This is a genomic window from Methylobacterium oryzae (assembly GCF_036441375.1).
GTDB classification, from domain to species: domain Bacteria; phylum Pseudomonadota; class Alphaproteobacteria; order Rhizobiales; family Beijerinckiaceae; genus Methylobacterium; species Methylobacterium oryzae_A.
On record NZ_MLCA01000001.1, the window covers coordinates 1,616,571 to 1,671,248 of the forward strand.

General features: G+C 71.2%; 55 protein-coding genes, 1 tRNA gene and 3 pseudogenes (2 of these 59 running past the window's edge). 21 read left to right on the top strand and 38 right to left on the bottom strand.

The genetic code is table 11. The features are described from left to right. On the bottom strand, positions 1-266 hold the 5' portion of the coding sequence (locus MOTC310_RS07655; RefSeq protein ID WP_331290881.1) for a transcriptional repressor. The gene continues 220 nt to the left of window position 1, outside the view; only the first 266 of its 486 coding nucleotides appear in the window; it begins with the start codon at positions 264-266; its stop codon lies beyond the left edge, outside the window. A gap of 124 nt (positions 267-390) precedes the next feature. Here MOTC310_RS07655 and MOTC310_RS07660 point away from each other — a divergent pair, with 124 nt between their 5' ends. From MOTC310_RS07660 to MOTC310_RS07670, 3 genes are read left to right on the top strand one after another with little or no spacing between them, the layout of a single operon-like run. Beyond that, complete coding sequence (locus MOTC310_RS07660) at positions 391-525, top strand: hypothetical protein (RefSeq protein WP_331301349.1); 135 nt, start codon at positions 391-393, stop codon at positions 523-525. Then, positions 522-1,319 (top strand): metal ABC transporter ATP-binding protein, encoded by a 798-nt coding sequence (locus MOTC310_RS07665; RefSeq protein ID WP_331301350.1) that lies wholly within the window; start codon positions 522-524, stop codon positions 1,317-1,319. The genes MOTC310_RS07660 and MOTC310_RS07665 overlap by 4 nt, the downstream gene beginning before the upstream one ends. Positions 1,320-1,366: 47 nt before the next feature. Further along, positions 1,367-2,191 (top strand): metal ABC transporter permease, encoded by an 825-nt coding sequence (locus MOTC310_RS07670; RefSeq protein WP_331301483.1) that lies wholly within the window; start codon positions 1,367-1,369, stop codon positions 2,189-2,191. On the opposite strand, the gene MOTC310_RS07675 is transcribed toward MOTC310_RS07670, so the two are convergent. Genes MOTC310_RS07675 through MOTC310_RS07685 form a run of 3 tightly spaced genes read right to left on the bottom strand, consistent with a single transcriptional unit; the run spans position 2,192 to position 4,919 of the window. Further along, positions 2,192-3,055, bottom strand: coding sequence for an SDR family oxidoreductase (locus tag MOTC310_RS07675; RefSeq protein ID WP_331301351.1), 864 nt, complete (start codon positions 3,053-3,055; stop codon positions 2,192-2,194). After that, positions 3,052-4,197 carry a tRNA epoxyqueuosine(34) reductase QueG gene (gene queG, locus MOTC310_RS07680; RefSeq protein ID WP_331301484.1) on the bottom strand — a complete coding sequence of 382 codons (1,146 nt, stop codon included), beginning with the start codon at positions 4,195-4,197 and terminating at the stop codon, positions 3,052-3,054. Before queG ends, MOTC310_RS07675 begins: the two co-directional genes overlap by 4 nt. A 29-nt stretch (positions 4,198-4,226) precedes the next feature. Beyond that, positions 4,227-4,919, bottom strand: a complete 693-nt coding sequence (locus tag MOTC310_RS07685; RefSeq protein ID WP_331290886.1) for a glutathione S-transferase family protein — start codon at positions 4,917-4,919, stop codon at positions 4,227-4,229. Between the two features lie 253 nt (positions 4,920-5,172). Between MOTC310_RS07685 and MOTC310_RS07690 the strand changes: the two genes are divergently transcribed. The 5 genes from MOTC310_RS07690 to MOTC310_RS07710 all read left to right on the top strand — a co-directional run bounded on the left by MOTC310_RS07690 (position 5,173) and on the right by MOTC310_RS07710 (position 9,820). Then, the gene (locus tag MOTC310_RS07690; RefSeq protein WP_331301352.1) at positions 5,173-5,976 is read left to right on the top strand and encodes an undecaprenyl-diphosphate phosphatase; all 804 of its coding nucleotides are present in this window, start codon (positions 5,173-5,175) and stop codon (positions 5,974-5,976) included. Between the two features lie 186 nt (positions 5,977-6,162). Next, complete coding sequence (locus MOTC310_RS07695; protein ID WP_331301353.1) at positions 6,163-8,052, top strand: methylmalonyl-CoA mutase subunit beta; 1,890 nt, start codon at positions 6,163-6,165, stop codon at positions 8,050-8,052. A 272-nt stretch (positions 8,053-8,324) separates the two neighbouring features. Continuing rightward, complete coding sequence (locus MOTC310_RS07700; RefSeq protein WP_331301354.1) at positions 8,325-8,468, top strand: hypothetical protein; 144 nt, start codon at positions 8,325-8,327, stop codon at positions 8,466-8,468. Positions 8,469-8,602: 134 nt separating this feature from the next. Next, a complete protein-coding gene (locus tag MOTC310_RS07705) occupies positions 8,603-9,052 on the top strand; it encodes a hypothetical protein (RefSeq protein ID WP_331301355.1) in 450 nt (149 codons plus the stop codon). A gap of 48 nt (positions 9,053-9,100) precedes the next feature. Beyond that, positions 9,101-9,820 (top strand): glutathione S-transferase, encoded by a 720-nt coding sequence (locus MOTC310_RS07710; protein WP_331301356.1) that lies wholly within the window; start codon positions 9,101-9,103, stop codon positions 9,818-9,820. A 15-nt stretch (positions 9,821-9,835) separates the two neighbouring features. On the opposite strand, the gene MOTC310_RS07715 is transcribed toward MOTC310_RS07710, so the two are convergent. Together MOTC310_RS07715 and MOTC310_RS07720 are read right to left on the bottom strand one after the other, a co-directional pair. Next, entirely contained in the window at positions 9,836-11,593 is a 1,758-nt protein-coding gene (locus MOTC310_RS07715) for a bifunctional protein-serine/threonine kinase/phosphatase (RefSeq protein WP_331301357.1), read from the bottom strand. Further along, positions 11,590-12,495 (bottom strand): annotated as a pseudogene (locus MOTC310_RS07720) (YifB family Mg chelatase-like AAA ATPase); the annotation flags it as partial. The pseudogene MOTC310_RS07720 and the gene MOTC310_RS07715, both read right to left, overlap by 4 nt. Positions 12,496-12,721: 226 nt before the next feature. Here MOTC310_RS07720 and MOTC310_RS07725 point away from each other — a divergent pair. The 3 genes from MOTC310_RS07725 to MOTC310_RS07735 all read left to right on the top strand — a co-directional run bounded on the left by MOTC310_RS07725 (position 12,722) and on the right by MOTC310_RS07735 (position 14,430). Further along, complete coding sequence (locus MOTC310_RS07725) at positions 12,722-13,273, top strand: metallophosphoesterase (protein ID WP_331301358.1); 552 nt, start codon at positions 12,722-12,724, stop codon at positions 13,271-13,273. Positions 13,274-13,358: 85 nt separating this feature from the next. Further along, positions 13,359-13,574, top strand: coding sequence for a hypothetical protein (locus tag MOTC310_RS07730; protein ID WP_331301359.1), 216 nt, complete (start codon positions 13,359-13,361; stop codon positions 13,572-13,574). Beyond that, positions 13,534-14,430, top strand: coding sequence for a hypothetical protein (locus tag MOTC310_RS07735; RefSeq protein WP_331301360.1), 897 nt, complete (start codon positions 13,534-13,536; stop codon positions 14,428-14,430). Before MOTC310_RS07730 ends, MOTC310_RS07735 begins: the two co-directional genes overlap by 41 nt. A gap of 43 nt (positions 14,431-14,473) precedes the next feature. Here MOTC310_RS07735 and MOTC310_RS07740 read toward each other — a convergent pair whose 3' ends face one another. Beyond that, positions 14,474-14,770 (bottom strand): hypothetical protein, encoded by a 297-nt coding sequence (locus tag MOTC310_RS07740; protein WP_331301361.1) that lies wholly within the window; start codon positions 14,768-14,770, stop codon positions 14,474-14,476. A 175-nt stretch (positions 14,771-14,945) separates the two neighbouring features. On the opposite strand from MOTC310_RS07740, the gene MOTC310_RS07745 reads away from it, so the two are divergent. Beyond that, positions 14,946-15,713, top strand: coding sequence for a toll/interleukin-1 receptor domain-containing protein (locus MOTC310_RS07745; protein ID WP_331301362.1), 768 nt, complete (start codon positions 14,946-14,948; stop codon positions 15,711-15,713). A gap of 23 nt (positions 15,714-15,736) precedes the next feature. Here the strand turns inward: MOTC310_RS07745 and MOTC310_RS07750 are convergent, their stop codons facing one another. From MOTC310_RS07750 to MOTC310_RS07790, 9 genes and pseudogenes are all read right to left on the bottom strand, one after another. Continuing rightward, positions 15,737-16,093, bottom strand: coding sequence for a hypothetical protein (locus MOTC310_RS07750; protein WP_331301363.1), 357 nt, complete (start codon positions 16,091-16,093; stop codon positions 15,737-15,739). 45 nt (positions 16,094-16,138) lie between these two features. Beyond that, positions 16,139-17,257, bottom strand: coding sequence for a DNA-binding protein (locus MOTC310_RS07755; RefSeq protein ID WP_331301364.1), 1,119 nt, complete (start codon positions 17,255-17,257; stop codon positions 16,139-16,141). Between the two features lie 530 nt (positions 17,258-17,787). Continuing rightward, positions 17,788-19,146 (bottom strand): hypothetical protein, encoded by a 1,359-nt coding sequence (locus tag MOTC310_RS07760; protein WP_331301365.1) that lies wholly within the window; start codon positions 19,144-19,146, stop codon positions 17,788-17,790. A 1,378-nt stretch (positions 19,147-20,524) separates the two neighbouring features. Continuing rightward, positions 20,525-21,160: a hypothetical protein gene (locus MOTC310_RS07765; RefSeq protein WP_331301366.1), complete on the bottom strand. Its 636-nt coding sequence runs from the start codon at positions 21,158-21,160 to the stop codon at positions 20,525-20,527. Continuing rightward, positions 21,139-21,825: a type II TA system antitoxin MqsA family protein gene (locus tag MOTC310_RS07770; RefSeq protein WP_331301367.1), complete on the bottom strand. Its 687-nt coding sequence runs from the start codon at positions 21,823-21,825 to the stop codon at positions 21,139-21,141. The genes MOTC310_RS07765 and MOTC310_RS07770 overlap by 22 nt, the downstream gene beginning before the upstream one ends. Positions 21,826-21,985: 160 nt before the next feature. Beyond that, positions 21,986-23,194 carry an RNA-guided endonuclease InsQ/TnpB family protein gene (locus MOTC310_RS07775; protein WP_331301368.1) on the bottom strand — a complete coding sequence of 403 codons (1,209 nt, stop codon included), beginning with the start codon at positions 23,192-23,194 and terminating at the stop codon, positions 21,986-21,988. 8 nt (positions 23,195-23,202) lie between these two features. Continuing rightward, positions 23,203-23,502, bottom strand: a complete 300-nt coding sequence (locus tag MOTC310_RS07780; protein WP_331301369.1) for a hypothetical protein — start codon at positions 23,500-23,502, stop codon at positions 23,203-23,205. An 834-nt stretch (positions 23,503-24,336) separates the two neighbouring features. Then, positions 24,337-24,447 (bottom strand): annotated as a pseudogene (locus tag MOTC310_RS07785) (DUF4396 domain-containing protein); the annotation flags it as partial. Between the two features lie 26 nt (positions 24,448-24,473). Continuing rightward, positions 24,474-27,800, bottom strand: a complete 3,327-nt coding sequence (locus MOTC310_RS07790; protein WP_331301370.1) for a DEAD/DEAH box helicase family protein — start codon at positions 27,798-27,800, stop codon at positions 24,474-24,476. A gap of 286 nt (positions 27,801-28,086) precedes the next feature. On the opposite strand from MOTC310_RS07790, the gene MOTC310_RS07795 reads away from it, so the two are divergent. Together MOTC310_RS07795 and MOTC310_RS07800 are read left to right on the top strand one after the other, a co-directional pair. Continuing rightward, positions 28,087-28,731 carry a hypothetical protein gene (locus MOTC310_RS07795; RefSeq protein ID WP_331301371.1) on the top strand — a complete coding sequence of 215 codons (645 nt, stop codon included), beginning with the start codon at positions 28,087-28,089 and terminating at the stop codon, positions 28,729-28,731. 91 nt (positions 28,732-28,822) lie between these two features. Then, the gene (locus MOTC310_RS07800) at positions 28,823-29,935 is read left to right on the top strand and encodes a hypothetical protein (protein WP_331301372.1); all 1,113 of its coding nucleotides are present in this window, start codon (positions 28,823-28,825) and stop codon (positions 29,933-29,935) included. Positions 29,936-30,082: 147 nt separating this feature from the next. On the opposite strand, the gene MOTC310_RS07805 is transcribed toward MOTC310_RS07800, so the two are convergent. The 4 genes from MOTC310_RS07805 to MOTC310_RS07820 all read right to left on the bottom strand — a co-directional run bounded on the left by MOTC310_RS07805 (position 30,083) and on the right by MOTC310_RS07820 (position 34,411). Further along, the gene (locus MOTC310_RS07805) at positions 30,083-31,294 is read right to left on the bottom strand and encodes a multidrug ABC transporter ATPase (protein ID WP_419539870.1); all 1,212 of its coding nucleotides are present in this window, start codon (positions 31,292-31,294) and stop codon (positions 30,083-30,085) included. A gap of 80 nt (positions 31,295-31,374) precedes the next feature. Continuing rightward, positions 31,375-32,109: a DUF4396 domain-containing protein gene (locus MOTC310_RS07810; protein WP_331301374.1), complete on the bottom strand. Its 735-nt coding sequence runs from the start codon at positions 32,107-32,109 to the stop codon at positions 31,375-31,377. Positions 32,110-32,204: 95 nt separating this feature from the next. Beyond that, positions 32,205-33,038, bottom strand: a complete 834-nt coding sequence (locus tag MOTC310_RS07815; RefSeq protein WP_331301375.1) for a hypothetical protein — start codon at positions 33,036-33,038, stop codon at positions 32,205-32,207. An 11-nt stretch (positions 33,039-33,049) separates the two neighbouring features. Further along, complete coding sequence (locus MOTC310_RS07820; RefSeq protein WP_331301376.1) at positions 33,050-34,411, bottom strand: hypothetical protein; 1,362 nt, start codon at positions 34,409-34,411, stop codon at positions 33,050-33,052. Between the two features lie 212 nt (positions 34,412-34,623). Between MOTC310_RS07820 and MOTC310_RS07825 the strand changes: the two genes are divergently transcribed. Beyond that, the gene (locus MOTC310_RS07825; RefSeq protein WP_331301377.1) at positions 34,624-34,836 is read left to right on the top strand and encodes a hypothetical protein; all 213 of its coding nucleotides are present in this window, start codon (positions 34,624-34,626) and stop codon (positions 34,834-34,836) included. Between the two features lie 26 nt (positions 34,837-34,862). Here the strand turns inward: MOTC310_RS07825 and MOTC310_RS07830 are convergent, their stop codons facing one another. From MOTC310_RS07830 to MOTC310_RS07840, 3 genes are all read right to left on the bottom strand, one after another. Continuing rightward, positions 34,863-35,165 (bottom strand): metal-sensitive transcriptional regulator, encoded by a 303-nt coding sequence (locus tag MOTC310_RS07830; protein WP_331294178.1) that lies wholly within the window; start codon positions 35,163-35,165, stop codon positions 34,863-34,865. Positions 35,166-35,231: 66 nt separating this feature from the next. Further along, positions 35,232-35,996, bottom strand: a complete 765-nt coding sequence (locus tag MOTC310_RS07835) for a DNA polymerase subunit beta (RefSeq protein WP_331301378.1) — start codon at positions 35,994-35,996, stop codon at positions 35,232-35,234. Positions 35,997-36,004: 8 nt separating this feature from the next. Continuing rightward, positions 36,005-36,748 (bottom strand): glutaredoxin, encoded by a 744-nt coding sequence (locus MOTC310_RS07840; protein WP_331301379.1) that lies wholly within the window; start codon positions 36,746-36,748, stop codon positions 36,005-36,007. A 136-nt stretch (positions 36,749-36,884) separates the two neighbouring features. On the opposite strand from MOTC310_RS07840, the gene cueR reads away from it, so the two are divergent. Then, positions 36,885-37,358, top strand: a complete 474-nt coding sequence (gene cueR, locus MOTC310_RS07845) for a Cu(I)-responsive transcriptional regulator (protein ID WP_331301380.1) — start codon at positions 36,885-36,887, stop codon at positions 37,356-37,358. Positions 37,359-37,381: 23 nt separating this feature from the next. Here cueR and MOTC310_RS07850 read toward each other — a convergent pair whose 3' ends face one another. From MOTC310_RS07850 to MOTC310_RS07880, 7 genes are all read right to left on the bottom strand, one after another. Continuing rightward, positions 37,382-37,714: a four-helix bundle copper-binding protein gene (locus tag MOTC310_RS07850; RefSeq protein ID WP_331301381.1), complete on the bottom strand. Its 333-nt coding sequence runs from the start codon at positions 37,712-37,714 to the stop codon at positions 37,382-37,384. Positions 37,715-37,892: 178 nt separating this feature from the next. After that, on the bottom strand, positions 37,893-38,294 hold the full coding sequence (gene copM / locus MOTC310_RS07855) for a CopM family metallochaperone (RefSeq protein WP_331301382.1): 402 nt from the start codon (positions 38,292-38,294) through the stop codon (positions 37,893-37,895). Between the two features lie 23 nt (positions 38,295-38,317). Then, positions 38,318-38,683 carry a hypothetical protein gene (locus tag MOTC310_RS07860; protein ID WP_331301383.1) on the bottom strand — a complete coding sequence of 122 codons (366 nt, stop codon included), beginning with the start codon at positions 38,681-38,683 and terminating at the stop codon, positions 38,318-38,320. A 24-nt stretch (positions 38,684-38,707) separates the two neighbouring features. Next, the gene (locus MOTC310_RS07865) at positions 38,708-41,857 is read right to left on the bottom strand and encodes an efflux RND transporter permease subunit (RefSeq protein ID WP_331301384.1); all 3,150 of its coding nucleotides are present in this window, start codon (positions 41,855-41,857) and stop codon (positions 38,708-38,710) included. 13 nt (positions 41,858-41,870) lie between these two features. Further along, on the bottom strand, positions 41,871-43,640 hold the full coding sequence (locus tag MOTC310_RS07870) for an efflux RND transporter periplasmic adaptor subunit (RefSeq protein ID WP_331301385.1): 1,770 nt from the start codon (positions 43,638-43,640) through the stop codon (positions 41,871-41,873). A gap of 85 nt (positions 43,641-43,725) precedes the next feature. Continuing rightward, positions 43,726-44,199 carry a hypothetical protein gene (locus MOTC310_RS07875; RefSeq protein ID WP_331301386.1) on the bottom strand — a complete coding sequence of 158 codons (474 nt, stop codon included), beginning with the start codon at positions 44,197-44,199 and terminating at the stop codon, positions 43,726-43,728. 92 nt (positions 44,200-44,291) lie between these two features. Continuing rightward, complete coding sequence (locus MOTC310_RS07880) at positions 44,292-44,504, bottom strand: heavy-metal-associated domain-containing protein (RefSeq protein ID WP_091881988.1); 213 nt, start codon at positions 44,502-44,504, stop codon at positions 44,292-44,294. A gap of 288 nt (positions 44,505-44,792) precedes the next feature. Here MOTC310_RS07880 and MOTC310_RS07885 point away from each other — a divergent pair, with 288 nt between their 5' ends. Both MOTC310_RS07885 and MOTC310_RS07890 read left to right on the top strand, forming a co-directional pair. Further along, a complete protein-coding gene (locus MOTC310_RS07885; protein ID WP_331301485.1) occupies positions 44,793-45,098 on the top strand; it encodes a helix-turn-helix domain-containing protein in 306 nt (101 codons plus the stop codon). Next, on the top strand, positions 45,095-46,468 hold the full coding sequence (locus MOTC310_RS07890; protein WP_331301387.1) for a type II toxin-antitoxin system HipA family toxin: 1,374 nt from the start codon (positions 45,095-45,097) through the stop codon (positions 46,466-46,468). The genes MOTC310_RS07885 and MOTC310_RS07890 overlap by 4 nt, the downstream gene beginning before the upstream one ends. A gap of 19 nt (positions 46,469-46,487) precedes the next feature. Here MOTC310_RS07890 and MOTC310_RS07895 read toward each other — a convergent pair whose 3' ends face one another. The 7 genes and pseudogenes from MOTC310_RS07895 to MOTC310_RS07925 all read right to left on the bottom strand — a co-directional run. After that, positions 46,488-46,964, bottom strand: coding sequence for a DUF411 domain-containing protein (locus MOTC310_RS07895; protein ID WP_331301388.1), 477 nt, complete (start codon positions 46,962-46,964; stop codon positions 46,488-46,490). A 19-nt stretch (positions 46,965-46,983) separates the two neighbouring features. Then, entirely contained in the window at positions 46,984-50,157 is a 3,174-nt protein-coding gene (locus tag MOTC310_RS07900) for an efflux RND transporter permease subunit (protein ID WP_331301389.1), read from the bottom strand. Then, on the bottom strand, positions 50,154-51,719 hold the full coding sequence (locus MOTC310_RS07905; protein WP_331301390.1) for an efflux RND transporter periplasmic adaptor subunit: 1,566 nt from the start codon (positions 51,717-51,719) through the stop codon (positions 50,154-50,156). Before MOTC310_RS07905 ends, MOTC310_RS07900 begins: the two co-directional genes overlap by 4 nt. Continuing rightward, positions 51,716-52,126: a FixH family protein gene (locus MOTC310_RS07910; RefSeq protein ID WP_266280556.1), complete on the bottom strand. Its 411-nt coding sequence runs from the start codon at positions 52,124-52,126 to the stop codon at positions 51,716-51,718. The genes MOTC310_RS07905 and MOTC310_RS07910 overlap by 4 nt, the downstream gene beginning before the upstream one ends. 81 nt (positions 52,127-52,207) lie before the next feature. Continuing rightward, positions 52,208-52,648 (bottom strand): hypothetical protein, encoded by a 441-nt coding sequence (locus MOTC310_RS07915; RefSeq protein ID WP_331301391.1) that lies wholly within the window; start codon positions 52,646-52,648, stop codon positions 52,208-52,210. 87 nt (positions 52,649-52,735) lie between these two features. Then, positions 52,736-52,936, bottom strand: a complete 201-nt coding sequence (locus MOTC310_RS07920) for a heavy-metal-associated domain-containing protein (protein ID WP_331301392.1) — start codon at positions 52,934-52,936, stop codon at positions 52,736-52,738. Between the two features lie 80 nt (positions 52,937-53,016). After that, positions 53,017-53,394, bottom strand: a pseudogene (locus MOTC310_RS07925) (HoxN/HupN/NixA family nickel/cobalt transporter); the annotation flags it as partial. Between the two features lie 271 nt (positions 53,395-53,665). Between MOTC310_RS07925 and MOTC310_RS07930 the strand changes: the two are divergent. Continuing rightward, the gene (locus tag MOTC310_RS07930) at positions 53,666-54,136 is read left to right on the top strand and encodes a hypothetical protein (RefSeq protein ID WP_331301393.1); all 471 of its coding nucleotides are present in this window, start codon (positions 53,666-53,668) and stop codon (positions 54,134-54,136) included. Between the two features lie 33 nt (positions 54,137-54,169). After that, positions 54,170-54,242, top strand: a tRNA-Gly gene (locus tag MOTC310_RS07935). A 48-nt stretch (positions 54,243-54,290) separates the two neighbouring features. Here MOTC310_RS07935 and MOTC310_RS07940 read toward each other — a convergent pair. Then, positions 54,291-54,542: a helix-turn-helix domain-containing protein gene (locus MOTC310_RS07940; RefSeq protein WP_287081510.1), complete on the bottom strand. Its 252-nt coding sequence runs from the start codon at positions 54,540-54,542 to the stop codon at positions 54,291-54,293. Between the two features lie 83 nt (positions 54,543-54,625). Between MOTC310_RS07940 and MOTC310_RS07945 the strand changes: the two genes are divergently transcribed. After that, positions 54,626-54,678, top strand: the beginning of a protein-coding gene (locus MOTC310_RS07945) for an IS1595 family transposase (protein ID WP_331301394.1). It continues 955 nt past the right edge of the window; 53 of the gene's 1,008 nt are visible here — the first part of the coding sequence; it begins with the start codon at positions 54,626-54,628; its stop codon lies beyond the right edge, outside the window.

Below are 54,678 nucleotides of genomic sequence, written 5' to 3' on the forward strand. Positions count from 1 at the left end.
CTCGCGATCCGATGGACCAGCCCCTGCTCCATCAGGAAGTCGAGGGCGCGGTAGACCGAGACCGGGGCCACGCGCTTGCCCGGCGCGCTCAGCCGCTCGGCGATGTCGTACGCGCCCTGGGCCTTCCCGGCCTCGGCCACGGCCTCCAGCACCTCCCGGCGCAGGGGCGTGAACTGAAGACCGCGCTCGCGACACAGGGCCTCGGCCCGCGCGAGCGTGTCACCGGTGCCGGCGTGGCACGCGTCGTGACCCTCGTGACGGTGCATGATTGCTCCAGACGTGATCCGCAGGTTGTCCCACGGCTTTGTTACAGTGTATCACCGCCGCCCAGCACCGCACCAGTAGCCCCGCGTGGTGCCCGCGCCGGCGTGAGCGCGCGACGAGGACACCGTGCCGACCATTCCCAGCCCGAGACACGCGGCGCGGCGATCGCTGTTCCAGAGCGGGATCGGCCTGCGGCTGGCGCTCGCCGCCTCGCTCTCGGCGCTGGTCTGGCTCACCATCGCCTGGGCGCTCGCGTCATGAGCGGCCCGATACCGGATCCGATCCGCCTCGTCGGTCTCACCCTCGGTTACGACCGGCATCCGGCGGTCCACCATCTCGACGGGTCCGTGCGGTCCGGCGACCTGCTCGCCCTCGTCGGTCCGAACGGGGCCGGCAAGTCCACGCTGCTCAAGGGCATGGCCGGAGAGATCCGCTGCCTGGACGGCCGGATCGAGCGCGCGGGCGCCCTCGCCTACATGCCGCAGGTGGACGAGATCGACCGCAGCTTCCCGCTCACCGTCATGGACCTCGCCGGCATGGGCCTCTGGCGGCAGGCGGGGGCGTGGCGCAGCCTCACCCGGCGGCGCCCGGCCATCGAGGCCGCGCTGGCGGCGGTCGGCCTCGACGGCTTCGCGGCACGGCCGATCGGCACCCTGTCGGGCGGGCAGTTCCGTCGGGCCCTGTTCGCCCGGCTGATCCTGCAGGATTGCCCCGTCGTGCTCCTCGACGAGCCGTTCACCGGCATCGACGCGCGGACGGTGGACGATCTCCTCGCGCTCATCCGCACGTGGCACGCCGAGGGGCGGACCGTGGTCGCGGCCCTCCACGACCTCGCGCAGGTCCGCGCGCATTTCCCGACGACGCTGCTGCTCGCCCGCGAGCCCGTGGCCTGGGGACCGACCGCGCGGGTCCTGACGGCCGAGAACCTCGCCCGCGCCCGCAACCTGTCCGAGGCCTGGGACGAGGGCGCGGCGATCTGTGCCGGCCCGCGCGAGGCCGGGGCGGCGCATAGTCACGGCGGCGCGGACCGGCACCACCACGAGGACGCCGCGTGACCGATCCGTTCGGGTCCCTTTTCGCGCCTTTCGTGGAGTTCGGCTTCATGCGCCGAGCCCTGGCAGGCTGCATCGCCCTGTCGGTGTCGGCGCCGCCCATCGGCGTGTTCCTGACGCTGCGCCGCATGAGCCTGATGAGCGACGCGATGAGCCACGCGATCCTGCCCGGGGCCGCGGTCGGCTTCCTGGTCGCCGGCCTGTCCCTGCCGGCGATGACGCTGGGCGGCCTCGTCGCCGGTCTCGCGGTCGCCCTCCTCGCGGGGGCCGTCACCCGCGCGACCGTCGTCCGCGAGGACGCCAACCTCGCGGCCTTCTACCTCATCTCGCTCGCGGCCGGCGTGCTGCTGGTGTCCCTGCGCGGGTCGCAGATCGACCTGATGCACTTCCTGTTCGGCTCAGTCCTGGCGCTGGACGACGCCGCCCTCTGGCTGCTCGGCGGCATCAGCACCCTGACCCTCCTGGCGCTCGCCCTGATCTACCGGCCGCTGGTGATGGAATGCGTCGACCCGCTGTTCCTGCGGAGCGTCAGCCGCGGCGGCGGCCCGGTCCACCTCGCCTTCCTGGCGCTCGTGGTGGTCAACCTCGTCGGCGGGTTCCAGGCCCTCGGCACGCTGCTGGCGGTGGGGCTGATGCTGCTGCCGGCCGTGGCGGCGCGGTTCTGGGCCCGCGACCTGGCCGGGCTGATCCCGGTCTCGATGCTGATCGCCGCCCTGGCGAGCGTGTCGGGGCTCAGCCTGTCGTACCGGTACGACCTGCCGAGCGGCCCGGCCATCGTGCTCGCGGCCGGCGCGCTCTACGTCGCCTCGATGATGGTCGGCCCCCGCGACGGCCTGCTCCGCCGCCTCGTCCGGCCGCGGCACCTCGAGGCCTGATCAGGGCTGGTTCTTGAGGGCCGCGAGCCCCTCGCGATAGGTCGGGTAGGCGAGCGCCACGCCGAGCTCGTCGCGGATCAGCCGGTTCCGGACGCGCTTGTTCTCGCCGTAGAAGCTGCGCGCCATCGGCGACAGGTCGGCGGTCTCGAAATCGATCTCGGGCGGCAGCGGCAGGCCGGTGAGGGCCGCGGCGTGCTCGGTCACGGTCTGGGGCGCGGCCGGCTCGTCGTCGGTGACGTTGTAGATCGCCCCGGGCCGCGGCCGGTCGACGGAGGCGAGCAGCGTCGTCGCGATGTCGTCGACGTGGATGCGGTTGAAGACCTGCCCGGCCTTCACGATGCGCTGCGAGCGGCCCTCCCGCAGCTTCACGATCGGGTTGCGCCCGGGTCCGTAGATCCCCGAGAGCCGGAAGACCTGCACGGCCTTGCCGGTCTCGGCGCCGAGCGCCAGCCACGCCGCCTCGGCGTCGAGGCGCACCTTGGACCGGGCGCTGCGCGGGTTCGCCGGCGTGGTCTCGTCGATCCAGGCGCCGCCCCGGTCGCCGTAGACGCCGATGGTGGACAGGTAGCCGATCCACCGGATCCGGCTCGCCGCGACGGCGTCGGCGTAGCGGGCCAGCACCGGGTCGCCGGCCTCGCCGGGGGGCGCCGAGACCAGGAGCACGTCCGTGTCGGCGAGGTCCGCCGCGATCCGGGGATCGTCGGCCTCCGGCCCGAAGGCGCGCATCGCGAAACCGGTCTCCGCCGCGACGCGGTCGGCGGCCGCAGGGTCGGTCACCGTGGCGTGGACGGTCCCGAAACGCGGCCGCGCCCGCTCGGCGAAGTGGCGGCCCGTGAAGCCGAGCCCGAAGACGAAGAGGTTCATGCCGCGGATGTCTCGTCCGTCCGCGGTTCCGTCAAGCCGGTGGCGGCCCGCCACTCGTCCCGCACGTGGGCGTCGGTCTCGGAATCGCCGTGCTGCCGCCCGAGCGCGCGCACGGCCTCGGGCGGCAGCAGCCGGCCGCAGGCCCAGACCGCCATGCCGCGCACCAATGGAGACGGGTCGTGCAGGCGCGCGACGGCCGCCTCCGCGAGCGACGGGTCTTCGGAATTCCCGACCGCGATCATGACGTTGCGGAGGAAGCGGTCGCGCCCCGTGCGCTTCACCGGCGTGCCGGCGAAGAAGGAGCGGAACGCGGCGTCGTCGAGGCCCGCGAGGTCGACCAGCGCCGGGGCCGCGAGATCCGCTCGCGCGGCGAGACGGCTCTCCGCCGCGGTGCGGGCGAACTTGTTCCAGGGGCAGACGGCCAGGCAGTCGTCGCAACCGAAGACCCGGTTGCCGATCGCCGGCCGGAATGCCGCGGGGATCGGCCCGGCATGCTCGATCGTCAGGTACGAGATGCAGCGGCGGGCATCCAGACGGTAGGGCGCCGGGAACGCGTCCGTGGGGCAGACGTCCAGGCAGGCGCGGCAGGAGCCGCAATGGTCGCGCTCCGGCGGGTCGGGGTCGAATTCCGCGCTCGTGTAGATCGCGCCGAGGAGCAGCCAGTTGCCGTGCCCGCGGGAGATCAGCACCGTGTGCTTGCCTTGCCAGCCCAGGCCGGCTGCCTCGGCCAGGGTCTTCTCCATGACGGGTGCGGTGTCGCAGAAGACCTTGACCCGCACGTCGCCCTTGGCCGACAGATACCCGCCCAACTCTTTCAAGCGACCCTTCAAAACCTCGTGATAATCCCGCCGCTGCGCGTAGGCGGCGACGGCGCCGCGCTCGGGCCGCGCGACGAGGTCGAGGGGATCGTGCTCCGGCCGGTAGCTCATCGCCAGGACCAGGATGCTGCGCAGACCGGGCCACAGCGCGATCGGGCTGGCGCGCTGGTCGGCCCGCTCGGCCATCCAGTCCATGGTGCCGTGCGCGCCCTCAGCGAGCCAGGCCGACAGGCGGCCCGGCAGGTCGGGCAGCCGGTCCGGGCGGGTGACGCGCAGGCCGCAGAACCCGAGCGTGCGGGCCCGGGTCTCGACGAGGCGGCGCAGGTCGGCGCCGTGATAGGTCCGTCGGGCGTTCAGAAATCCAGGTCCGCGTAATGGGCGGCCGGCGCCATCCCGGGCACGCGGTCGGCGAGCAGGGCGCGGAACGACGGCCGCGACTTGACCCGCGAGTACCAGTTCCGCGCCATCTCGTCCTCGTCCCAGGGCACGTCGCCCAGGTAGTCGACGCAGGAGAGATGGGCGGCGGCCGCCAGATCGGCATAGGTCAGGTTGTCGCCGGCGATCCAGCGCCGCCGCGCGATCAGGTAGCCGATATACTTGAGGTGGTAGCGCACGTTGGAGCGCGCGGCGCGGATCGCGTTCATGTCGGGCGGGCCGCCGCCCTCGCGGGCCGACATGAAGCGCTTCGAGATCTTCTCGTTGACCAGGTAGGCGGTCACCTCCGACTCGAACTTGACGAGGAACCAGTCGAGCAGGCGCCGCACCTCGACGCGCTCGACGGTGTCCTCCGGCAGCATCCGCCGCCCCGAGAGCCCGAGGCCGCGGGTCTCGTCGAGGTACTCGGCGATGACGCCGGCCCCGGGGACGACGAGGCCGTTCTGCTCCAGCAGCACGGGCGTGACGCCCGCCGGGTTGATCAGCAGGAAGTCGTCGCGCCGTTCCCAGGGCCGTTCCTCGAACAGCGTCGGCTCCATGCCCATCTCGGCGAGAACGAGACGGATGAACCGGGAATTCGCGCAGAAGGGAAAATGGTAGAGGGTTGCCATCGAGGCCGTGCGGGACGTTCGGTCTGCCAGCGCGGCCGGTCCCGCGCTCGTCGTGAGCCCTGGAGCGCAGGTCTTCGGCGCGCAGGACTTCGGACCGAGCGTTATTGCTCGACCGTTGCCGAGCCCTTAACACGCGCGGCCCGGCCCGGTAACTGCCCGTCAACCCTGATCGGCGAAGCCTCGGGTACAACCATTTCGCGCGGCAGGCGGCGGCCCGACGGGGGCGGCCGCGCCCGCGGCACAAGGCGTCGCGATGGATCCGGCAAGCATCGGCAAGGCAGTGCTGCTCGCCCTGGTGGAGGGGGCGACCGAGTTCATCCCGGTCTCCTCCACCGGCCACCAACTGCTGGTGGGGCACTTCATCGGCTTCCACTCGCCCAACAACACCTTCGAGGTGCTGATCCAGCTCGGCGCGATCCTGGCGATCCTGCTGGTCTATTTCCGCCGCCTCCTGGGGATCGCCACCGCGCTGCCGTCGGATCCCAAGGCGCGCCGCTTCGTGCTCGGCATCCTGGTGGCGTTCCTGCCGGCGGCGATCATCGGCGGCCTCTTCTCGAAGCTGATCAAGGCCTACCTGTTCAACCCGTGGATCGTCTGCGCGACCCTGGTGGCCGGCGGCCTGGTGCTCCTCGTCATCGACGACACCGACCTCGAGGTGAAGAAGACCGACGTCTACGACTTCTCGCTGCCGATGGACCTGAAGATCGGCATCTTCCAGTGCCTGGCGATGATCCCCGGCGTCTCGCGTTCCGGCGCGACGATCGTGGGCGCGATGCTGATGGGCGCCGACAAGCGCTCGGCCACCGAGTTCTCGTTCTACCTCGCGATGCCGACCATGGCGGGCGCCTTCGCCAAGGACCTGCTCGATAACTACAAGTACCTTTCGAGCAACGATGTCGGCCTGATCGTGATTGGCTTCATCGTGTCGTTCATCTCGGCGCTGTTCGTGGTGCGGGTTCTCCTCGACTACGTCTCCCGCCACGGCTTCTGGCTGTTCGCGTGGTGGCGGATCATCGTCGGTGCCCTCGGCTTCGCCGGCCTGATCATCCTCGGCTGACGCGGGATCGCCGCGCTCCGGTGAGCGTGGCGGGCGCCCCTCGCTTCGCCCCGGTCGCGACCCTCAAAAATCGGTGATCCGCGGCTTGAGCTTTCCTAAACCATCGGGCGATTGCCAGCGGCGGAGCGTCGTGCGAGGCAATCGCGTGAAAGCGGTGCAGAAGACGCCGCGCCCTGGGACGTACCGATGGAAGACAGACCGCTCGCCGACCTCTTCGAGCCCGCAGACCGGGCACGCTGGCTCGGCCTCGTCGAGGGGGTCCTGAAGGGGGCCGATTTCGAGAAGCGGCTGGTGTCGCGCACGGCCGACGGCCTGCGGATCGAACCCCTCTACGCAGCGGCCGAGCCGGCGGCGCAGCCGGTACGCGCGCCGGGCCCCTGGCGGATCGCCCAGCGGGTCGACCATCCCGACATCGGCGCCGCCAACGCTCAGGCGCTCACCGACCTCGAGGGCGGGGCCGACGCCCTCGTGCTCGCTTTCGCGGGCGCGCCGGGCGCCCGCGGCTACGGCCTGACCGCCGCGAGCGTCGAGGAGCTCGACGCGGCGCTGAAGGGCGTGATGCTGCCGCTGATCGCCCTGCGGATCGAGGCCGGGGGCCGTGGCCTGGAGGTGGCCCGGCTCGTGAAGGCGCTGGCGGAGCGCCGCGGCGAGGATCTCGCGACATACGACCTCGACCTCGGGCTCGACCCCGTCGGCGTCCTGGCGGCTACCGGCAGCCTCGGGGCCGTATGGAAGGACATCGCCCCCCGGCTCGCCGAGACCGTGGCCGAGCTGGAGGCCGCGGGCTTCAGCGGGCGGGCCTTCCTGGCCGACGGCCGGCCCTATCACGAGGGCGGCGCCGGCGAAGCGGCGGAACTCGGCGCGGTGCTCGCCACCGCCGTCGCCTACCTGCGCGCCCTGGAGGCTGCCGGTCAGGATCTCGCGAGCGCCCGCGACCGCGTCGCGATGCTGCTGGCGGCCGATGCCGACGAGTTCGTCACCGTCGCCAAGTTCCGCGCCATGCGGCGCCTCTGGGCGCGGGTCGAGCAGGCCTGCGGCCTCGATCCGCGGCCGCTGCGCCTCCACGCCGAGACCGCGTGGCGGATGATGACCAAGCGCGACCCGTTCGTGAACATCCTCCGGACCGGCATGGCGGCGGCCTCGGCCGGCATGGGCGGCGCGGACAGCGTCGCGGTCCTGCCCTTCACGCAGGCCCTCGGCCTGCCCGACGCCTTCGCCCGGCGCGTGGCGCGCAACAGCCAGATCGTGCTCATCGAGGAATCGCATCTCGCGCGCGTCAGCGACCCCGCGGCCGGCGCCGGCGGCTTCGAGGCCCTGACGGCCGAGCTCGCCGAGGCGGGCTGGGCGGCGTTCCAGGCGATCGAGGCCGAGGGCGGCATCGTCGCCTCGCTCAGCGTCGGCAAGCTCCAGCGGCGCATCGAGCTGACCCGCGAGGCCCGGGCCAAGGCGGTGGCGACTCGCCGCGAACCGCTCACAGGTGCGAGCGAGTTTCCGAACCTTCCCGAGAAGCCGGTCACGGTTCTCGACGTGCCGCCCGTGTCGGCGGGGCGCGGCTCCAATTTCGGTGCGGGCTCGGCCGTCGCCTGCGACGCGCTGCCGTCCCAGCGCCTCGCGGAGCCCTACGAGGCCCTGCGCGACGCCTCGGACGCCTTCCTCGCCAAGACGGGGCGCCGGCCGGTCGTGTTCCTGGCCAATCTCGGCCCGGTGGCGGCCTTCAACGCCCGGGCGACCTTCGCGGCCAACGCCCTCGCGGCGGGCGGCCTCGAATCCCTGTCGAACGAGGGCTTCCCCGACGCAGAGGCGGCGGCGGCGGCGTTCCGGGATTCCGGCGCCAGCCTCGCCTGCATCTGCTCGACCGACGGGATCTACGCCGAGCGCGCCGTCGCGACGGCGGAAGCGCTCACCGAGGCCGGCGCCGGGCCCATCTATCTCGCCGGGAAGCCGGCGGACCTGGCTGAGCCGTTGAAGCAGGCGGGCGTGGCCGCCTTCCTGCATGTCGGCTGCGACCTGCTCGCCCTCCTCAACGCGGCGCTGCGCGCGGCCATGCGGACGCCCGCGCCGCAGGCGCCGCGCTGACGGGCGCCGATCGTCACGCGGCCCTCGGGCACCCAGGTCGGCAAGACATCCCGCCCCGCCGCCACCCTGCTCCTCGTCGGCACGCTTCCCGCCGCGGCCGCCCGCGCCGGGCCGCCCTGCCCGACCGGTTCGACGGCGCCTGGAGCGTCGAGATCGTCACCGGATCCGGGAGCTGCGACCGCGCCTATCGCTACCCGGTGCGGGTCGAGCACGGGCGGGCGCGCGTCATCGGGTCCGCCTCCGTGGTCGAGGGCGGGGTGGCGCGGAACGGGATGATCCGCGGATCGATCGTGAACGGCTCGGCCAAAGCCGACATGCGCGGACGGCTGGGCTCGGTCGGGTTCGGTGCCGGAACCTGGGTCGCGTCCGGGGGCCTCGTCAGCCGGGGCTGCCGGAACGCGGAGCGGCGCGGCTGAGACCGGTGTGGCGGTCGCGAAACGGTCCGGATCTTGCCCTGAATCGGGCATCCGGACCGCGCCGCCAGCCCCGATCCCGACGCAATCATGAGCGAGAGCTGAACACGGTTCGGACACCCGACGAGGCCGCCCGTATGAAGACTTCGATCCTCGCCACCTTCGCCGTCCTCGCGCTCGTCTCGGCTGCCGAGGCGCGGCCTCACCGGCACCCGGTCGCCCCGAAGGTGAACGCGGCGGAGGCCGAGAAGGTGCTGGCGCCGCTGCGGCAGGCCGCCACCGCGTGCTTCGCCGATACGGTGCTGTCGAACCCGAAGGCCACCGCCGAGGCGCGCGCCGGCCGCTGGTACGAGGCCGTCGGCATCACGGGCTTCCTGTGCCGCCCGGAGGTCGCCGCGATGATCCAGGCCCACGACAATCTCTACGGCGCGAAGACCGGCGAGCGCTACTTCAAGGGCGCCTACGTCAAGCATCTGGACCAGCAGCTCGCCGAGCGCCTCCAGCCGATGTTCGCCCGCAAGGCCGTCGCCAGCGCCGAGCCGCCGGTCGAGAAGGCCTCGGCCGAGGAGCCGGGCGAGAATAACTGAGCGGGAACCGACCAAGCCCGCCGCGCCTTCCCCGACCCGGAGGCGGCGATGCCCTACGAACTCCATTACTGGCCGATGATCCAGGGGCGCGGCGAGTTCGTCCGCCTCGCCCTCGAGGAAGCTGGCGCCGACTACGTCGACGTCGCCCGCCGGGACGACGAGGCCGGCGGCATCGGGCCGATGCTGGACCGCCTGTCCGATCCGGACGATCCGCGGCCGCCCCTGGCTCCGCCCTTCCTGCGCGACGGCGAGATCGTGATCGGGCAGAGCGCCGCGATCCTCCTGTATCTGGGGCCGCGGCTCGGGCTCGTGGGCGCGTCGGAGCGCGACCGGATCTGGACCCACCAGCTCCAGCTCACCGTCGCGGACGCGGTCGACGAGGCGCACGACACGCACCATCCCGTCGGCGTCGGCCTGTACTACGCGGATCAGAAGCCCGAGGCGCTGCGCCGGGCGGCCGAGTTCCGGGTCGCGCGCATCCCGAAATATCTCGGCTATTTCGAGCGCGTGCTGGCGGCCAATGGCGGCGCGAGGCTCGTCGGCGCGGACCTCTCCTACGCCGACCTGTCGCTGTTCCAGCTCGTCGCCGGCCTGCTCTACGCCTTCCCCAAGTCCACCGCCGCGGCCCTGCGGACGAACCCGCGGGTGGCCCGGCTCCACGAGACCGTGGCGCAGCGCCCGCGGCTCGCCGCCTATCTCGGCAGCGAACGCCGGATCCCGTTCACCGAGGACGGCATCTTCCGCCGCTATCCCGAACTGGATCCCTGAGGCGCGATCCGGGATTCACCGCCGCGGGCCGGCGATCAGGATCGCCGCGAGCACCAGCGCGACGAGCCCCAGCACCAGCGACAGGAGGCGCCAGAACAGAAGCGGGTCACGCTCCAGCAGCGACGCCCGCCGGCCATCCGTGAAGGCCGGATTGGGGTGGCGCAGGTCGTGGACGAAGGCCGACAGCGCCGCGTAGCGCCGCAGCGGGTCGGGGTGAACGGCCTTGCGGAGCGCCCCGTCGACCCAGACCGGCAGGAGCGGGCGCACCGCGAGGGCCGACGCGTAGCGCAGCCGCCGCTGGGCCGCGCGGGTCCGGGCGCGCGGCACCGCGTCGCCGTAGGGCAGCCGCCCCGTCAGCATCTGGTAGGTCATCACGCCGACCGCGAAGACGTCCGACTGGGCGGTCCCCGGGACGCCGAGGAAGCACTCGGGCGCCGTGTACTGCACCGTGCCGAGGATCTCCGTCGTGTCGATCCGCGGGTCGCCCTCGACGACGCCGGCGACCTGGGTGGCGCCGAAATCGATGATCTGGACCGTTCCCGCGGCGTCGATCAGGACGTTGTCGGGTCGCAGGTCCTGGTGGACCATCTCCCGCCGGTGGAAGGCCTGGACGCCGCGGGCGAGTTGCTCGACGAGGCCCCGCACCGCCTCCAGCTCGGGCGCGGCGTGGTCGCGCATCCACTGGGTCAGGGTCTGGCCCTCGACGTAGCGCATCACCGTGTAGAGGTGGCTGCGGCGGCCGGTCCGGGGATGCGCCTTGAGAACGTGGGGATTGTCGATCCGCCGCGCGATCCACTCCTCCATCACGAAGCGCTTCCGCTGGGCCGGGTCGTCCCGCAGGTCGAGGGACAGCACCTTCAGGGCGACCTGCGCGCCGGTCTCCGCCTCGACCGCCAGGTAGACGCGGCTGCGCGGACCGGAATGCAGGATCCGCAGCAGCCGGAAGCCGTCGAGTTCCGCGGGCGGGTCGAGGAGCGGCGCGGGGTCCAGCCCCTCGGCCTCGCCGAGGAGGTCCGTCGGCTCGCCTTCCGGCACGGTCTCGACCCGCACGATCTGGATCGTCAGGTTGTCCGGACTGCCGGCCGCCAGGGCCATCTCCACGATCGCCCGCGCGGCCGCGTCGAGGGTCTCGGCCTGCGCGATGGCCGCCACCATGTCGCGGGGCCGGACATGCTCGTGCACACCGTCGGTCGTCAGCACGAAGGTGTCGCCCGCCTCGATGCCGACCGCGTGGTAGTCGATCTCCAGGCGGGCCTGGGCCCCGAGGGCGCGGCCGAGATAGGATTCCGCCGCGGAGACCACCACGCGGTGATCCTCGGTGAGCTGTTCGAGGGATTTTCCGGAGACGCGCCAGATCCGGGCATCGCCCACGTGGAAGAGGTGGGCCACCCGCGCTTTCAGCACGAGGGCGTCGAAGGTGGTGACGTGGCCCCGGTCGAGATCGTTCGGGTCGGCGCCGCGCCGGGTCTCGGCGTAGAGCCAGGAATTTGTGGCCGCGATCACCCGCTGCGCCGAGGTCTTCACCGACCACGTGTCCGGCGTGGCGTAGTAGTCGCTGAGGAAGCTCTTGACCGCGGTCTCGCTCGCCGCGGCACCGGCCGCGCTGCTGCTGATCCCGTCGGCGAGCGCCACCGCGACGCCCTTGAGGCCCAGAGCCGGCTGGACCGGAACCAGCGCGCCGTTGAAATCCTGGTTGGCCACCTTGCGGCCGGCGCTGCTGTGCTGGCCGATCGTGACCGTGAGGCCGGCCGGGCCGTCCGGGCCGGCGCTCAAGCGGCGGCCGCCGCGTCCTCGCCGCGGCCCCGGTACGACAGCGCCTCCGCGAGGTGGAACCGGCGCACCTGCGTCTCGCCGTCGAGATCGGCCAGCGTCCGGGCGACGCGCAGGGTCCGGTGAAAGCCGCGCGCGGAGAGCCGCATGGTCTCGGCCGCGTGCCGGATCAGCGCCGTCCCGTCGGCGTCCGGGCTCGCGATCTCGGCGATGAGCGTGGCCGGGCAGGTCGCGTTGGTGGTGGAATCCGGCAGACCCCGCGCGGCGTAGCGCGCCCCCTGGAGCGCGCGGGCCGCCGACACCCGGGCGGCCGCCTCGCGGGAGCCCTCGGCGGGCGCCGGCAGGATCAGGTCGGCGGCCGTCACCGCCGGCACCTCCACGCGCAGGTCGATGCGGTCGAGCATCGGGCCGGAGATCCGCGCCTGGTACTGGGCCATGCAGCGCGCGTTCGGCCCCCGCCGGCAGGCGTAGCCCGGTTCGAGGCCCTGGCCGCAGCGGCACGGGTTCATCGCCGCCACGAGCTGGAAGCGCGCCGGGTAGGTGATCCGGTAATTGGCCCGCGCGACCATCACCGCGCCGGATTCCATCGGCTGGCGCAGGCTGTCGAGCACCTGCGGGGCGAATTCGGGCAATTCGTCCAGGAAGAGCACCCCGCCATGGGCGAGGGAGACTTCGCCCGGCCGCGCGCCGAGCCCGCCGCCCACGAGTGCCGCCATCGAGGCGGAGTGATGCGGCTGCCGGAACGGCCGGCGGTCGGACAGGGCCCCGCCCTTCAGCGCGCCGGCCACCGACTGGATCATGGAGATGTCGAGCAGCTCGCGCGGCGTGAGCGGCGGCAGGATCGAGGGCAGACGCGAGGCGAGCATGGATTTGCCCGAGCCGGGCGGCCCGTTCATCAGCATGTTCGGGCCGATTGTCATGGCTCCGCGCGTTGCCTGCGACGGCGTCCGCCGCAAGTCTCGCCCAGGCTCGGAACGCCGGGTCGGGCCTTGCCGGCAGCCTCGGCCTTTCCCAGATGCGGGCTCCCGCCAAACCGAAAGCGTTGACCTCATGATAGCCGCCGCGCCCCACCCATCCCGCTGACCGTGGAGCGCCGCATCAAGCCCGGCCTCCGCCCATTCCGGAGGTTTCATGCCTAACACGTTCTTCACGAGCGACAGCCATTTCGGGCACGCTTCGGTTCTGGCGCCGAGGATGGACCGGCCCCGCCCTTTCGCCACCATCGAGGAACACGACGAGGCCCTGGTCGCCGCCTGGAACGCGGTCGTCAGGCCCGACGACGTCGTCTGGCACCTCGGCGATTTCGCCTACCGGTGCGACCTCGCTTACGCGGCCTCCATCAGGGCCCGGCTGAACGGGCGCATCCGCCTCGTCCGCGGCAACCACGACGAGCTAGGCAAGCGCCTCGACTGGGACGGCCCGGTCGTCGACGTTCAGCGCGTGTTCGTCCAGGACCCGGGCATGCCCAAGCCCCAGGCCGTCTGGCTCAGCCACTACGCCCACCGGACCTGGCCGCACGAACGGCATGGCGACCTGCACCTCTACGGGCACTCCCACGGCAGCCTGCCCGGCACCCGCACCAGCCTCGACGTCGGCGTCGATTGCTGGGACTGGGCCCCGGTCCGGTTGGGACGTATCCTGAGCCGCATGGCCGCGACCCGGGCACCCGTCCCGGCCGGTTGATGGGCAAGCGTCCTCCGGGGCGCTCGTCGGGGACGCATGCTTGTGGTAAGCTGGGCCAGCGACCAACATCAACGGAGCACGGAGCATGCGCATCGTCGGCGAACTTCGCCTGCCGTCGGCCGGAATGAGGGGACCTACCCCTCAGGAAGTCGAGGCCAGCGTGGAGAACGCTCGTCGGATGCCCCGCGTGATCCCGATGGGCGTCTATCGCTACCGCTCGCATGCGGAGGCCAACGCCGACATGGACCGGTGGACAGTCGATGCAATGGTGGCGCGATCTAAGGAACTGGCTCGCCGATAGGATCAAGGCGCCTCCCGCAGAGACCGAGGCGCACCCCGTCGACGGAACGGACACGGCCCGCGGCGCCACCTGGCACGACGTCTACCTGACGGCCCGCCTCATGGAGAAGCACGGCGTCGAGTATGCCCTCATCGGCGGCTACGGGCTGGCCTACAACGGGCTCGTCAGGCAGACCGGAGACGTCGACTTCATCGTCCGGGACACGGTCGAGAACAACCGGCGATGGGTCGCCGCGATGTGCGACCTGCCCAGGGGGCAGGGAAAGGCGTTGCTGGAGTTCGGCGACGAGCCCTTCCCGAACGAACCCCCGTACGACGACGAGAGCCGCACCGTGCGGATCGTCGACGAGTTCGTCGTCGACATCCTGCCCACCGCCTGCGGATGGTCCTACGAGGATCTCCAGGGCTTCATGCGGTTGCACGAGAAGGACGGCCTGAGCATCCGCGTCCTGGATCTCGCCGGTCTCCGCCTGACCAAGCAGGGCATGCGCGACAAGGACCGTAGCGACCTCTTCCACATCGAGGCCACGCTCAAGGCGCTGGACGGCGACCTCGATTGGCACGCGGCGGCCATGGACAGGCGCCATCACTCCGCCGAACCGCCCCCGAGGGGCGACGCCATCGTCCTGAGGCTTCCCGACGACGACGCCGGGGAGACGGAGAGCCGGACGCTCGCGGAAGCCGTGTTCGACAGGGCCGCCCGTGCCGGAGGGGAGCCCGACGTCGACGTCGATACCCTCGCCCTCTACGGGGACCGGGACTCCCTGCTCGCGGCGCTGAGGGAGGAACCGCCCGTGACCGAACTCCGCGCATTCCTGGAGGAACGCGGCGTCTCGCTACCCCGTCACGGCGGATGATGCGGCTGGCCACGGTCCGTCCCCCGCATCCGGACTTGCGGCCTCAGACCTGGGCGACGATGCGCGCCATGCCCGCGTCCCCGCGACGGTAGCCCCGACGCGGCGCCCCCGACGCTTCCCCCGTCACCGCCAAGGCAAGCGCCTCGTCGAGGCGCAGCAACTTCCAGCCGGTGCGCTCGCCGCTCGCGCTGCCGCCCCGCACCTGCCAGACCCGCATCACCGCATGCCCCTGCCCGGTGAAGCCGCAGGCGTGGACCTCCACCACCCGGGCGTACCCGTCGTACCGCACCTCCAGGCACCGCCCCAGCACCAGCGCTTCCCGGGCCGTCTCCATCCGCATCGCCGCGCCCCCGCTCCCAGGCGCCCGGAAACCGTAACGCGTCACGGGTCACGTTACCCGAAACGCGTACGCCGCCGAGTCGAACCGCCATCGTCCCGGGCCGCCGACCACGCGCCCGAGGTTATCCCCTTAACGACGCGGAACAAAACGGGTTCGGGGCGCATGAATCCGGAACTTGGCCGGCAACCTCACGGGGGCTTCCATGCGCGCCCGCGCCCGCACGCACACCGAGAAGCCCGGCCCCGCGTCGAAGACGCCGGCGAAGGCGAAGCCTGGACCCCGCTCACCGGCCCGGCCCGCGACCCCGCGCCCCAAGCCGGAGAAGCCCGCGGTCCGGATCTTCGTCTCGTACTCGCACCGCGACGCCGACGCCCGCCAGAGGCTGGAGACCCACCTCGCCCCCCTGAAGCGCGAGGGCGTCGAGACCTGGTTCGACGGCGACATGAACGCCGGCGACAAGCTCGACACCGGCATCGCGCGGGCGCTGCGCAACGCCCACGTCTTCGTCGGCCTGCTCAGCCCCGACTACCTCGCGAGCAACTACTGCTGGAAGATCGAGTACAAGCGCGCCATGGGCCGCCGGGCGAACGGTACGATGCGCGTCGTCGCGGTCGTGCTGCGCCCCTGCGACTGGAAATCGACCACCGCGGCCGGCTTCAAGCTCCTCCCCGAGGACGGCAAGGAGGTCACCCGCTGGCGCAGCGCCGACGACGCCTTCCTCAACGTCGCGCTGGGCATCCGGCGGGTGGTCGCCGACGTCCGCAAGACCATGGCCGCGGCGCCGCCCAAGCCCGCCCCGAGGAAGCCGGCCGCCGCGAAACCCGCGGCGAAGCCGCCGACCAAGCCCGGCCCGAAGCCTCGCCAGAAGCCCGGTCTCGGTCGCGCAGGCGCAGGACCGGTCGCAAGGAAGCGCAACTCGCCGGCCAAGGGGCGCAAGCCCTGAAGGACCGGAGGCGCAAGTCGTCCCTAGACCGGTCCGGCCTTGTCTTCCGACCAGTCGATCCTGACGGTCGGGCCGGCCATGTCGACCTTCAGGCCGGTCCTGCCGCGCAGCGTTTGCGCCAAGCCGTCGAGGGCCGCCCGGCCCCAGCCGTAGACCTGCATCTCCAGGCAGGGTCGCTTGCATCCCGCCATCCTGGCCGCCTCCTCGACGATCCGGCCCAGGTTGGTCTCGGCGAAGTCGATCCCGGCGTCCCGTCCGTAAAGCTTCACGTCCCGGAAGAGGTCGTCGATGCGGGAGCCGCTGATGCTGTACATGGTGCTGCTCTGCAGCGCCCTGACGTAGGCCCCCCGGACCTTGGCGTTGATCTCCTGGGGCGTCATGGACCTCTTCCCTGGCGTGCCAGCCCAGGCCAACGGTGCCGGTCCTCAGCCGTTTCCTTCCGCCGTCCGCGCCGCGCTCAAGCCATCCCAGTGTCCCTCGACAGGGACCGCAGCGAACCGTCCGTCCGGCAGTTCCACGAACGGCCTTCCCTCGACGATGCGGCCCCTCAGCTTGTAGCGGACCCGACCCACCGTGATCTTCCTGTACCGCTCCGATGCCTCGACCCACCCGGGTCCCATCCCGTCAATGATCCCCTCGACCGTCATCGGCCCCACCTCAACGAGGAGATCGTGGATATCCTGCATGTATCGTCGCCAGAAACGACGGCTACCCATCGCCGCCGCGCCGTCGGCGGCGGATACATCCGCGTCCACCCCATCATCAGTGTCGGGAGCGGGCTCGGCCAGCCCGAACCGATAGCCGTCCAGCACCAGCCCCCCGCCCTCGACCAGGTGCAGCAGGTGATAGCGCAGCCATCCTTCCGTCAAGGGAAACCCGGCCAGTTCGCCATCCTGCTTCAGGCGGTCCGGCAGCGACTTGAACAGCGGGTGGACCGCCAGCGGCCCGCGCCGCCGGAACAGGTCCTCGACCGCGATCCGCACCTGCTCCCAGAAGGCGTCGGCCCGCTTGGCCAGCGATATCCCCTGCGCCATGTCGGCGAAGGGTGAGCCTTTCCATTCCCGTTCGGCTTCGGTGGCCAGGGCTTCCTGCGCCGGGGCCGCCCGAACGCCGCCGGACCCGGCCGGCCTCCGGTCCAACTCGGCCTGCAGGGCGGCGACCCGCTCCTCAAGGTAGTCGACCCGGTCGAGCGCCTCGTCGAGCACGTCCCTCTCCGCGGACCGGCGCCCCTCGGACTCCTTGAACTCCGCCAGCGTCGCCCGGGCGGCCTCGACCCGCGCCATCTCCAGCAACTCGCCCCCGAGGACGGCCAGCCGCCTTTGGAACGCCTCCGGCAGGTTCTCCCGCTCGATGACCGGGTGGTAGTCCTCCCGCTTCCGCCACATCTTCAACTCACGGGCGATGTCCGAGAACGACCCCTTGCCGAGCTCCTTGCGCACCGACCGGACCGAGACCCGTTCCTTTCGACCGTCCTTGCCCGCCGGCCGGGCCCGTATCCGGTCCGCCGCCTGCCAAACCCGGTTCACCGCAACCATGCCCGCCATCCCCTCCAGTCGGCGGCATCCTGCAGGAGGCGGATGAAGAAACGGTCGCCGGGCCGGACGAGGGGAAGCCAAGCGACAAGGGTGGACGCCGGTACCATGCCGTGTCCGACGAAGCCCGGGGCAGGACAGGGCCAGGCCAAGCGTCCGGCAATCCCGTTAACCTCGGGCATCCTCCGCCCTTGCCGGTTCGCGGTCCACGTGTTGGGATCGCCGCGCTCTTTGACATCGCCCGCAGCCGCACCGGCAACGAACCTCCCCGAGCGGGAGGGCAAGCCAAACCGTTCAAGTGCTCCCTTTAGCCAAGGGCACCTCCTCCCGCCTGCGGGAGGGCAAAACCATCCTCGCGGCTGATACCACCGAGGCCTCTACCCTCCTCCCGCGCGCGGGAGGGCAAACCCTGGGTCGTCGAGATCCGGCACAACCGAAACCAGACCTCCCGTCAGGGAGGGCGACCCGCCTCCACGACTCCCGGTCGCGAATCCATCATTCCGTGAAAGGAAAGCGGTACGACCGCTCGCCGGTCGCCCGGCTCATGCCCCTGGCCGCCTGGCAGGCCCGGCCGGGGCGCGGACAAGGCACCGACCGTCCGACCCGTCGTGCCACTCGAAGTCGAGCTCGACCAGACCGGAGGCCAGAACCAAGTCACGCACGGGATCGAACCTGACCGCGCTTCCCTCCTCGTCGGCGGCACGGAGCAACCCCTCAAGCAGCCCGGCATCCCCGTCCCGGAGGAACGCCGGGGCGACCTGGAGCTCCCCGGTCGCATTGACATGCATGTGCAGGGCAAGCGCATCGTCCCGTCGCGAGAGCCGGCGCATCGCGCGGTGGGCCGGCGTATCGAGGCCGCCGGGAACCGACGCATCGAGAAGCGCATCGGCGTCCTCAAGCGCGAGCGGTGTCCGAGCGCCGTCGAACGAGACGGCTTCGGCGCGACGTTCGAACCGTCCGGAGGCGGCGTCGAACCCGACGGACAGGACCAGCCCGACACCGGCGCGGGACAGCGCGAGATCCAGCCGGCCTCCGTGTCCCCCGCCCGGCGCATAGGACGCATCCCCGACCTCCAGGCCGGCATGCCGGCGGAGCAGGCGACCCGCGTCCGGCACGAGCGCTTCGTCGACCAGGTCGCGCGAGAGCGCCTTGGCGAGGCCCCGGCGCCATTGCGGACCTCCGCGGTCCGATTTCCGGGCACCGCGCGCAGGCGGCGCGAGGAGCGCGGCGGCCGTCCACCGGAACCCGGGATTGCCGGTCGCGCCCAACGGGCCCCGGTAGACCCGGTCGGCGAGCTCCTCGACCAAGGAGGCCAGGTGCGGCGACAACGCCGCCCGGGCCCGACGCTGCGCGAGCGCGAGGGCGCCCGGGAGGTCGGCAGGCCCCGTTGCATCCGAGGGGCGACCCGTCCGCGCCCCCGAGGCGACGCCCTCGACGTCGACGAGCGCCCGCAGGATGAGCGGCAGCGCCTCAAGATATTCCATGGCCCGCGCGACGTGCTCCCGTGTCCCGACGGCATCCTCGGGAATGCCTCGGGCGATCCGCTCCACGACGGCCAACACCTCCGCATGAGCCTTCATGGCGAAGTCCTTCGGCATCGCGTCGAGCACCTCGCGTGCCGCCGGGTGACGCGACCGGGCGAGCGGCGCGATGATGCCGTCCGTCCATGCCTGCCTCACGTGTTTGCGGACGGCTATCTGCAGCCCGGGTATCTTGGAGACCTGGAGACCTCCCCCGGACAGGGCCGCGTGCAGGGTCCCCATGGCCGTGTCGACGATGGGCCGCGTGTGGGGATGGGCCAGGGAGGAGATAGTCTGCCGTGCCTTCGCCAACCCGCCGGCGTCGACCCTCGACGGGGCGACGTCATTGGCCTGATGCCGGAATCCAGGGGTGGGATGCATGGCCGAAGGGTGTCCCAGGCGTGCGGGCGCCCGGGCGGGGTACGCGACCGGGCTCCGCACCGGGTGCGTGCGCGGATGCCGGGTCTTGCAGGTCCCGCACTCGGACGGCGCCTGGCGACCAGACGCATGGCCCATTGTGGGAGGTGCACGGTAAGTCACAATCCCCGATACCGCCGCCCCGCCACCGACGCATCGGGGCGGCATGCGACGGCTCATGGAAGCCACGCGCCAACCCCATGCGCATCATCGACTTCCATACTCGTCGAGCCCGCAAGTGCCACCCGGCGATCCCGTTAACGTTAGACGCCCTTCGCCCTTGCCGATCCGCCTCCCGCGTGTTGGGATCGCTGCGCTCTTTCACATCGTCGGCAGCCCCACCTACAAACAGCCTCCCCACGCGGGAGGGCAAACCCTACGAACTAGCCGGCCGGGACAACGATCTCGAAGCTCCTCTCGCCTGCGGGAGGGCGAACCCGTTGCTTGGCAGAGCGTCGTGGCCATCACGTTCCACGGACCTCCCGCACGCAGGAGGGCAAATCCGCTCCTTCCACCTGGTCATTGAGCCAAGGCCGCCACCTCCCCCGTCGGAGGGCAAACCCCTCGACCCTCTCATCGGAGGCGACACCCGCACCGTTCCTCCCGACATCGGGAGGGCAAACCTGCATCCTCGATAAAGGCCCGAGATCGCGCATCAGACCTTCCGCTTGCGGGAGGGCAAAACCCACGCCAGCACCGTAGTCAATTGAGGTGCTTTACTCCTCCCCCTGCGGGAGGGCAGACCTTCCTCCTCAATGCACACCTCGTCGTTGATGAGCACCATCCTCCCCATGAGGGAGGGCAAACCCGTCGCTTGGCAAAGGACCGTCGCGATCACCTTCGGCCCACCTCCCGCGCGCGGGAGGGCAAACCCCCTCGACCCCAACCTTGGCAACGCATGGTTCCCCTCATCCCGCCTGCGGGAGGGCAAAACCCACCCAAGCACCGCAGTCAATTGAGGTGCCTTCCTCCTCCCGCACGCGGGAGGGCAAGCCAAACCGTTCAAGTGCTCCCTTTAGCCATGGGCACCTCCTCCCGCTCGCGGGAGGGCAAACCGGACCGCCACGGCCTCGGCGTCGTATCCCGAGCGATCCTCCCGCCTGCGGGAGGGCAAGCCCATCGCCTGGCAGAGGATTGTCGCCATCACCTTCAGCCCACCTCCCGCGCGCGGGAGGGCAAATCTCGGCAAGTCGTTGATTACCTCTTCGACATGGCCCTCCTCCCGGCTGCGGGAGGGCAAACCAGTGATGATCCTCGACAAGCCGCATGCCGCGACGGCGCTCTCCGGCCAGGGCGCATCTGCCGTGGACGTTGGCGGCACCGGCAAGCATTCAACCCCAGCTCAACCCCCGGGGTCGTTCGCGGCCTCGACGGGCGCGGACACCGTCGCAGGCTGCTGGCTGACCATCCGGTCGAGGAGGTCGGGGCCGCCCCTACGCTCCCGCCACGTCCGGAACACGGCCAGCACCGCCTTGTCGGTGATGCCGAGCCGGTCCGGCCTGTTGTCGTCGAGGATGCGGCGCAGGCGACCGGGCACGCTGTTGTGCCAGAACTTGGTGTGGTTCGGACCCACCGCCCGGCCCATCTCCTGGTAGGCGCCGTTCCCCACCCATCGCAGCCCCTTCGCACCGAGGAGGGCCCCGATCTGGCTGGCCTGGAAGCCGAGCTCCAAGCCGATGCTCTTGGCGGTGCAGGTGTAGATCAGCGACGCCTCGGCCGCGACAGTGGGCAGGTCGGGCGAGGCGTCCGCCCCGCCGACACGGGCGAAGGCATCCTCGGCCTTGCCGGTCCGCACGCCGTGCATCTCGCCGACGAGTTGCTCGACGCCCTTGGTCAGACGCCGGATCATGTCGCCCCGCTCCAGCAGCCGCTCGCCCTGCTCCTTGATGCGGGCGGCCTGCTCGCGGTGCTCGGCCCGCAGGATCTCGTTCTGCTCGCGGAACTGGGAGGCGATGGTCAGCCCGACGTCGCGCAGCAACTCCTCCCGCTCGGTGAGGGGTTTCCTCTCCCGCGGGAGGTGGTGCAGCGTGCCCGCGGGCTTGTCGGTGATGCGGCGACGGCCTCGGCGCGTGTGCGATGGACCACCTCGAAAGCCTGGTCGGCCGCGATCTCGGCGATGCGGTCGTCGAGGATGCCGCCGCGCCGGCCGAGCTCGGCCCGAAGGGCGGCCCTGGCGCGCAGGCGCTCGTCGTGCTCGATGCGCGCGAAAACCTCTTCGGCCTCCGGGTTCTCGACCCCGGCATCGCGCATCAGGCGACGGGCGAGGTAAGGGTCGTCGGCGATGGCGCGGATGAACCTGTCGGCCGCCCGCGTCTGCGTGATCTTGCCCCGCTCCCAGCGGGTCCACGTCTTCGGGCCCGTCGAGAGGATCTGCTCCATGTCCGCCTGGCGCAGGCGGTACTTCGAGCGGATCGCGCAAAGGTCGGCCGCCGAGAGCAGGCCGTCGAGCTCGCGCTCGGCCGTGGCCACCGCGAGCTCGTGGGCGCCCGCCTGCGCGCCGCGGTAGCTGGCGTTGCCGCAGGCGGCGCAGACCATGCGCCGGTCCTCGTACGTCGCGCTGCGGCCGCCCCGGGTCAGGGTGACCGAATCGACCCGCTCCTCGACAGCGTGCTCGCCGCAGGCCAGGCACCGTTCGAGGGTCATGTGCGGTTGTCCTTCTTGAAGGAGGTGATGACCAGGAGGTCTGACCCGTCGGAGGCTTTCGACACCAGGAGCTTGAGGAACATCCGCTCCACGCACTCATCCACCCAGATGGAGTATTGACATCCTCCCCGCCCTGAAGGGCGGGGATTCCTACCGTGGGTCAGGCCGCGAGGGCCTGCCTCACCTCGGCGGGTTCCTGGGCCGACGCCCCCACGGGCGAAGTGTGTCCACAGGCTAACCGGGCGTGTCCCGCCCTTGCGATGTTGATCGAGCCGACGTCGTCCGCGTTCGCCTCGTACCCGCACGCCACGCACCGGAACACGGCCTGGCTCGGCCGGTTCTCGGCCGCGACGTGCCCGCACTCGGGACAGGTCTGGCTTGTGTACGGCGCCGGCACCGCCAGCAGCCATCCGCCGCGCCAATCCTGCTTGTAGCCAAGCTGGCGGCGGAACTCACCCCAGCCCTGGTCGAGGATGGCCTTGTTCAGCCCGGCCTTCTGCCGGACTTGACTGCCCGGCGCCTCGACCGTCCCGGCCGCGCTCGCGGTCATCGCCTGCATGTTGAGATCCTCGACGCAGACCACCGCGTGGTTCTTGCTGATGGTCGTCGAGGCTTTGTGCAGGAAATCGGACCGGATGCGGGCGATGCGGGCCTGTATCTGCTGGACCTTGGCCTTGGCTTTCTTCCAGTTTGCGCTGAACTTGACCTTCCGGCTCATCGCCCGCTGCGCCTTGGCGAGCGCGGCCTCCGCCGAACGGAACGCGTTGGCCGGCTCGATGACCGTGCCGTCCGACAGGGTCGCGAAACGGACGACCCCGACGTCGATGCCGACGAGGGTTGTGGCCGGGTGCACCGGCTGCTCGACCTCGCGCTCGGTCTGGACCGAGACGAACCAGCGGCCGGCGTGGCGCGAGACCGTGACCTGCCCGATCTCGCCGGCGACGAAGCGGGAAGCGCGGTAGCGCATCCAACCGAGCTTGGGCAGGTAGATGCGCCCGTTTGGCTGGTCGAGCCTGACGCCCTGCGGGTGGCGGAAGGCCTCGTCCTGACCCTTCTTCTTGAACCGGGGGAACTTGCCCCGGCCCTCGAAGAAGTTGCGGTAGGCGCGGTCGAGATCCTTCAGCGCCTGCTGCAGGACCTGGCTGTGGACCTCCTTGAGCCAGACGGTGGCGGCCTCGGCCTTCCAGCCGGTGAGGATCTTGCACAGGTCGGCGTAGGAGAGATGCTTATCGCCGGCGGCGTGCCGGGCCTTCCGCAGGGCCAAAGCCCTGTTGAAGACGTAGCGGCGGCATACGCAGGACCGGCTCATCAGCCGTTCCTGCGCGCCGTCTGGCCGGAGCTCGAACCGGTATGCTTGGACGCGAAGCACGGGGCAAGCTAGAACAGGGCGGGAACAAAGGCAAGGCGGCTGGCGCCGCCTGCGCTATCCATCCCCGCCTTGAAGGGCGGGGCCTTTCGCGCATTCCAGTAATCCGGCACCGTGGTCGGATGGTACTTTTCGGTCGGCTTCGTGTCGTAGCAGCGCGTCTCGCCGAGCTCGGTGCAGACGATGCCGAGCAGCTCGTGGTTATCCAGGCCATAACGCCGGAGCTCGTCGAGGACGGGTTTGTAGAACTCGCAGGTGGCCTCGTCGGAGGCCAGGGACCTCACCAGACTCAGCGCGTTGGTCGGCGTCATCCGGCCCCCAAGAGGTAGCACCGTGCTACCCGAACTTCAAGCGCGGCACAGTGCGCAGGCCAACGCGAGGCGCCCGTCACTGTTTCCCGGCTAACGGTTCGGTAAACGGTTTTCGCAGGCGGAACGGTCCCGCGCGGCCGACCTTGCCGGTGGCCGGCGCCGGTTGCCGCCGCGGGGCTGCCCTGGGCGCGACATATGGCATGCAGCCGCCCGTCCCGGCCTCGGCCCGGGTCGCGACTTACCGCGATGGCCGCAGTGCTCGGCGGAGGTGCATCGTGCCTTGCGCCCGGAGGTCCGAACTGAGCCTGCGGAGGATGACGTCCCGGACGATGCGCCCGGCCTGCGCATCCGAGGCGACCGGAGCACCGGGACCGCCGAGCGCTCGGACCAAGCGGACAGCCGGCATCCATGCCTCGAAGTCATGCGGATACCTCCCAAGGGGTATCGCCGTTTGCGGGCCGGAGACCGGCGCCGGTCCGCCGATCCATAAGACGTACTTCGACGGCCACTCCCACCGTGCTAAGCGGGCATTCCGGACCGACCGAGCGATCCGAGTGGCGGCCCCGACGGCAAGAACGCGCAGGAAGCCACGGCGCAACCACGCGCGAGGCTCGGCACGGGGCTTCAGGGGTGGCGCCCATGCTCCTGTCGACGTGCGAAAGCTGCGGGCGGGCGGTTCGTGCGGACACGTCGCGTTGCCCGGGATGCCGGACCGCCACCGGGGCGGGCATGCGCCCTCGCCCGAGCGATGCGCTTCACTGGGTCGCCATGCTCGCGACCGCGTGTGCCGTCGCCTTCTGGCTCTTCGTGATCCGGCGATAGGCGTCCGCCGGCCTACATCCGTTCCTTGATGCCGGCGCTCACGAGCCACCAGTTGACCGGGTAGCTGGTGAGGAAGCCCGCCACCATGGCGACCTGCATCGCGAACCAGAACTCGACCGAGTGATGGTCCCGCCGAACCCCTTGGCCACTCAAGGCGAGGGGGCGGCCCCGGAGAGTTCCCTGACGGAATCGAGGAACCCGGCGACGTCGTCCGGATGGACGGCCAAGCCGCCTTCCGGAAGCCGCTCGAAGCGCAACCCCTCCCGCCCGAGGAGCGACAGGGGCGAAGCGTCGTCGAGCAGCCCGTCCACCTCCTCGGCCACGAGGTCGAAGGCGTCCCACGCCCCCTCGACGGCCTCGTGCGCGCGCAGGTCCGCGAGGGGGACGTAGGGCCTCGGCACGGGGGCGCGCCGCTTCGGCCAGGTCCGCTTGCCGAACCATTCGAGCTCGTCCCGGTGGAGGCACCAGACGGCCTTCGTCGCCGTCCGGTACTCGAACCTCACGGGACGCGCGCCGTCCAGCACCGGCCCCTCCTCGGCCGCCGCCACCAGGGCCTGCCAGGACCGCCGGAAGGTCGGGTCGCTCTGGTGCTTCCCGAAATGGGCGGCGGCGTCGGCCATACCTTGCCACTCCTCGCCCTTGGGCCCGGCGGACCTGCGCCCGCCCGTCATGCGCCCGAGCGCGTCGACCTCGGAGACGTGAAGGCACGGGACGGGCTTGCCGCCCAGGAGGCGGGCCTCCATCCGCAACGCCACGCCATCCAGGACGGGGGGCTCCCCCGCCTCCAGGCATTCGAGGAGCGCGTCCCAGGCCTCGCGGAACCTGCCCCGGTCCGGGTTCTGGTTGAGGAGGGCGGCGACCTTCTTCGCGCTCAACCACTCGTCGGTCATGAGCCGGTCCCTGCCGCGCCCGATGGCGGCCGCGAGCGCGTCCATCTCGGACCGGTGCAGCCGGAAGGCGGCGACCTCCGACCCCTTGGCCATCGCGCCGCGCCACTCCCGGCCCGCCGCCCTGCCGACGCCGGTCTCCTCGTAGGAGCGCCGGATCTCCAGCCAGAGCTCCTTGAGCGCCGGCGTGGCGTACGGCGACGTCGAGATGGCCCGCCCCGCCTCGTTGATGGTGAGCCACTCCTCGGAAGGCTCGATCAGGCCGGCGACGCCGGTGAGCTGCGCGAACCACGCGATCTCGGCCCTGTCCAGCGCGGGGACGGGGTTGCCGTTCGCCCCGCGGACGAACCCGAACCCGACCCGGCGCCCGTCCCGGACGACCCGCCCGTCCCGCATGCAGTCCTCGACCATCCGGTCCCATTGCTCCCGGAACCGGGTCAGGCGCCTGCTGACGCCCAGCGCGCGCATCGTCTCCCACACCGAGGCCTGGTCGGCGCGCTTGGCGGGCAGCGCGGGCCCTTCGACGCCCAGGTGCCGGCGGAACACCTCCAACCCCCGCTCGTGCACGTGCAGCTTGGGCTTGCCGCCGTCGCGCATCAACCGGATCAGGGGGCCGCCCTCGAACGCGCCGAGCGTGCCGGCCATCGCCGCGTCCCAGACGGCGGAGAAGGCGGGGTGGTAGGGGTTGAGGTTGCAGGCGAAGGCGGCCTCGGTGCGCGTCAGCCATCCGGCCTGGCGCTCGGCGCCGAAGTCGTCCGGCGTGGTCCCGGCCGGCAGCGTCCGCCCGGACCGCTTGAAGACCTCGACGCCGATGCGGGGCACGTCGTCGACGTGGACGTAGAACGCGCGCTGGCGCTCGAACCTGTGGAAGCCCGCATGGACGGCGACGCCCGCGACCTCGGGGGTCAGGCCGGCCCGCGCCGCCTCCTCCAACTCGCCGAACAGATCCCTGAGGTGGGGGTCGTCCGTCGCGATGCCGATGGCGCGGGCGACCTGGACGCGGTGCAGCATGCCTTCCAGGCGCGGCGGGCCCTCGCGCTCGGCGAGCAGGTAGTGGACGCCCGCCAGGCTGCCCATGACCGAGAAGGCGTCCGCCCACCGCCCCGCGTCGACGGGCCCGCGGGGTCCCGAATCCCCGCCGGACCCCCGGGCCTCCTGGAGGCGTCCGATGGCCTCGTCCATCTCGGACGCGTCATCGCGGTCCTCCTCCCCGGCCGCCTCCGCCGGCCGGTCCCGCACGATCTCGCGCGCGAGCGCCGCCGCGTCCCGGCGCGGCGCGTCGTAGACCCGGGCCACCGACAGGTCGCCGATGGCCTCGGCGTAAATGCGCTGCGTGTCGAGCGGCATACCGTCGATACAGACCATCGCCTCGACGACGGAGGACATCTGGCGGGGGTCGAACCGGTCGAGCGCGGGGTCGAGGCGCCTGGCGCGCCCGCAGCGCTGGACGTGCTTGACCAGCGACGAGGTCGCGTCGAAGGCGACCACGCCGCGCGCCTGCGGCAGGTTCACCCCCTCCACGAGCACCTTGTCGTTGACCAGCGCCCGCAGGTGCCCGTCCCGCAGGTCGAGGAGGTTGGCCTTCAACGCGTCCAGGCCGTCGCTGCCCTTGACCCCGCGGGCCGGCATGCCCGCCGCCGTCATGGCGGCGGCGAGCCCCTCGGCCTGCAGGACGCCGTTGGCGTAGCCGAAGAAGGCCTTGTCGCGCAGGCGCAGGCCCGTGGCGGGCTCCTCGTAGGTGGCGAGGAAGCCAACCAGGGCGTCGTGCCCCGCCTTCCTGAGGATGGCGCGCCTGAGCGCCGGGTCGTCCGGCAGTGCGCCGACCACGTCGACGCGCAGGACGTAGTTGGCCACGGGGGAGATAATACCCTCGCGCCGGAGGCGCTCGTCCGCGACCTTGACGACCTCGTTCTCCGCGCCGAGCAGCGCATGGACGTTCTTGTTCGCGTCGAAGGCGGGCGTGGCGCTGAACGCCGTGACGACGGCGTGGTCGAGGAACCGGCGGATCAGGTCCTGCCGCAGGTCCGAGAGCCCGCGGTGGGCCTCGTCCATGACCACCGCGCCGACGTCGCCCGGGAGCAGCCTGCCGTCGCGGAGCATGTTGACGAAGAGATCGTAGCTCATCACCGTCACGTTGCGCGGCCGGTCGTCCGGCGCGAGGAGCCCGGACACCTGCAGGGCCGGGAAGCGCTCGCGGAACGTCTCGACGGTCTGCCGGATGAGGTGGCGCGAGGGCTCCAGCACGATGGTCGGGACCGCCAGGCGCGCGCCGCCCGCGTCGAGGCCGGTCGCCTCCACCAGCCTGACGATGACCTCGGTCTTGCCGCCCGCGGTGGGTATCACCGCCAGGGCGCGCGGGTCGCGCGCCGGGTCGGCGAGGTGGGCCGCGAACGCCGCCAGGGTCTCGGCCTGGTGGTCCCAGAGCGGTCGGCCGCGGGCGCCGGCATGCCCGAGCCCGGCGACGAGGTTGTTGCGCACCGCCTGCAGGGGGAGCGCGCGCAGCAGGTCGTGGACCTTGAGGTGCGTGCCCCCAAGGCCGGCGGCGCTCCCGCGCATCGCGTCCGCGAACCAGGACCCCGGGCTGCTCAATTCCTTGGCTCCGACGCGCGCGACCGCCTAGCGCCCAGTTTGGGAAGGACCGGGCAATCCACAACCCGGGCGCCATTGGTGACGACGCGACGCCTCGCCGGACGGTCGGCTCCGTCGGCGGACCACAGGCAACCGAACGCGCCGACGACAGGGCCCGGGACCCGGCCGGCCGGCGCGGCCCCAACCTCCGGGCTCGTCCCGGCACGGGCACGCCCTTGCCATTCCGGCGAAACCGGCGATCGTCTCCCGGTCAGGCGTGTCCGCCGCGTCATCCCGGAGGCGTCGCATGAAGGCCGGAAACCAGAACCGTGTCGTGCTGCTCGGGGAAGGCGGAACTCCGTGGGGCGTGGCCCTGGGACACGACTGCAAGGCGGAGCACGAGCACGGCTGCGCCGGGCTCCGCGCGTGGCTCGGCGTGGCGGAGGACGCCGTCACGGTCGAGGATGCCCTGTGCCGGCCGAAACCGGCCGGACCCGACTGGGCGTTCGTGCGGCACGACGACCCGAAGCTGGCCACCCTGCTCGTCCTCAACGACGCCTACGCCCGCGACTGGGCCGCCAAGCGGCGGGGGGTGCGCCGGAAGCACCTGCGCGACGGCGAGGGCTTCCACGACGCCTGGCAGGAGGATGACGCCCTCGCGACCGCCTACGACGAGGCGGGCGCTGCGCTCGCCGCGTTCCGGCCCGACGACAGGCGCCTGCTCGCCGACCTGGCGGGAGCCCTCGCCGCGGGCCGGCTCGCGCTCGCCGACGGGGGCGGCGTCGGGCCGATCCTGCTCCTCGCCGACCGGTTGCCCGCGAACGCGTTCCTGCTGTCCATCCAATACGCCGCCTTCGCCGCGGCGGAGGACGAGCAGGGAACGGGCATCGACTACGCGCGGCACCCGACCCGCCTGCTGGAGACCTGCGTGGGGTGGAGGCCCCTTCGGTAAGCGCGCCCCCGCCAAGGAACGCTCGCCCCGACGATGGAGGTCGCCGATGCATCCTGAGAGGATCGTGCACGTCAGGCACCCGTGCCCTGTCGTGTTGCGCCTCAAGCGCCACCGGACGCGGATGCTGTGGGACATCGTCGAGGAGACGCCGGTCGCCCTGAGGACGGTGTCCCCGGACGAGCTCGGCCCGCCCATCGTCGCCCCGACGCCAGAGGGCCCCCTGACCTGGCGTGCGTTCGAGGGAGCCCTCTGGTTCGAGCCGTCGGGCCGATCCCGCACCCCCTACGTCGCCGAGCCCTGGCAGCGGTTCGGCGTGGATGCCTTCGCGGCCTACCTCGAAGGCGGGATGTCCTGGGACCGCATCGACGTCACCGACGTCGGCAAGGCGCTGTTTCGCTCACCCCTGTTCGCCATGGGGCCCTGCGGGCGGCGCCCGACGCGGGGCGTGCCATGGGTCCCGGAACGGCTCGGCCCGTCCGGCACGCCGGTGGCCGAGGTCTGCGAGGACGGGCGCGCGGCGGCCGCGGAGGACCTGCGCCGGTTCATGGCGGAACGCGTCCTGGTGGTCGGCGACGCGGTCCTGCTCAGGACCTACGACCCGCTGGTCGACGTCGTTCGCGGCGAGCCGGTCCTGCAGCCCTTCCCGCAAGCCTGGCGCTGGGACGGGCCGGCGAGCCGGCGGGAGAGGCTCGGCTTCCGTCCGGATGCCTGCGACGACGGCCTGCGTTGGGAGGCCGGGAGCGGGGGCGAGCCGCGAAGGGTATGGCGGACGGGCTGGCTCGACGCCCTCGCCGGGACGCGTTCCGGTGGCGACACGGCGCGCCTGCTCGCCGAACTGGCCCTGTCCGGGCTCGACGAGGCCCTTGCGGAGATGCAGGGGAAGTGGACCTACTTCCTGACGAGGCCGGCGACCCCGGGCGCGGGCGAGGCCGTCGCGGACGCCTATGCGGCGGCCTCGCCCTGGATCGACAGGGCCTGGCAGGGCCGCGTCCGGCCCGAGGAGGCCCCTGCGGCCGTCGCCGTCGCGCGGCGGCTCCACGATGCGATGGTGGCCTGCTTCGAGCCGGTGTCCCAAAGGCCCGTCGCCCTCTGGCGCCTCGAAGCCCTGCTGCGGCGCTTCGAGGAGTACGAGTGGCCCTTGGCCCGCGCCCAGGCGGCGGACAACGAGGCCATCGCGGGCATCGCGTGGCCGTCGCCGGTCTGAGCGCACCGGACATCCCCCGCGTCGGGGGCATGCCTGTGCGCGCGGACCGTCCGTGCAGGTCGGGCCGCAGCGGACGTGGCCGGGGAATTCCGGCGGCTCGACCCGGACCTCGGCTTCGCCCGTTCGAAGACGCCCCGGCCTCGCGGCCTAGGCCGCCGTCAGGGCCGGCCGGGCGTTGTCGGGATGAGGGGCGGACGCCGGCTCCGGCCGCGCGACGGCCCGCGTGACCTCCTCGAAGCGGGCCCGCGCGTCCGACCATCCCTGCGCGAAGTCGAAGAGCTCGCGCAGGGCCGGCGCGATCTCCTTGTAGGCCGCGAGCGCCGCGACCAGCGCCCCGAGCGAGAGACGGCCCTGGATGACGAGGTAGCCGCCGACCGAGAAGAAGAAGAACGGCGTCAGGTTGGCCGTGTAGTTGTAGAGCCCCTTGAGCCGACCCTTGAGGTCGGCGATCTCGACGCGCACCCGCTCCAGCGCCTCGGCTTGGCGCATCTGCCGGAGCAGGGCCGGAGGATGGCCCGCGGTCCCGGCTTCCGGCGCGGTCAGGAGGCCGCCGAGGGCCCGGGTCGCATGCACCCGCTCGCGCACCTTGGCGTTCAGGCGCCGCTGCAGCCGCGGCAGGAGGGTGAGCTGCACCGGCAGCATCACCAGCGCGGCGAGCGCCAGGGCGGCGTCCTGGAGGAGCAGGAAGGCCACGCTGGTCAGGAGCGTGCCGCCCTGGACGAAGGGCACGGCCACCAGGCCCGCGCCGGCGTAGCCGATGGGCTCGACCTCCTGCACGGCGACGGCGGCGAGCGCCGCGCGGCGCTCGGGCGAGCGCTCCCCGCGGGCCCGCCGGAAGACGGCGAGGCGCAGCCGGCGCACGAGGCGCTCGTTGAGGCCGCCGCGCGCCCGGTTGACCGCGTACTTGGCGAGGCCGCCCAGCGTCAGCACGGCGAGGTAGCTGGCGCACAGCGCGAACAGGAGCTCGACGCGTCCCAGTTCGAGCCCGAGGAAGGCCATGCCGGGACGGACGTCGCCCTCCGCGTCCGAGAGGGCGTGGTTGATGATGTGCTTGGGGATCTCCAGGAGGAGCCACGCGGCCGGCAGCGTCAGGAGCGAGAGCAGCACCAGCCGCAGCTGCGGGCGCAGCGTCGCCCGCAGGACGTAGCGCTCAAGGCGCCACGCTCCCGGGCTCGCCGCGCCGGGCAGGTGCCGGTCGCGCAGCGTGCGCCAGGCGAGGCGCAGCGCCATCCACCCCGTCCACGCCGGCGCCACGACGAGGACGAGGAGCGACACCAGCTCCATCCACCAATGGCCGTGGGGCCCGTCGAGGCCGGCGAAGCGGTGGATCAGGTCGTGGACGACGACGGGCGTGAACAACGCTGGCACCGTGACGGGAATGCGGATGCCGGCGGATAGGCCCCGCCGCGCGACCAAGCCGGATGGGAGGCCATGCCGGCCTACATACGTTCCTTGATGCCGGACCCGACGAGCCACCAGTTCACCGGGTAGCTGGTCAGGAATCCCGCGACCATGGCGAGCTGCATGGCGGCCCAGAACTCGACCGAGTTCACCGGGGCCCGCTGCCCTGCGAGGTGCGGGAACACGTAGAATTGGGCGAGCGCCATGAACCCGTACATGCCCACCTGCCACGAGATCAGCGACAGGGTGTCGGCCTTGACGGCCGCGACCAGCCCCTGGCCGGGCGACAGCCCCCGCATCGGCACGATGGCGTAATACTGGAACACGATCCCGAGCGCGTAGGCGAACACGAAGTCCAGGACCCAGACCGCGTACATCTTCTCCTCGAACAGCGAGTGCCAGCCGAACCAGACCGCCACCGCCGGCACCAGGAAGGCCAGCCACTCGGCGGCGACGTCGCCCAGCATGCAGCCGCTGCCGCAGTGGAGCGCGCCCTTGCCGACCATCACCGGGAACGGCGTTTGCGTCATGTTCGGAGGCTTCTCGTCCCGCTCCATCGCGTGGTGGTGCGCCTCCATCGTGGCGAGCCGCCCGTAGCGGTAGTAGGCCCAGACCACGGCCACCGTCCCGAACAGGGCGCAGACCGGCCAGACGACGTTCATCACCGTCATGTGCTGCGGATGCCGGATCACCTGGACGGACAGCAGCAGCGAGCACGCCGCCCCCAGCAAGAGGGCACAGATGGACAGGACGTGGAACCACTCGGGAAACATGCGGCGACCCCCCCTCGGAGACGCCCGTGTAACATACCCCCCAGGGGTAGGGTTCCCGGACGCGGCGCAACCCTCCCGTCACATCGGGGCGAGGATCACCGCGGCGGGTCCCAGGAATACGGGAAGCTCAGGGTGTGCTGCAGGCCGGCCGTCACGCGGAAGTCCTGGCGGCGGTCGCCGCCGAAGCCGACGCCGACCGCCCCGACCAGCACCGTCTGCGGCGTCGCCATGTAGCGGGCGCCGACCTCGGCCAGGTTGACCGCGCGGCCACGCTCCCGGTCGGTCTCGCGGTAGACGTCGGCGACCAGCACCACGCTGTTGGAGACCGGCTGGCTGTAGGCGACGCCGACCCGGTAACGGTCGCGCCGCTCGGCCTCCCGGCCGGTGGTCGGGTCGTAGTTGTGGAACCACGACGCGTTGAAGTGCACCTGGCGCGGCACGTAGGAATACGGCGATAATCCCTCCGGGTCGGGCGTGCCGAGCGACTTCGTCGCCAGGAACTTGAGCTCGGTCTCGGTCCCCCCGGCCATCCGGCCGTAGGGCGTGTTCACCCCGAGCGCGACCGCCATGGCAGGCAGGACCAGCCCCTCCTGGTTGAAATTGTAGAAGCCCTGCGCCCGGAACTCGCCCTGGTCGGTGTCGCTCGCGTTGCCGAGCCTGTACGGGGCCTCGACCGAGAGCTGGAAGTTCTTGAAGGCGCCCCATTCCAGGCGCGGCACCGCCATCAGGCTGCTGGCGCCGCGCGGGTCGTTCCGGATGCGGTTGTACTGGAAGTAGGACTGAGCTTCGAGGCCGTTCTCCTTGATCGGGTAGGCGTCCTCGATGGTGACGGGCAGCCCCTCCTCCAGGTTGGAGTGGTCGGCGGCGAAGGTCGGGCCGGCGGAGAGGGCGAGGAAGGCCGCGAGCGCGGCGCGCGTGGTCGTCGACATCGGGCGTCTCCTCAGCGGGCGGCGACGTGGGCCGGGCCGAGGCCCGGCTCGACCGACATGTCGATGGGGGCGACGTCGGGCATGCGGGCGGCCTTGGCCTTCCATGCCTGGACCATGTGCTCGACCATCATCGCCGGAGCCTCGCCCGGCTCGGTCGACCCTGGCATCGTCATCATGCCGGGCGCGACCTGCATCAGGGCGTCGTGGAGGGAGCCGGGCACCTCGCCGGGCTCGATCCCGAGCCGGCCGTTCATCATCGCCTGCCGCATGACGGCGGCCCGCTGCGCCTTCGGGAGGCCGCCCGGGTACATCATCGGCAGCATCTCCATGAGCATGTCCATCATGATCATGCCCATGGCGCCCTGGGGCGAGCGCACCCAGGCGGGATAGGTCCTGGGATCGAAGTCGGGGTGCGGCTCGCGGAACTTACGGGCGTAGGCCTCGTCGCCGGGCTGGTGGCCCATGGCCTCGATGACCCGGTACATCTCGGCCCGCTTCTCCTCGACCGACCAGCCCTTGTAGGCGAGGATCGAGTAGGCGATGCCGTGCAGCATGTGCAGGTTGTCGAAGATGTTCGCGCTCTCCGGGCTCATCCGGGCGTAGCGCGGCATGATCTCGCGCGAGAGCAGCATGCGGCCGGGCCGCGCCGGCATGACCTCACGGTACATGAGGTCGATGGTCTGGGACATGGCGACCTCCTGGTCGCGGTTGCCCGAGATCATCTGCGTCTCGTAGGCGGCCGGGTGCCACCAGTGGGCGACGTAGAACAGGCCCTGGTCTAGCGGATAGAAGTTCCTGAAGTAGTTGAAGTAGGGCTTCATCATGATGCCGGCCCGCCGCATGGTCAGCTCCAGCGGGGCGACGCTGCGGGGCACGCCCGGCGTCTGCATCGTGAGGTAGTATTTGACCGCGCGGTCGGTCCACGCCTTCTTCTCGGCCCACGGGATCTCGCGGAACGCCATCACGTCGTAGGTCTGCTCGTGATGCATGTGCGTCCAGTCGATGGTCCGGAACAGCGTGTGCATCGCCCGGTCGACGTAGTTCGAGTAGTACGGCATCTCCGGCTCGATGGCCGGCGGGTCTAGCAGCCACTCCCTCGCCTCGCGCTCGAAGCGGGCGTCGACCGCGGCGTGGTCCTCGAACCGGGTGAGCTGCAGCAGGTCGTGCTGCTTCGAGTGGAAGAAGTGCATCCCGGCCCCGATGCGGTACGCCTTGTTGAGCCGGTAGTAGAAGGCGAGGTTGTAGGGTCCCCTGAGGAAGCTGACCTCGTTGCGCTGCTCGATGCCGCCGAGCGCCCGGGCGGCTGTGCCGCTCAAGGGCGAGCCGGCCGCCGCCGCGAGCGCCCCGGCCAGGAAGCTTCGCCGTCCGATCATGTCGCCCTCCTCGAATTATACCCCCAATGGGTATTTTCTTGAGAGCGCGGCGAACAGGGGGCAACGGTCCGGCACCCCGGGATGCGCGTCGTTTGCCACCGACCGTGGCAGATCCGTCACGCGCGGTGGAGATGGACGAGCGGCACGTGCGGGACCATGTGGCACGGCATGACCAAGCGTGGGCGAGCAATGACCCTCGCCGGAGGCCAGCCTTGAACCCGATCCACCACACGGTCCTGCTGACGAACGGCTCCGCGCAGACCATCGACCTTCGGCAAGTGGCGAAGGTGGACGGGGGCACGCTCGTCCTGGGCGGCCCCCTGCCCGCCACGACCATCACCATGGCCGACGGCACCGTCTACGCGTGCACCTTCCTGACGCTGGGTCAGGTGATCACGGCGATGCAGGCCCACGGCCTCGCCTGAGCCCTGCCGGAAGGGACCCGCGCCCGTCAGACGACCTTGGCGACGAGGCGGCTCATCTCGTCGGCGAGCCGCCGGCGCTCCTCCTCGGGCAGGTTCCCGGTGAGCGCGGCCTGCACGAGCGCCTGCATGTGGTCGCGCAGCATGTCGGACTGCACCCGCCGGAGGGCCGCGATGACGGCGTCGGCCTGGTGGGCGACGTCGACGCAGTAGCGGCCGTTCTCGATCATCTGCTGCAGGCCGCGGACCTGCCCCTCGATGCGGCGCAGCCGCGCGATCTGGCGGGTATGGTCCACGGCCACGCCGCCGTGCCTGTCGTCCGGTTCGCTCATCTCGGGTCCGTGCTGCGACAGCCAAGATAGGCGCCCGGACGCTCCGCCGGAACCCCGGGGGCGTATTCAGGCCAGGGACAGCCCGTCCTCCGCCGCCGCCCCGACGAAGGCGAGCGCGTCCCGGCGACGCTCGTCCCGGTCCGCGTACAGGGCCGGCGCGCGGGGCTCGCGCCGCATGCGCAGCGCCTCGTCGACGATGCGCCGCCAGCGCGCCTCGAAGGCGATCAACCCGTAAAGGCCGGCCTCGGACTTCGACGGGATGCGTCGGAGCGCGAGCAGGTAATGCAGCCGGCAGGCACACAGGACGGCCTCGTCGACCTCCATGGCGCCGGCCGACGCCCGCAGCGCGTCGAACGCCCCAACCGCCCACCCGTCGACCTCGGGCACGTCGCGCCACGCCGGCGTCGGCCCGTGCAGGGTCAGCGCGTGCTCGGAGAGGGCGAGCCTGTCCACCGGGCGGCGCCGGTGCCGCGACCGCGGCTCGAAGCGCCCCTCCCGGACGGCGGGCCCCTCCGCCTCCGACCCCTCCCGACCGGAGCCGATGACATAAATGCCGTCGAGGGCGGGGCCGCCTGCCGAGGACATGTTTGCGTGCAGGTCGGCGAGCCGTCCGAACGCCTCGTCGTCGGGCGGGCGCGCGAGGACGGCGACGAAGTCGAGGTCGCATCGTCCGGGCACGAAGTCGTCGAGCGCCGCGGAGCCTATCACGTGGAAGCCCGCGACGAGGCCCGGAAGCATCCCGTTCGCGGCCGACAGGAAGCGCGCGGCCGCCGCTGCCGCCAGCGGGTGCGGCTCGCGGTCCAGGTCCGGGAAGAAGGACGGGGCCGGCACCGGTCGGCTCAATGGTGGACGGCGAGCATCCAGACGGCCATGGCGACCATCATCACGTTCTCGGTGAGCGAGACGAACCCGAGCGGCACCTTGCTCGACCCGCCGACGCAGGCGCACTTGATGTCGCGCTTGTCGACGTAGACGGCCTTGAACACCGAGACCGCCCCGACCGTGCCGATGAACAGCGCCACGGGGATCGACAGCCAGTTCAGGGCGCCCGCCACCATCAGGACGCCGGCGATGCCCTCCAGGAACGGGTAGGCGTAGGCGTAGCGGACCCAGCGCCGGCCGAGCAGGTCGTAGCCCAGGAACATCGACGAGAAGCTCTCGACGTCCTGCAGCTTCAGGAGGGCCAGCACGCACATGCTGAAGGCGATGAACCACTCGGCCGCGCGCATCGTCAGCGGCGTCCCGTACACGGCGTAGCTCGCCGCCAGCGCCATCAGGGCCGTCATCGAGAACACCGCGATGACGGGGGTGTAGGTCGTGGCGTTCGGGTCGTTGGCGGCCTTGCCGAAGTGGCGCTGCAGGTCGTCGAAGCCACCGACGCGCTCGCCGTTGATGAAGGTCTGCGGTGTCGACTTGACCTGGTGCTCCGCCTTGAAGCGGTCGGTCTCCGCCCGGTCGGTCAGGAAGTGGTCCTCGACCTCGAAGCCCTGGCGTTCGAGGAGATCCTTGGCCTTCAGGCCGTAGGGGCAGGTGTGTTCGGGGGTGACCATCCGATAGAGGACGGCCTTGCGGGCAGCTTGCATCGTAAGCTCCGGACGAGAGGCTGGACCGGTCCCGCCCTGCGCACCCCAGGTTCGGGGCGGCGGACGGGTTCGGTCGTCATGGGTTGCGGATGGTTGTGAACCTTCCCATCATAGTAAGGTCAACACGGGGTTCGTCATGAACATCGGCCAGGCCGCCCGGGCCTCCGGGGTCTCGGCCAAGATGATCCGCCACTACGAGAGCATCGGCCTCGTGCCCCCGGCCGACCGGCGGGACAGCGGCTACCGGGACTACGGCGCCGCCGACCTGCACCGGCTCGGCTTCATCCGGCACGCCCGGGACCTCGGCTTCTCCCTGGAGCGCATCAGGGTGCTGCTCGGCCTCTGGAGCGACCCCGGCCGGAGCAACGCCGACGTGAAGGCCATCGCCAGGGCGCACGTCCGGGAACTGGAGGATCGCGCCCGCCAACTCAACGAGATGGCCGACGCCCTGCGCACGCTGGCCGACGCCTGCGACGGCGACGGGCGACCGGACTGCCCGATCATCGCCAGCCTGGAGACCGGGGCGGACGCCCCTGCCTGCCACCCGAAACCCGCCGCGACGGCGCCCGCCCGCTCGGCGCCGCGCGGCAAGGTCCGCGTCGGGCGCTGAGGAGCGGGCGTCGGGGCGACTGCTCACGCCGCCATCTTCCGGCAGCTCTCGGCGCAAGCCCGGCACTGCCGGACGCAGTCGTCCATGTCGCCGACCTGCTCGCAACTCCGCGCGCACGCCTCGCAGACCTCGGCGCAGGCCCGGCAGGTGTGCTTGTGCTCGGGGGTGCCGATCAGCATGAAGTGCGCCGAGGTCCGGCACATCTCCGCGCAGGCCATCATCAGCCGGAAGTGCCCCGGCTCGACGTGCTTGCCGCCGGCCGGAAGGCAGTGGTTCGAGGCCATCCCCAGGCAGGTCTGGTAGCAGCGCAGGCATTCGTCGATGCAGGACTGCATCTCGCTCGACATCTGGTGCATAGGTGTTCTCCGTCCATCGGTAGAAAAGTTTGCGGCACGACTGGAACGCTGACCAGGTTTCACCAAAGTCAGTCAGGCATGCTTAAATATAGAACCCGCCGAACAGCGAAACGTTCAGAGATAAATACTCTGCCACATCACGTGCCCGGGGGATCAAACCACACGCGGAAGCGAAGGCTCAGTTGGCGCCCTTCCTCTTGAGGAACGCTTCCATCTGGGCGATCTCGACATCCTGGGCCTTGATGATCTCCTCGGCCAGCTTCCGGATCTCGGGGTCCTTGGAATACTGCAGGGCCACCTTGGCCATGGCGACGGCGCCCTTGTGGTGGGGGATCATGCCGCGCACGAAGTCGACGTCGACGTCGTTCGAGTAGCGGATGTCCATGTTCCGATGCATCTCGGCGTCGACGTCGCGGAACGCCTTGGTCGCCGGCGTGTCCGTCTGGGCCGTGGACGCCGGCACGGGATGGTGGCCGGAGTGGTCCATGTGCTCGCCGCCCTTCATCTCGTGGGCGGCCGCCGCGCCCGCGAGGGCAAGGGCGAGGGTTGCGGCGGCGGCGGTCTTGGTCAGGGTCTTCATCGTCGTGCCTTCCCGTGGGTCGATCAGTTGAACTTGCCGCTGGCGGTCTCACCGCCGGGCCCCGTGAGCTGCACGGCGCCCTTCGGGCTGTCGCCGAGCGCGGTCGCGGCCTTGCCGGTCATGCGGTTGCCGTCCGCCGGCTCCAGGGGCACGCGGGCCGGCTTGCCGCCGACGACGAGGATGGCGGTGCCCTTGAAGCCGGCCGCGGGGACCGGCTTCTGGCCCTCGTCGGACAGGAACACGTCGACGGTCTCGCCCTTGGCGACCAGCTCGACGTGGAACTTGCCGGCGTCCGTCACCCGGCCGCCGTGCTGGCCGGCGGTCTCGTGGGCGCAGACGGCCGACGCCGTGAGAAGGGCGGTGATCAAGGCCAGCCTGGGTAGGATCATCGTGGGTCTCCTGGGATGTGCGGGTCAGTAGGCCTCGGCCGGGCGCGGGCGCGCTCCGTCCGGGGATGGGTGGGCCGGCGCCTCGGCGTGGAGGGCGCGCAGCCGCTCCAGCGGCTTGCGGCCGAAGCGCAGGAACAGGACGGGGGTCAGGAAGGTGTCGAGCAGCGTCGCGCTGACGAGGCCGCCGAAGATCGTCACCGCGACCGGGTGCAGGATCTCCTTGCCCGGGCTCGCCGCGTCGTAGAGCAGCGGCACCAGGGCGACGCCGGCCGAGAGCGCCGTCATCAGCACCGGGGTCAGCCGCTCCAGGCTGCCGCGGATGACGAGGTCGGGTCCGAACGGCACGCCCTCGTGCAGCGACAGGTTCAGGTAGTGGCTGATCTTGAGGATGCCGTTGCGCGCCGCGATGCCGGTCAGCGTGATGAAGCCGATCATCGACGCCACCGAGAGCGGTTGCCCGACCAGCCACAGGGCCGCCACCGAGCCGATCAGGGCGAGCGGCACGTTGCCCATGATGATGAGGGCCAGCGCGGCCGAGCGGTAGCGGCTGAACAGGATGGCGAAGACCAGGGCCAGGGACAGCGCTGAGAGCGCCGCGATGGTCCGGCTCGCCTCCTCCTGCGCCTGGAATGTCCCCTCCAGGCTGGTGAAGAAGCCCGGCGGCAGCGGCTCCTTCGCCACGGCCTCGCGGATGGCCGCCACGATGGTGGCCATGTCGCTCTCGCCGTTGGTGTTGGCCTGGACGACGATGCGGCGCCGGGCGTTCTCGCGCAGGATCTGGTTCGGCCCGTCGGTCTCGCGGATGTCGGCGACCTGCCGCGCCGGCACCCAGCCCGAGGGCGTCTCCAGCAGCAGGTCGCCCAGCCCGGTCGTGGTCCGGCGGTTCTCCGAGAGGCGCAGGACCACGTCGAAGCGGCGCACGCCGTCGACGACCGTCGAGACCACCCGTCCGTTCGATAGGCGGCTGATCTGCTCGACGACCGCCGCCGGCTGCACGCCGTAGAGGGCCGCCCGGGTGTAGTCGACGCGCACCTCCAACTGCGGGATGCGCACCTGCCGCTCGACCTGCAGGTCGACGAGGCCCGGGATCGCGGCCATCCGGTCGCGCAGGGAGTTGGCCACCCGGCGCAGGGCGTCGAGGTCCTCGCCGAACACCTTGAGCGCGATCTCGGCGCGCACGCCCGAGAGCATGTGGTCGAGCCGGTGCGAGATCGGCTGGCCGACGTTGACCGCCACCGGCAGGGCCGCGAGGCGCCCGCGGATGTCGGCGACGAAGGACTCCTTCGGACGCTTGGCGCCTTCGTCGAGCGCCACCTCGATCTCGGACGAGTGGACGCCCTCGGCGTGCTCGTCGAGCTCGGCCCGGCCGGTTCGGCGGCCGACCGCCTTCACGCCCGGGATGTCCAAGAGCAGCTTCTCGGCGATCAGCCCGACCCGGTTGCTCTCGGCGAGCGAGATGCCCGGGTTGAAGGTCATGTTGACGGTGAACGAGCCCTCGTTGAACGGCGGCAGGAAGGCCCGCGGCAGGTTCCAGGCGGCCACGCCCGCGGCCATCACCGCCGCCGCGACGGTGCCGACCAGCAGGCCCTTGTGGCGGAAGGCGACCCGCAGGAGGGCGGCGTTGCCGCGCTTGAGCAGCTTCAGGAAGCGGCTGTCGTGCTCCTCCAGGTTCTTCAAGCCCGGCAGCAGGAGCGAGGCCAGCACCGGCGTCAGGGTGATGGAGGTGAGGAGGCTCGCCAGGATCGAGATGATGTACGCCTGCCCCAGCGGCGCGAAGAGCCGGCCCTCGATGCCCGACAGTGCGAAGAGCGGCACGAACACCAGGATGATGATCAGCGTCGCGTAGACGATGCCGGAGCGCACCTCGTTCGAGGCCTCGACCACCACCTGGAACACGCTCTTCGGGTTGCCGGCCCGCCGGTTCTCGCCGAGCCGGCGAAAGATGTTCTCGACGTCGACCACCGCGTCGTCGACGAGCTCGCCGATGGCGATGGCCAGCCCGCCCAGCGTCATCGTGTTGATGGACAGCCCGAACAGGTGGAACACCACCGCGGTCGTCAGCACCGAGACCGGGATGGCGAGCAGCGAGATGGCCGTGGTGCGCAGGTTCAGCAGGAAGGCGAACAGCACCACCGCCACCACCAGCACCGCCTCCAACAGGACGCGCTCGACGTTGCGGATCGAGGTCTCGATGAAGTCGGCCTGCCGGAACAGGACCTGGTCGGCTCGGATGCCGGCCGGCAGGGTCGGCGACATCTCCTTCAGGGCGGTCTCGATGCTGCGGGTCAGCCGCACGGTGTCGACGTCCGGCTGCTTCTCGACCGAGACGATGACCGAGGGCTTGGCCATGTAGCCGGCGTCGCCCCGCTTCGTCCGGGCGGCGAAGGAGACCTCGGCCACCTGGCGCAAGTGGACCGGCGTCTCGGCGACCGTCGCGACCACGAGGTTGCGCAGGTCGTCGAGGCTCATGGTCCGGCCGATGTTCCGGATGAGGTACTCGCGGGAATGCTGGTCGGTGAAGCCGCCGCCGGCATTGGTGCCGAACTGCGCCAGCGCCGTCTCAAGCTGGGCGTTCGTCACCCCGAGCGCGCGCATGGCGGCCGGGTTCGGGCTGACCCGGAACTGGCGCACCTCGCCCCCGATGGGGATGACCTGCGCCACGCCCGGAATGGTGAGGAGCCGGGGCCGGATGGTGAAGTCGGCGACCTCGCGCACCTGCATCGGGGTCGCGGTCTCGCCGGTCACCGCCACCAGCAGGATCTGCCCCATGATGGAGGAGATCGGCCCCATGACCGGGGTCACGCCCCGGGGAAGCTGGTCCTGCACCAGGGACAGCCGCTCGGCGACCTGCTGGCGGTTGCGGTAGATGTCCGTGCCCCAGTCGAACTCGACGTAGGTGATGGACAGCCCCACGCCCGAGACCGAGCGCACCCGGGTCACCCCCGGCAGCCCGTTCATCCGGGTCTCGATGGGGTAGGTGACGAGCTGCTCGACCTCCTGGGGGGCGTAGCCCTCGGCCTCCGTCATGATGGTGACGGTCGGCTTGTTGAGGTCGGGGAAGACGTCGACCGGGAGCTTGGTCGCGGTCAAGACGCCGTAGAGCACCAGCACCGTGGCCATGGCGAGGACGAGCAGGCGGTTGCGGACCGACTGGCTGACAAGGAAGGTGAACATCGGGCGGCCCTCCTCAGCGCACCTGGTCGAGGAGCTCGGCGCCCTGGGTCACGACCCGCTTGCCGGGTCCGATCCCCTCGGCGACCAGCACGCGGCCGCCGTCGAGCGGCTCTACGCGCACGGGCCGGGCCTCGAAGCGCTCGGCGGTGGTGTGCTCGTAGACGACGTCCTGCCCGTTGCCGGTGCGCACGACCGCCGCGCGCGGCAGCGCCAGGCCGGACTGCTCGGTGTCGGTCCCGGCCAGCACGGTGACGAACTGGCCGACGCGCAGGCCGGAGGCGTCGCCCTGCACCGCGAACTGCACCGGGATGGCCTGGTTGCGGTCGGCCAGCCCCGTGCCCTGGTAGGCGAGCTTCAGGGTGCGCCCGTCGGCGAGCCGCGCCGTGGCGTTCTGGGCCGCCGTCAGGGCATCGAAGCTCAGCGCCTCGACCCAGAGGCGGTTCGGGTCGACGATCTGGAAGACCATGGCGCCGGGTGCCGCCATCTGGCCGGCGACCGCGGTCGCCTGCGCCACCACGCCGTCGACGGGGGCGACCAGGGTCTCGGGCTGTTGCCTGATCTTGTCGAGGGCCGCGCGGCGGTCGTGCAGCCCGTTGAGCTCGGCGACCGCATCGTCGAGTTGGGTCTGGGCGACGGCGCCGGTCGTGGCGAGCTTCCGGAAACGCTCGACCCGACGCTCGACGATGGCGATCTGCTGGTCGAGTTCGCCCTGGCGCTGGCGCATGTCGGAGACGTCGACGGCCTGGACCGGCGGGGTCACGGTCGCGAGCACGTCGCCCTTGCGCACCTTGGTGCCGAGGCGCGGGAACAGGCCGGACGGCGGCGGCGAGAGACGGCCGCCGACCGAGGACTGCACGACACCGCTGGCGTTCGGGTCCGGGATGATGCGGCCGGGCATCTCGACCGAGCGGTGGAAGCTGCCCTGCTCGGTCATGGTAGTGCGCAGGACCAGCAGGCGCTGGGTCGGTTTCGGCACGAAGACGGAGCCGTCGGGCAGGCGCTGCGCGAGGTCCGACGAGGCCGGCGTGGTCTGGCGCGGCTCGATCAGGGCGGCGCCCTGCACGGGCGCGCCGTGATCCTCGTCGCCGTGCGCGAAGGCGGCGGTGCCGAGGACGATGGTGATGCCGATGGCGACCAGCGCCACCGCCGGAGCGCCACGGCGCCCGCGTGCGAGCGCCGTCACGAGCACGCCGAGCAAGAAGGCGACGGCGACCGCGGCCACCAGGGCCGGGTCCTTGGCCGTCAGCCGCTCCCGGACGTCGTGGGCGACCTCGGAGACGCGCGCCAGGGCAGCCTGAGCCGTGGCCGGCTTGGCAGGCGCCGCGGCCGCGGCGACCTTCGGGTCGGGCACGGTGACCGCGACGGTGAGCACGTCGACGTCCTTGCCCGCGGTGACGGTCGCGACGAGTTCGTGCCGGCCCGGCTTCGACAGCCACGGGGCCGGCAGCGCGTAGCCGCCGTCGGTCGTGGCGGTCGCGACCTTGGGACCGTCCGGCGTCTCGACCTCGATGGTCGCGCCGGGCACCGGCTCGTTCGTCCGGAAGCGGTCGAGGAACAGCGTCAGGGTCCCGTCGCGCGGGATGGCGACGAGCTCGAAGGCGTCCGAGAGCGCCTCGCCGCGCGGGGCGATGGTCTTCGAGACAGGGGGCTGGGCGGCGCCGTGGTCGTGCCCCTCGTGGGCGAGCGCCGGCCCCGCCAGGACGGCGGCAAGCAGCGCCACCGCGCGCAGGGCGGCGGCAAGCAGCGCCACCGCGCGCAGGGCGGCGGCAAAACGGGTCGACATGAACAGGAATCCTCGCGTCGGGAAGTCCAGACGGCGCCGTTCTCGGGCGCACTCCGGGCGTCGCGCGCCTCAGGCGCGCCCTACTTCACGCGAGGGTTCGTGGGGGCTTGGGCAGGGCCTCGGGGCCGGCGCCCGAACGGCCGGCGACGTCGCGCGGGATCAGCGTGACGGTCCGGAACAGAGCCGGCGACAGGGCATAGGGCCCGGACAGGACGCCGGTGGCGCAGCAGGCCATCGTCCCGCAGCAGCGGGTCTTGCAGCCGACCGGGCAGCACTCGTCCTGTTCCGGCTCGATGCGCGCGCCGTCGACCGTGGTCGGGGCGAGCGCGACCCTGGCCCATGCCGACATTACGGCCCGGACGGCGACCTTGGGCGCCGCGGAGACCGTGGGCGCGACGGCCTTAGGCGCCGGCGACGGGGCGAACTTCGGCTGCGCCGCGGCGTGGTGGCCGTGGTGCGCGTGCCCCTCGTGGGCCTGGACGGCGGACGGCGCGACGTAGGCGATGATCGCGAGGATCATCGCCGCCATCAGGCGCACGATTTGCCGGTCGAGGCTCATGAGTTCTGGCTTACACCGATTCCGGTGGCGGGACTATGTCCGCCGTTGAGACGTGAATGCCTGCAAGCAAATTTGGTTGCCGTCGCGGCGTTTCAAGCCGCCGCGGGCAGCGGCTCGGCCGGGAAGCCCGCCGCGGCGATGGCCTGGGCGATCCGGTCCGCCGGGCCGGCGGCATCCGACACGGTCACTAGCTTGGCTCCGAGCTCGACCTCGACTCGGGCGTTCGGCTCGATGCCTTGGACCGCGCGGGTCACCGACTTGGCGCAGCCGCCGCAGCCCATCTTCTCGACCTTGAAGCGATGCATGACGTTCTCCCGTGGATGGCGTCAGGCACAGATGGGGCTTCCCATCATGGGAAGGTCAAGGCCCGGCGGGGGCCGGGCCAGTCACCGAGTTCGGACGAGGGCACGGGGGAGTAGCCTTACGGTATCATGCATGAACCGTATCGCGTGCATTTGGATCATATATAATCCCTTGTGAGGGGTTTGTAGGGCATTCCTCGTGGACGCCGGATAACGGATCATGTATGATCCTCAAACTGCCATTGCGGTTCATGAACGAGGCGTATGATGCGATCCGGGACGGGTGACGTGATGCCCATGTCCGTGCGGCGCTCCCTGAAGAAGCTGGGCCGCGACATCGCGCTCGCCCGGCGCAAGCGTCGCCTCACCGTCGAGATGATGCTGGAACGCACCGGGCTGTCGAAGGCGACCTATGCCCGGGTCGAGCACGGGGAGGCCTCGGTCGGCATGGGCGCCTACGCGATGGCCCTGCACGCGCTCGGCCTGGGCCCCGCGCTCGGGGATCTCGCCGACCCGCGCGGGGACGACGCCGGCCTGCTGATGGAGGAGGCGCGCCTGCCCAAGCGCGTGCGGCGGACGGCGGAGGCCAGGGGATGAACCGCGCGATGGACGTCTACCTCGACGACGAGGTGACCAAGGTGGGCGTTCTCCGCCATGCGGCTTCCGGCAATCGGGAGAGCTCCTCCTTCGAGTACGACCGGGCGTGGCTCGCGCGCGCGGGTCGTTTCATGATCGACCCGGCCCTGCCGCTGGTCGGGGGCGCGCAGTTTCCCGCCAAGGGCACGAGCGCGCGCGCGTCCGTGTTCTTCGGCTGCTTCGCCGACAGCGAACCCGACGGGTGGGGCAAGGTGGTGATCAACCGCGACAGGGCCAAGCGGCGCAGGGATGCCGCGGACCGCGGCGAACCCGTGGACGGACGCCCGGTCGACGGGCTCGACTACCTGCTGGCGGTCGACGACGTCAGCCGCCTGGGCGCGTTGCGCCTGCGCGATGGCGCGGGGGTCTTCCAGCGGGTCTCGGAGCCCAGCCGACGCGGCACACCGCCCCTCGTCACGTTGGCGGACCTGCTCAGGGCGAGCCGCGCCGTCGAGACGAACACGGAGACGGCAGCCGACCTGCGCTACCTGCTCGGGCGCGGCACCTCGCTCGACGGGATGCGCCCCAAGGCGTCCGTCTTCGACGAGGATGGCACCCTGTGCATCGGGAAGTTCCCGAGCGTGCGCGACGAGCGCGCGGTGACGAAGGGCGAGGTGCTCGCCCTCCGCCTGGCCGCCGCGGCGGGCATCGAGGCCGCGCAGGCCCGCATCGTCCACGCCAACGACACGCCGGTCGCGTTGGTGCGCCGGTTCGACCGGATCGGGGAGCGCCGTCTCATGTACGCCTCCGCGCGCACGCTCATGGGCGTGACCGACGACGACGACCACACCTACACCGAGATGGCCGACACGATGCGGACCACGGCCCTCGCCTTCGCCAAGGACGCGCGCGAGCTCTGGAAGCGGATGGTCCTCAACATCCTGATCACGAACGTCGACGACCACCTCAACAACCACGGCTTCCTGCATGTGGGGAACGGACACTGGCGACTGGCCCCGGCCTTCGACGTGAACCCCTTCCCGGACAAGGCGCGCCTGCTGAAGACCTGGATTCACGAGGACAGCGGCCCCGATGCGAGCGTCGACGAGGCGCTGCGCGCCGCCGGCCGGTTCAGCCTGAAGGCCAAGGACGCCAAGGAGGCTCTGGGCGAGGTCGAGGACGCGGTCGCGCGCTGGCGCGAGATCGCCCGGGAGCCCGGCGTCGGGATGACGGCGACGGAGGCCGAGCAGTTCTCCGAGGCGTTCGAGCACCCCGAGCGGAAGGCGGCGCAGAAGGCGCGGGCGACCGTGTCGCGCGCGGCGGCCCCGCCGCCTCCGGTTCCGCCGGCGGAGGCGGAGCCGGCCCCTGCATCGGGTCCCGGTCCACGGTGACGCGGCCCGCCGAAAGGTGTCACGCCGGGTTCGCTCCCCGGTAGGAGGCGAACGGCTCACGTCCGGCCGGCCCGAACAGGACGACCTCGTAGGTGTCCGGCTCCATGCCCTCGACCTCCATGCCGGGCGAACCGGCCGGCATGCCCGGCACCGCCAGCCCGGTGGCCTTGGGCTGCTCCGCCAGCAGGCGCTTGATCGCGCCGGCCGGCACGTGCCCCTCGATTGCGTAGCCGCCGACCTGGGCGGTGTGGCAGGAGGCGAGGTCACGCGGCACCCCGAGGCGCGCCTTCACGGGGTTCACGGGGCCCTCGGTCACCGTCACCGTGAAGCCGGCCTCGCGCAGGTGGGTCACCCACTTCTCGCAGCAGCCGCAGTTGGGGTCCTTGGTCACCGCGACCGTCGGCAGGCCCTGCGCCAGGGCGCCGCGCCCAAGAGCCAACCCCGCCGCCAACCCTGCGAGCATCGCACGTCGTGACGGCATCATATCGCTTCCCATCGCCTTCTCCCGTTCGCACTCACTCGGCCGCCTCGGGCAGCCGCATGTCCTCTTCCACCGCCTCGGGCGCGACGGCATCGGACGGCGGCAGGCCCCACCCCTTCACCAGCGCGTAGACCGCCGGGATCACAACCAGGGTGAGGACGGTCGAGGAGACCATCCCGCCGATCATCGGCACCGCGATGCGCTGCATGACCTCCGACCCCGCGCCGGTGCTCCAGAGGATGGGCAGGAGTCCGGCCATGATGGCGACCACCGTCATCATCTTCGGACGCACGCGCTCGACCGCGCCGACCATGATGGCGCGCCGCAGGTCCGCGCGCGTGAACGGGCGCTCCTCTCGCGCGCAATCGGCCCGGACCTCGTCGAGGGCATGGTCGAGGTAGACCAGCATGATCACGCCGGTCTCCGCCGCGACGCCGGCGAGCGCGATGAAGCCTACCGCCACCGCGACCGACATGTTGAAGCCCATCCACCAGAGCAGCCACACCCCGCCGACCAGGGCGAAGGGCAGCGAGAGCATCACGATGAGCGTCTCGGTCAGGCGCCGGAAGTTGAGGTAGAGCAGCAGGAAGACGACGAGCAGCGTCAGCGGCACCACGATCCGCAGCCGCGCCTCGGCCCGCTCCAGGTACTCGTACTGCCCGCTCCACTGGAGCGTCGTCCCCTGGGGCAGCTTGACCTCGTCGGCCACGGCCCGGCGCGCCTCCGCCACGTAGCCGCCGAGGTCTCGGCCGGCGATGTCGACGAAGACGTAGACCGCGAGCTGCCCGTTCTCGGTGCGGATCGAGGTCGGGCCGCGGGTCAGCTCGACCTTGGCCACCTCCCGCAGGGGCACCGTGCCGCCGGCCGGCAAGGGCACCTGCACCTCGTCGGCGATGGCCCGCGGGTCCGAGCGGAAGGCGCGAGGGTAGCGCACGTTCACCGTGTAGCGCTCCCGGCCCTCGACGGTGTTCGTCACGGCCTGGCCGCCGAGCGCCGTGGCGATGACGTCCTGCACGTCGCCGACCATCAGGCCGTAGCGGCCCAGCGCCTCGCGGTCCGGCGTGATGTCGAGGAAGTAGCCGCCGATGACCCGCTCGGCGTAGGCGCTCGACGTGCCGGGCACGTTCCGGACCACCGCCTCGACCTGCCGGGCGACGCCTTCCATCTGCTTCAGGTCGGTGCCCAGCACCTTGATGCCGACCGGCGTCCGGATGCCGGTCGAGAGCATGTCGATGCGGGCGCGGATCGGCTGCGTCCAGGCGTTCGACACGCCCGGGAACTGCAGGGCCGCGTCCATCTCCGCCTTGAGGCTCGCCAGCGTCACGCCCGGCCGCCACTCCGCCTTGGGCTTCAGGGCGATGACCGTCTCGAACATCTCCATCGGCGCCGGATCGGTGGCGGTGCTGGCGCGGCCGGCCTTGCCGTAGACCGAGGCCACCTCGGGGAAGGACTTGATGATGCGGTCCTGGGTGGCCAGCAACTCGCCCGCCTTGGTGACCGAAATCCCCGGCAGGGTGGTCGGCATGTAGAGCAGGCTGCCCTCGTCGAGGTCGGGCATGAACTCGGAGCCGAGCTGCCGGGCCGGCCAGACAGTTGCCGCCAGCACGCCCACGGCGAGCAGGATGGTGAGCACCCGCGCCCGCAGCACGCCGGCGATGAGCGGCCGGTACAGCCAGATGAGCAGGCGGTTGAGCGGGTTGTGGTGCTCCGGGATGATGCGGCCGCGCACGAACAGCACCATGAGGGCCGGCACCAGGGTCACCGACAGGAGCGCGGCGGCCGCCATGGCGAAGGTCTTGGTGTAGGCGAGCGGGCCGAATAGCCGGCCCTCCTGGCTCTCCAGGGTGAAGATCGGCAGGAAGCTCACCGTGATGACGAGGAGCGAGAAGAACAGCGACGGCCCGACCTCGCTCGCCGCCTCGACCAGGATCTCGACCCGGGGCTTGCCCGGCGGCGCCCGCTCCAGGTGCTTGTGGGCGTTCTCGATCATCACGATGGCGGCGTCGATCATGGCGCCGACCGCGATGGCGATGCCGCCCAGGCTCATGATGTTGGCGCCGATTCCGAACGCCTTCATGCCGGCGAGCGCCATCAGGATGCCGACCGGCAGCATGAGGATGGCCACCAGCGCGCTGCGGACGTGCAGGAGGAAGACGACGCAGACGAGGGAGACGACGATGCTCTCCTCGACCAGCGTGTGCCGCAGGGTATCGATGGCCGCGTCGATGAGTTGGGAGCGGTCGTAGACCGGCAGGATCTCCGTGCCGGCCGGCAGGCTTTTCGCGACCTCGGCCAGCTTCGCCTTGACCCCCTCGATGACGCTGAGTGCGTTGGCGCCGAAGCGCTGCAGGACGATGCCGCCGGCGACCTCACCCTCGCCGTTCATCTCGGTGATGCCGCGCCGCTCGTCCGGCCCGAGCTCGACGCGGGCGACGTCCCGCACCCGCAGCGGCGTGCCGCCGGAGGTCTTGAGGACGATGTTCTCGATGTCGGCGACCCCCTTCAGGTAGCCCCGCCCGCGCACCATGAACTCGAACTCGGAGAGCTCGACCGTGCGGCCGCCGACATCGGCGTTGCTCGACCGGATGGCGTCCCGGAGCTTGTTGAGGCTGATGCCCTGCGCCCGCAGCCGGTTCGGGTCGACCACGACGTTGTACTGCTTCACGAAGCCGCCGACGCCCGCAACCTCGGCCACGCCCTCCGCGCGCGAGGCCCCGAAGCGGATCACCCAGTCCTGGATCGAGCGGAGCTCGGCGAGCGTCCGCTCCCTCGCCACGACGACGTACTGGTAGACCCAGCCGACGCCGGTCGCGTCGGGGCCGAGGGTCGGCGTCACGCCCGCCGGAAGCTTGCTGCCGGCCGCGTTGAGGTACTCCAGCACCCGGGAGCGGCCCCAGTACGGGTCGGTGCCGTCCTCGAAGATGACGTAGACGAAGGACACGCCGAAGAACGAGAAGCCGCGCACCACCTTCGCCTTCGGCACCGTCAGCATGGCGGTGGTCAGCGGGTAGGTGACCTGGTCCTCGACGACCTGGGGCGCTTGGCCCGGGTACTCGGTATAGACGATGGCCTGCACGTCCGAGAGATCGGGGATGGCGTCGAGCGGCAGTGTCCGCAGCGCGAGGACGCCGGTCGCTACCGCGAACACCGTCCCGATCAGCACCAGGACAAGGTTTCGGGCCGACCAGCCGATGAGGCGCGCGATCACGGCTTGCCCCCCGCGTTCGACGCCTGGCGGTCGTCCTTGGCATCTTTCGGGGCGGCAAGGGACTGGAGCGCGGCCTTGAGGTTGCTCTCGGCGTCGATCAGAAAATTCGCCGCCGTGACCACCCGGTCGCCGGCCGAGACGCCGTCCCGGATCTCGGTGTAGCCCTCGCCGCGGACGCCGACCTTCACCTCCCTGGGCTCGAACCGGCCCTCGCCGCGGTCGAGGAGGACCACCTGCCGCTCGCCGGTGTCGATGACCGCGTCGTCCGGCACGGCCACGACCGGCTTGGCATCGCCCGTGCCGATCTCGACGTCGGCGTACATGTCGGGCAGGAGCGCGCCGTCCGGGTTCGGCAACTCGATGCGCACCCGCGTCGCCCGGGTATCGGGGTTCACCTGCGGGTAGATCACCGACACCTTGCCGGCGAACGTCCGGCCCGGGGCAGAGCGCAGGCGCACGGTGACGGACTGGCCCACGCGCACCGAGGCGAGATCGCGCTCGGGCACGTCGGCCAGCACCCACATCGTCGAGATGTCGCCGATGCGGAACAGGGTATCGCCGGCCGCCGCCTTCATGCCCTCGACGGCGGTCCGCTGCAGCACGATGCCGTCCCGGGCTGATGACCAGGTGATGGCCATCGGCACCTTCCGGGTGCGCTCCATCTCGTCGATGACCGCCTCGGAGACGTTCAGGTTCTGGAGCCTGCGGCGCGCCCCGTCGAAGCCCGGGTTGGCGATGAGCTGGGCCGCGGCCGCGTTGATCTCGGGCGAGTAGACGTGGACCAGCGCCTGGCCCTTGCGGACGCGGTCGCCCGTCGTGACGTTCTCGACGTGGTCAACGTAGGCGTCGGACCGGGTGGCGATGACGGTCACGCGCCGCTCGTCGAGGGCGAGCGTGCCAGGCACGCGCACCGGTTGCGCCACGACCCGCCGGTCCACGACCTCGGTGCGCACGCCGGTGCGCTGGACCTTGCCGGGCGAGACGGTCACGACGTTCCCGCCCTCGTCCTCCCCTGTATAGACGGGGATGTAGTCCATCCCCATCGAGTCCTTCTTCGGCACCGGCGAGGTGTCGGGCAGGCCCATCGGGTTGCGATAGTAGAGGATCTTGCGGGCGCCCCCGGCCGGCTTGGCGGTCTCGCCCTGCGCCATGCCGGCCATGGCATGCTTGGACATGTCGTGCCCGGCCATGTCGCCGGGCATGGCTTCCCCTCCCTCCGGGTCGTCGAAGCGGACGTCCTCGCTCGCCCGGACGGCCCGGAACTCGCGCCCGTCCTCGGTCGCCATCATGGACGCCGAGTAGACCGGCTTCCCGTCGGGGTCCTGATAATAGACCACCGGCCCGGACGCCTTCGCCGAGGCGGGCGCAGCCGCCCGTCCCATGCCGGCTGGCAGCCAACCGGCGAACCGCACGGGGACGCGCCCCACCAGCGCCGGCACGAACTCGGATCGGGCCCGTTCCACGAACGCCGGCACGGCGGGGGCCCCGTGCCCGGCGACGTAGCCGACGCCCCCCGCCGCGAACGCGGCGAGGGTCCCGGCGAGCCATGCCGACCGGCTCACTTGACGGCCTGGAAGACGAGCTTGTCCTCGACCGTGCCGTTCTCGCCCTGGACCTTGGCCCCGAGGGAGAGACGCCAGCCACCGGCCATCGAGAGCTTGGCCTTGAAGCGGTACACGCCCGGCTCGGTCGACGGCACCTGCTCGATCTTGGTGACCATCTCGTCCATGCTGTCGGGAGCCATGTCGAGGCGCTTGGCGAAGATGACGGCGTCGGGCACCGGCTTGCCCGTGCGCTTGTCCACGAGACGCACGGCGACGATGGCCTCGCCGACCTTCGCCTCCTGCTGCACGAGCTGGAACTGGTAGTCCTTGATGTCCGCACGGGCGGGCACGGTCAGCGCCGACGCCGCGAGGGCGGCGCCGAGCAGCGCGGCCGGCACGGCGCGCGCGAAGGGGTTCTTGGTCACGGGTGATGTCTCCTGAACGCGATGGATGGCAGCGCGCGGGCGCGCGTCACCGTGCCGGCGCAAGCGCCGGCGGCATCGGGTTCAGGCTCGGGGTGGCTCGGGTAACGGCGTCCCGTGCACGCTGGCGAAGGTGGTGGGGTCCGGCCAGATCACGCTCGCGCGGGTGGCGACGGGCACCGGGACCGGGACCGCGACGGGCAGAAGCGAGGCCACGTTCGCCAGGCACAGGGCCATCAGCGGGCAGCCCTTGGCGCAGTCGGGCTTGGCGGCCTCGGCCTTCGGGCAGCACGGCATGTCGTCCATGTCCATGCCAGCCATGTCAGCCGCCATGGCCGCGTGGTGACCCATGGCGGCGTGATCCATCCCAGCCATGCCGGGGTCGGCAGGGCCCGTCGCGTGACGGCCGTGGGCCATCGACGCGTGCATGCCCGCGGTGGCCGCGGGGGCGGTCACCGGCGTCAGGGCGAGGCTGAGGACCGCCAGGAGCGGCAACAGTCGCCGGAGGGCGAGCCAGAACGTCACGAATCCAGGATGCCAAATTCCGGGCCGGCGCGAAACCCAGCCGACGGTTTCAGGAACGGCGAACGCGCAGGTTGGTTGCGCCGGGCCTCAGGCCGGCACGGCGGGGTAGCCGGCGGCGGAAATGGCGGTGGCGATACGGTCGGCGGGCCCCGTGGCGCCCGATACGGTGACGAGCTTAGCCCCCAGGTCGACCTCGACGCTGGCGCCCGGCTCGACGCCCTGGACGGCGCGGGTCACGGACTTGGCGCAGCCGCCGCAACCCATCTTCTCGACCTTGTAGCGGTACATGACGCTCTCCTTCCGGTGGTGTCACGTCGAGATGGGGCTTCCCATGATGGGAAGGTCAAGGGTCGTGAAAGCGGGATTCCTCAGGCCGGGACGAGCTCGGTCCACATAGCGGCATGGTCCGGATGGCTGTGTCGAATGCCCTCCCAGCCGAGCCAGCCCGTGTAGAGGCCAACCAGCACGATCAAGGCGGCCGACGCGTAGGGGGCCTGCCGGGCGAACGCACTGAAGCCGGACCAGCGGGTCGCCACGTGCCGAACGCTGAGCGCCGCGATGACGCCGGCTGAGACCATCGTGAGCGCCAAGCCGACGCTGAAACAGACGACCAGTGCGAAGCCAAGGCTGAACTGCTTGAGTTGGATGCACAGAAGCAGGACGGTGATGGCGGCCGGGCATGGGATCAGGCCACCAATCAGGCCGAACAGGACGATCTGGCCGGTCGTCGCCTGCCTGCCCGAGAAGATGTCCCCCTTCCGGCGGACCGCACTCGCGCGGTATTAGGTAGCAAACGCATATAGACGTCCGTGCAAGGTCGGACCGAGGTCCGGTATCATGCCGGGATGCAAAACCGCGGTATTAGGTAGCAAACGCATATAAGAATCCGGCCTCCTAAAACCGGAGTCTTTACCCCGTCAGCGACGGCAGAACCGGAAGTTCGGAACTTTCTGGAATTCCGGCGATCGACATCCCGCCCAGGGTCTGCTACGGCCGTTTCCGGAAGGAGTTTCGGAAATGGCCGGAAGCCTGGACGACGAGCTGAAACGGGCGAGCGAGGAGGTCGAGGCGGTCGCCTCCGGCCTTCAGGCGTCTATCCGGAAGGTGCACGTGGATGCCGCCGACGCCATCGTGCGGCTCATCGATGAGGCCGACGCCCGAAAGTCGGCGCTGTTGGTCAGGATCTCGTACCTGAAGGCATTGGTCGGAACGGAACCCACTCCGGTGCCGGTCGAGGCCGTTCACGAGCCTAAGAAGCCGGGACTGTCTGCGACCGAGGCGATCCTCACAGCGCTGCTGGACGGTCCGAAGTCAGCAAACGCGCTCGACACGGCGGTGATGGCGCAGGGCCTGAGCAAGGCGTCCGCTGAGAAGGCCAAGTGGACATGCCGGCACAATGGCTGGGCCAGCCACTCGAAGCGTATCTGGAAGATTACTCCCGCAGGGAGTGACAAGATCCTGGGGCAAGACAGCACCCAGGAAACGTGAATGGCGTCGCCTTGCGGCGACGCCATTCATCATGCGGACGTAGTGTAGTGGTACCACGAAAGCCCTGCCCAGGCCTTAAACACGGGTTCGATTCCCGTCGTCCGCTCCCAAGACCGAACCCGCTGCCCCACTGATTCAGAGGGGCAGCGGGTTGTCAAGAACGCCGGCGGACCACGCCAAGGGGTTTGTCGTCCTCGTCGAAGGTCAAATCGAGCCCGGCTTCACCGAATGCCTCTGCTAAGGCTCTGGCGTTGTTGGCGATTGGCGTGCGGCGCCCTTTCTCGAAATCGCGGACTGTGGACAACGAGACGCCGGCCTTCGCGGCGAGCTCTTCCTGCTTCCAATCCAGCCAAGCCCTCGCGGCTCGGCATTGCTCAGGGGATATGACCATGGCTGTGGAAGACAACTTTCAGGATCAACGCCAACGCCTATCGTTGACATTCATGATGTCCGATTCCACATCTGACGCCAACGGTGGGCGTTGGCAGAATGCACGCGGCGGGCAGGTCGGGCAAGGGGCGGGGGCAGCACTTCCTGCTGTC

What these genes read in the sequence shown, in the direction of transcription:
- MOTC310_RS07885 (WP_331301485.1), top strand. Translation starts at nt 44,793, where the DNA reads ATGCCCATGTCCGTGCGGCGCTCCCTGAAGAAGCTGGGCCGCGACATC.
- cueR (WP_331301380.1), top strand. Translation starts at nt 36,885, where the DNA reads ATGAACATCGGCCAGGCCGCCCGGGCCTCCGGGGTCTCGGCCAAGATG.
- MOTC310_RS07830 (WP_331294178.1), bottom strand. Translation starts at nt 35,165, where the DNA reads ATGAGCGAACCGGACGACAGGCACGGCGGCGTGGCCGTGGACCATACC.
- MOTC310_RS07665 (WP_331301350.1), top strand. Translation starts at nt 522, where the DNA reads ATGAGCGGCCCGATACCGGATCCGATCCGCCTCGTCGGTCTCACCCTC.
- MOTC310_RS07740 (WP_331301361.1), bottom strand. Translation starts at nt 14,770, where the DNA reads ATGCGGATGGAGACGGCCCGGGAAGCGCTGGTGCTGGGGCGGTGCCTG.
- MOTC310_RS07725 (WP_331301358.1), top strand. Translation starts at nt 12,722, where the DNA reads ATGCCTAACACGTTCTTCACGAGCGACAGCCATTTCGGGCACGCTTCG.
- MOTC310_RS07820 (WP_331301376.1), bottom strand. Translation starts at nt 34,411, where the DNA reads ATGATCGGACGGCGAAGCTTCCTGGCCGGGGCGCTCGCGGCGGCGGCC.
- MOTC310_RS07675 (WP_331301351.1), bottom strand. Translation starts at nt 3,055, where the DNA reads ATGAACCTCTTCGTCTTCGGGCTCGGCTTCACGGGCCGCCACTTCGCC.
- MOTC310_RS07930 (WP_331301393.1), top strand. Translation starts at nt 53,666, where the DNA reads ATGGCCGGAAGCCTGGACGACGAGCTGAAACGGGCGAGCGAGGAGGTC.
- MOTC310_RS07710 (WP_331301356.1), top strand. Translation starts at nt 9,101, where the DNA reads ATGCCCTACGAACTCCATTACTGGCCGATGATCCAGGGGCGCGGCGAG.
- copM (WP_331301382.1), bottom strand. Translation starts at nt 38,294, where the DNA reads ATGAAGACCCTGACCAAGACCGCCGCCGCCGCAACCCTCGCCCTTGCC.
- MOTC310_RS07685 (WP_331290886.1), bottom strand. Translation starts at nt 4,919, where the DNA reads ATGGCAACCCTCTACCATTTTCCCTTCTGCGCGAATTCCCGGTTCATC.
- MOTC310_RS07695 (WP_331301353.1), top strand. Translation starts at nt 6,163, where the DNA reads ATGGAAGACAGACCGCTCGCCGACCTCTTCGAGCCCGCAGACCGGGCA.
- MOTC310_RS07735 (WP_331301360.1), top strand. Translation starts at nt 13,534, where the DNA reads ATGCAATGGTGGCGCGATCTAAGGAACTGGCTCGCCGATAGGATCAAG.
- MOTC310_RS07700 (WP_331301354.1), top strand. Translation starts at nt 8,325, where the DNA reads ATGATCCGCGGATCGATCGTGAACGGCTCGGCCAAAGCCGACATGCGC.
- MOTC310_RS07780 (WP_331301369.1), bottom strand. Translation starts at nt 23,502, where the DNA reads ATGACGCCGACCAACGCGCTGAGTCTGGTGAGGTCCCTGGCCTCCGAC.
- MOTC310_RS07920 (WP_331301392.1), bottom strand. Translation starts at nt 52,936, where the DNA reads ATGTACCGCTACAAGGTCGAGAAGATGGGTTGCGGCGGCTGCGCCAAG.
- MOTC310_RS07755 (WP_331301364.1), bottom strand. Translation starts at nt 17,257, where the DNA reads ATGGCGGGCATGGTTGCGGTGAACCGGGTTTGGCAGGCGGCGGACCGG.
- MOTC310_RS07705 (WP_331301355.1), top strand. Translation starts at nt 8,603, where the DNA reads ATGAAGACTTCGATCCTCGCCACCTTCGCCGTCCTCGCGCTCGTCTCG.
- MOTC310_RS07690 (WP_331301352.1), top strand. Translation starts at nt 5,173, where the DNA reads ATGGATCCGGCAAGCATCGGCAAGGCAGTGCTGCTCGCCCTGGTGGAG.
- MOTC310_RS07770 (WP_331301367.1), bottom strand. Translation starts at nt 21,825, where the DNA reads ATGACCCTCGAACGGTGCCTGGCCTGCGGCGAGCACGCTGTCGAGGAG.
- MOTC310_RS07860 (WP_331301383.1), bottom strand. Translation starts at nt 38,683, where the DNA reads ATGATCCTACCCAGGCTGGCCTTGATCACCGCCCTTCTCACGGCGTCG.
- MOTC310_RS07865 (WP_331301384.1), bottom strand. Translation starts at nt 41,857, where the DNA reads ATGTTCACCTTCCTTGTCAGCCAGTCGGTCCGCAACCGCCTGCTCGTC.
- MOTC310_RS07870 (WP_331301385.1), bottom strand. Translation starts at nt 43,640, where the DNA reads ATGTCGACCCGTTTTGCCGCCGCCCTGCGCGCGGTGGCGCTGCTTGCC.
- MOTC310_RS07815 (WP_331301375.1), bottom strand. Translation starts at nt 33,038, where the DNA reads ATGTCGACGACCACGCGCGCCGCGCTCGCGGCCTTCCTCGCCCTCTCC.
- MOTC310_RS07795 (WP_331301371.1), top strand. Translation starts at nt 28,087, where the DNA reads ATGAAGGCCGGAAACCAGAACCGTGTCGTGCTGCTCGGGGAAGGCGGA.
- MOTC310_RS07890 (WP_331301387.1), top strand. Translation starts at nt 45,095, where the DNA reads ATGAACCGCGCGATGGACGTCTACCTCGACGACGAGGTGACCAAGGTG.
- MOTC310_RS07895 (WP_331301388.1), bottom strand. Translation starts at nt 46,964, where the DNA reads ATGGGAAGCGATATGATGCCGTCACGACGTGCGATGCTCGCAGGGTTG.
- MOTC310_RS07810 (WP_331301374.1), bottom strand. Translation starts at nt 32,109, where the DNA reads ATGTTTCCCGAGTGGTTCCACGTCCTGTCCATCTGTGCCCTCTTGCTG.
- MOTC310_RS07840 (WP_331301379.1), bottom strand. Translation starts at nt 36,748, where the DNA reads ATGCAAGCTGCCCGCAAGGCCGTCCTCTATCGGATGGTCACCCCCGAA.
- MOTC310_RS07670 (WP_331301483.1), top strand. Translation starts at nt 1,367, where the DNA reads ATGCGCCGAGCCCTGGCAGGCTGCATCGCCCTGTCGGTGTCGGCGCCG.
- MOTC310_RS07850 (WP_331301381.1), bottom strand. Translation starts at nt 37,714, where the DNA reads ATGCACCAGATGTCGAGCGAGATGCAGTCCTGCATCGACGAATGCCTG.
- MOTC310_RS07760 (WP_331301365.1), bottom strand. Translation starts at nt 19,146, where the DNA reads ATGCATCCCACCCCTGGATTCCGGCATCAGGCCAATGACGTCGCCCCG.
- MOTC310_RS07880 (WP_091881988.1), bottom strand. Translation starts at nt 44,504, where the DNA reads ATGCATCGCTTCAAGGTCGAGAAGATGGGCTGCGGCGGCTGCGCCAAG.
- MOTC310_RS07875 (WP_331301386.1), bottom strand. Translation starts at nt 44,199, where the DNA reads ATGAGCCTCGACCGGCAAATCGTGCGCCTGATGGCGGCGATGATCCTC.
- MOTC310_RS07730 (WP_331301359.1), top strand. Translation starts at nt 13,359, where the DNA reads ATGCGCATCGTCGGCGAACTTCGCCTGCCGTCGGCCGGAATGAGGGGA.
- MOTC310_RS07750 (WP_331301363.1), bottom strand. Translation starts at nt 16,093, where the DNA reads ATGACGCCCCAGGAGATCAACGCCAAGGTCCGGGGGGCCTACGTCAGG.